This window comes from uncultured Algibacter sp., assembly GCF_947487575.1.
Lineage (GTDB): Bacteria > Bacteroidota > Bacteroidia > Flavobacteriales > Flavobacteriaceae > Algibacter_B.
Map to the genome: position 1 here is coordinate 57,672 of NZ_CANKXG010000002.1, position 57,671 is coordinate 115,342.

Here is a 57,671-nt window from a genome sequence, read left to right on the forward strand (position 1 = left end):
ATCCTGATGACCGTTTACTCATTGATAGTAATTTTGATGGTATTTTTGAAACTGGTGTCACACAACTTTCGGGTTCAGAAATACATTTTAAAATTAACCCAAGTCCAACAGGAAATACTCCTTATGCTTTTTATGCTAATCAAGTTGATGGTTTTTCATTTATTCACAAACTATCAAATACAGGAAGTTCTTCTACATTTTATGGAAACATATCATTAACATGTTTTAAAAAAGATAATGACAATGATGGTATTAAAGATGAATTTGATTTAGATAGTGACAATGATGGAATTCCAGATTTTATTGAAAATACAGGGTTATTAATTACATTATCGGGAGTTGATGCCGATTTTAATGGTTTAGACGATATTTATGATATCACAGCCCCCCCTTTAGATTCAGACACAGATTCAATTTATGATTTTTATGATTTAGATAGTGATAATGATGGTATTTATGATTTAATAGAATCTGGTGAGTTTGGGACTTTATCTGACACAAATTTAGATGGTATTGAAGATGGTCCTAATTACGGCACAAATGGTTGGGCTGATGCGGTAGAAACTGCACCAGATAGTAACCTTATTGGTTATACACCAAATGATTTTGATACAGATACTATTTTTAGCTATCTAGATTTAGATAGTGATGGTGATGGCTGTAGTGATGTAATTGAAGCTGGGTTTTCTGATGGTAATACTGATGATTTATTAGGAGATAATGTCGTTACTACTAATGACTCAGGGGTAGTTACAAATGCTACGGATGGATACATTATACCGAATCCTAATTATTTAGACTATGCACCAATTACTATTACAACCCAACCCTTAAATACATTAGCCTGCGAACTCTCTATGGCTACAATTAGCGTAGTTTCTGTAGAGGCAGAAACCTATCAATGGGAATTAAGTACAGATGGTCTAAATTGGTCAGCTTTAATTGAAGATGCTACACATTCTGGCGTTTTAACAAGCAATTTAACAATTAGCAATATCCCTTTAACTTTTAATGGATATTTATATCGTGTTAAGCTGGATAGGAGTGATAATAGTTGTGGTATTTATTCGGATGAAGCCGTCTTAAACATTAATGGTTTACCGGTTGTAAATAACCCAAACATATATTTACAATGCGATGATGCATCCAATGATGGGCAAGCATTCTTTAATTTAACACTTGATAACATTAAAGGAGATATTAATACAAACTATTTAAACGAAGGTTTAATTTTCACATATTATTTAACTCAAACTGAAGCAGAAACGAATACAAACCCTATTTCAAACCCGGAAAATTATCAAGATGCTCTAGGTTTTACTCCAGAAACAGTTTGGATTAGAGTTGAAAACACTAATGGATGCTTTAGAGTCGTTCCTATTATCCTGCAAGTAAGCCCATCAAGTGCTACACTAAGTACTTACAACCCCACATCAATATATCAGTGTGATGATGGAACCAATGATAGAGATGGTATTTCTACATTCGATATAACTCATATTGAAAATTACATTTCTACTACTCTTTTTTCTACATTCAATGTTACTGTACATTTTTATGAAAGCCAAATTGATGCGGAATTAGAAACTAATGAAATTTTAGATATTGCAAATCATCAAAATATCAATTCTCCAAATACCCAAAGTGTTTGGGTACGTGTAAAAAGTGAATTAGGAAATAATTGTTTAGGGTTAGAAGAGTTATCAGACCTACTAATTGTTGAAGCACTACCTATAGCTAATCCAGTAGCTATTTCTAGGGAATGTGATTTTAATACTACAGATACTTTTGTTTCTTATCCTTTTGACACCTCTACTGTTGAATCTACAGTATTAAACGGTCAATCACTTACAGATGTTACGATAACCTATAATTATTTAGAATTAGATGGTTCATCAACTACAACAAATATCCTTCCAAATCCTTTTTTAACCGAATCTCAAACTATAACCATAACTTTAACTAATAATACTACACAAGACACTGATGGCCCATGCTATGATGAAACTACATTAGAGTTTATTGTTGATGAACAACCCGTTATTGCAGACATTGTTCCTACACAAGTAGTTTGTGATGGTGATACTGGAGATATTGATGATGATGGCTTTTATCCTTTTGACACCTCTAGTTTTACTAGCACCATTCTTGGCACACAACCTGGCATGCAAATTTACTACGATTATCTTGATGAAAGCGGGAATCTTATCTTAGACAGCTTAACGCTTCCAAATCCATTTGTTTCTGAAAATCAAACTATTACTGTAGAAGTCATAAATCCAAATAATAGGTTTTGTACAGCTACTACAGAAATAAATCTTGTTGTAAATCCTTTACCAGTTTTTTACTTAGAAGAAGAAATTATTGTTTGTGATTCTCCTTTTATTCCTTTTGATTTAGTTCCTAGTCAAGCTAATAATACTGAGGTTTTTTATTATCAATGGACATATGAAGATGGAAGTATTTTAGGAAACACCTTAATATTAGAAAACATAACGCAGCCTGGAAAATACACAATAACACTCACTAACCCTATTACATTATGCGATAGGTCTCTTACTATAGATGTAAAAGTAGCCGACATTGCTAATATTACCCTAAAAGATGTTGATATTGATGATCTTTCTGAAAACAATACCGTAACTATTATAGATCCTTCTAGTTTAGGTAATAGCACGTATTTATTCTCTCTTATTTCTGATACTGGGCTCATTACATTCCCTTATCAAGAAAATCCAGTTTTTAATAATGTTCCTGCTGGTTTTTACACGCTATTTGTTCAAGATGACAAAGCTATATGTGATCCTGTAGAACTTATTATTCCTGTTATTGGACATCCTAAATTCTTTACTCCAAATGGAGATGGACACAATGATTTTTGGCAAATTAAAGGTATAAATAGTAATAATCAATCGAATAGTATTGTTTCAATTTATGACCGATATGGTAAACTCTTAAAACAAATAAGGCCTTCTGAAAAGGGTTGGGATGGAACATTTAATGGTTCAATAATGTCTACTGATGATTATTGGTTTAGAGTATATTTAGAAGATGGAAGAGAATTTTCTGGTCACTTTACTTTAAAACGATAAGCCATATTATTTTGCTTAATTTTGCAAAATGCAGTTTAAAATTGAATCGGAATTTAAGCCAACTGGTGATCAACCTCAAGCAATAAAACAGCTTGTTAATGGTATTGTTTCAGAAGAAAAATACCAAACGCTTCTTGGGGTAACAGGTTCTGGAAAAACCTTTACTGTTGCAAATGTCATTGAAGAAGTTCAAAGACCAACCCTTGTATTAGCCCATAACAAGACATTAGCAGCTCAGTTATACTCTGAATTTAAACAGTTTTTTCCTAATAATGCAGTTGAGTATTTTGTCTCTTATTATGATTACTATCAACCAGAAGCCTACATACCAGTTTCTGGGGTTTTCATAGAAAAAGATTTATCTATAAATGAGGAAATCGAAAAGATGCGTTTAAGCGCAACATCTTCACTCTTATCTGGCCGTCGTGATGTTCTGGTAATTGCATCCGTTTCATGTATTTATGGTATTGGGAATCCAATAGAATTTCAAAAGAACGTAATTACTTTAAAAAGAGACCAAGTTATTTCCAGAACTAAATTATTACATCAGTTAGTTCAAAGTTTATATTCAAGAACTGAAGAAGATTTTAAACATGGTAATTTTAGAATAAAGGGAGATACTGTTGATATTTTTCCTAGTTATGCTGATGATGCTTTTAGAATTCATTTTTTTGGAGATGAAATTGAAGAAATAGAGGCTTTTAATATTCAAACTAATGAAGTGGTTGAAAAATACGACCAACTTACCATTTACCCCGCAAATATGTTTGTTACCTCTCCCGATGTACTTCAAGGTGCCATTAAAGAGATTCAAGACGATTTGGTAAAACAACATGATTATTTCAAAGAAATCGGGAAACATTTAGAAGCAAAACGCCTTAAAGAACGTACCGAATTTGATTTAGAAATGATTCGTGAATTAGGGTATTGTTCAGGTATTGAAAACTACTCGCGCTATCTAGATGGTAGATTGCCTGGAACAAGACCATTCTGCTTATTAGATTACTTTCCTGATGATTATTTAATGGTTGTTGATGAGAGTCATGTTACTATTTCTCAAGTACATGCCATGTATGGAGGTGATAGAAGTAGAAAAGAAAACTTGGTAGAATATGGTTTTAGATTACCAGCAGCTATGGACAATAGACCATTAAAGTTTGAAGAATTTGAATCCATTCAAAATCAAGTTATATATGTTAGTGCTACGCCAGCTGATTATGAATTACAAAAAACAGATGGCATTTATGTAGAACAAGTTATTCGCCCAACAGGATTACTAGACCCTATTATAGAAATACGCCCAAGCTTAAATCAGATAGATGATTTAATTGAAGAAATTCAGCAACGCATTGAAAAAGATGAACGTACTTTGGTTACTACCCTTACCAAACGGATGGCAGAAGAATTAACTAAGTATTTAGATAGAATTCAAATTAGATGCCGTTACATACATAGTGATGTTGACACTTTAGAGCGGGTTGAAATTATGCAAGATTTACGTAAAGGTTTATTTGATGTACTGGTTGGAGTCAACTTACTTCGTGAAGGTTTAGATTTACCCGAAGTATCTCTTGTAGCTATTTTAGATGCCGACAAAGAAGGTTTTTTACGTTCTGCGCGTTCACTAACACAAACTGTTGGAAGAGCAGCAAGAAATCTAAATGGAAAGGCTATTATGTATGCGGATAAAATTACAAAAAGTATGCAAAAAACCATTGATGAAACTGAATACAGAAGAGAGAAACAAATTGCATATAACACAGAACACGGCGTTATTCCAAAGGCATTAAATAAAAGTCTAGACAATGCGCTTTCAAAAAATTCTGTTAGCACTTATAGTTATGACTTGGAAGCTTTAAAAGCTGCTGAACCAGAAAGCGAGTATTTGAGTAAACCAGAACTTGAAAAGAAAATTCGTGAAAGACGAAAACTTATGGAAGAAGCTGCAAAAGCTTTAGACTTTATTGTGGCGGCAAAACTTCGGGATGAGATTAAAAGCTACCAAAACAAATTAGAAAAGCTAAAAGTATAAGCTTTTCTAATTTGTTTTGGTAAATTATAATCAACACTAATATTGGTACTATTTTAGATAAAACCTAAAGAAAAATAATCTTAATTATATTGTGTTTTAAAAATATCTATCAAAACATCAGGTGGTACTATTTTATTTGGAAAACTTTCCATTAGGTACAATACCTTAGTAATAGACTCATGGCTTAATCCCATTCTAAGTCCAAAGTTATACAACTTTATAACACCTGCCGAATTATTATCTTCATTCGACTCTTGCTCAATATTCATTAATAAAACTAATCTATGAAACTGAACGATTCGCTCGCTATGAGATTTTAAATGCGTATAAGTAACCGGGTTCTCCAATAAATACTCAAAATCTTCACGAGAAATATCTAATTGTTTTGCTACTCCTAATAAGAAATTATATTCTATTCGCTTAATATCTTTATCATATTTCGCAAAAGCTATCATTTCAGATAAAAGGCTTAATTTTTCTACTCTATTTACCATTCTTAAGGGTTTTCTTTATGGATCTATTTAATTACAATATAAAGTTACACAGAAGAGTCCTTTAATAATCGTAGATATAATGTAACTTATCGAAAAACGGCACGTATTTAGTCGTGATTTTCATCTACTTCGTCAATAATTTACTTTTATTGAACTTGTAAATTTGCACTTTATCATTTCTAATGTGAAATCCAAGAGCACTTACAAACAACACAACTAACTGTTTATCAATATGTTAAATAGATAATTTATGTTAAAAAAAATAACTCTTAAAATCAACATTTAGGGTATCTTTACAAAAGCAGATAAAACGTTAGCTTTGATAAAGTCAAAAAACAAAATCGATGAAATACACACCATAAAAGCCCTTCAAAAAGAATTATGACAAATAATGATATTTTAAAAAAATTAAGAGTAGCTCTTAAATTGCGTGATGATGAAATAGTGAAGATTTTAGCACTTGTAGATTTTAGAATCTCAAAAAGTGAGCTCGGTGCATTTTTTAGAAGAGAAGATCACCCGAAGTACATGGAATGTGGTGATCAGATACTGCGTAACTTTTTAAATGGACTTGTTATTCATCTTAGAGGTCCAATGCCAAAAAAAGGAGAGAAAACAGCACAAAAAAAAAGCAACAATTAATAATTGTTGCTTTTTTTATATGTATTACTAAAATAAATTCAGTATTAAATCTTAAGCTAAAACCTGCTGTACTTTATCAGCAGCTTCTTGAAACTCTGTAGCACTCATTACGTCTAGTCCAGAATTATCAATCAACTCTTTAGCTATATCTGCATTAGTCCCTTGTAATCGAACAATTATCGGCACATTTATAGTACCCATATTTTTATAGGCATCAATAACACCCTGTGCAACGCGGTCACAACGTACAATACCTCCAAAGATATTTATTAATATAGCCTTAACAGCTGGGTCTTTTAAAATAATCTTAAAAGCAGCCTCTACACGGGCAGCATCAGCAGTACCACCAACATCTAAAAAGTTTGCTGGCTCGCCACCAGCTTGCTTAATTAAATCCATAGTTGCCATAGCTAAACCTGCGCCATTAACCATACAACCAACATTTCCATCAAGATCCACATAGTTTAAACCAAGCTCTCCTGCTTCAACTTCAATAGCACTCTCCTCACGAACATCACGCAAATCAACATAATTTTTATGTCTAAATAAGGCGTTATCGTCGATAGTTACTTTAGCATCAACGGCCATTATTTTATTATCACTAGTTTTTAAAACTGGATTGATTTCAAATAAAGACGAATCAGACTTCACATAGGCAGTATAAAGATTAGAAACAAACTTTGTCATTTCTTTAAACGCTAAACCAGATAACCCTAAATTAAAAGCCACACGCCTTGCTTGAAAAGGCATTAATCCAACAGCCGGGTCAATCTCTTCCGTAAAGATTAAATGTGGTGTTTCTTCTGCAACTGTTTCAATATCCATTCCACCTTCAGTAGAATACATAATCATATTGCGTCCTGTACCTCTATTTAATAAAACAGACACGTAAAACTCACTTGTCTCAGTTTCACCTGGATAATAAACATCTTCGGCAACTAAAACTTGATGCACGCGTTTACCTTCAGCAGAAGTCTGTGGCGTAACCAAGTCCATACCTATTATTTGTCCAGCAATCTCTTCAACCTCTTTTAAGTTTTTAGCAAGTTTAACACCACCACCTTTTCCACGTCCTCCAGCATGTACTTGTGCCTTAATAACGTGCCAACTTGTTCCAGTTTCATTAGTTAATTGCTTAGCAGCAGCAACTGCTTCGTTTGCGTTTTGAGCTACAATACCACGTTGGATACGTACGCCAAAACTGCTTAATATTTCTTTACCTTGGTATTCGTGTAAATTCATAATATCGCTTCTGTTTTAAGAATCACAAATGTAAATAATAGCGTTTACTTACCCTAATATTTATTTACGAAAACTTGAATAATAGTTTAATCAATACTCTATGTTAAATAATTAACAAAATGTTTAATTTGATTTATTTTTTGATTTTTTATTTTTTTATTGAACCAAAGAAATATCTTTGACAAAAAATTATTAAAACCATGTTAGATAATCAGTTGCTCAAAATTGCACAAGATTTTGGAAGTCCAGTATACGTATATGATGCTGAAAAAATTGAAAACCAATACAAAAGACTTACGTCTGCCTTTAAAGGTGTTAAGAAATTAAAACTTAATTATGCTGTTAAAGCACTATCTAATATTTCCATATTAAAATTTTTAAAATCTTTGGGCTCTGGTATTGACACAGTTTCTATTCAAGAAGTACAATTAGGTTTGGCTGCAGGTTTTTCTCCTGAGCAAATTATTTTTACACCCAATGGTGTATCATTAAATGAAATTGAAGAAGCTGCTAAGTTAGGAGTAAAAATTAATATTGATAATTTATCTATTTTAGAACAGTTTGGAACAAAACACCCAAAAGTTCCTGTTTGTATTCGTATAAACCCACATGTTATGGCTGGTGGAAATGCAAATATCTCTGTAGGACATATTGATTCCAAATTCGGAATTTCTATACATCAAATACCTCATATATTAAGGATTGTCGAAAATACTAAAATGACAATTAATGGTATTCATATGCATACTGGAAGTGATATTTTAGATATTGAAGTATTCTTATATGCTAGTGAAATATTATTTGACACAGCTAAACAATTTCAAAATTTAGATTTTATCGATTTCGGATCTGGTTTTAAAGTGCCTTATAAGCAAGGTGATATTGAAACTAACATTGAAGAATTAGGTAAAAAACTATCAACAAGATTTAATGAATTCTGCAAGGAATATGGCAAGGATTTAACCTTAGCTTTTGAGCCTGGTAAGTTTTTAGTAAGTGAGTCTGGTCATTTTTTAACCAATGTAAATGCTGTAAAACAGACTACATCCACCGTTTTTGCTCAAGTTGATTCTGGATTTAACCATTTAATACGTCCAATGCTTTACGGCTCGCATCATGATATCATTAATATATCCAACCCAAAAGGAAGAGAACGTTTTTATACCGTTGTAGGTTACATATGCGAAACTGACACATTTGGAAACAACAGACGCATAAATGAAATTAATGAAGGTGATATTTTATGTTTTAAAAATGCTGGTGCTTATTGTTTCTCTATGGCTAGTAATTATAATTCAAGATATAGACCAGCAGAAGTATTATGGCATAACAACAAAGCACATCTTATTAGAAAAAGAGAAACTTTTGAAGACATACTAAACAATCAAATTGAAGTTGATTTTTCAAATAAAAAAGAGACTGTATTAGCAAAATAACTGCTTTTTTAAAAACTATAAAATGGCTTTAAAACTATAATATGTTTTAAAGCCATTTTTTTTGAAATAAATGCTAGTTATTATAGTTTACAAATAAAATCATCCTATTTTTGACAAAACGCAATTTTAATGGATTTTCTAAACCCTCTAGTTTACGGTGTACCTTGTTTTCTTGGACTCATATTACTTGAATTTACATATAGTAGACATCATAGAAAAGACAAAAAAAGCAATGAACTTTATGAGAACAAAGATTTATTAGCAAGTCTTACTATGGGTGTAGGTTCTGCAATATTAGCTCCACTCACTAAAACTATTGCAGCCATTGTTCTTTTTAAATTTGTTTATGAAATTTTCAATCCTATTGTTGATGGTATTCGTATGAATATTATGGGATGGGAATCTTTTGGGTATGTCTGGTATGTCTGGTTGCTTTGCCAATTAGCAGATGATTTTAGTTATTATTGGTTTCACAGACAAAATCATAATGTTCGTTTTTTATGGGCAGCACATATTGTACATCATTCATCAGACAATTTTAATTTAGGTACTGCAGTTAGAAACGGTTGGTTCACCATTTTTTACAAACCATTCTTTTATATGTGGATTCCAGCCATTGGTTTTCCTCCAGAAATGTTAGTGGTTTGTTTAGGTATAGAAGCACTTTGGCAATTTCAATTACATTCTATTTATATTCCTAAAATGGGTTTTATAGAAAAATTCATGAATACACATACCATGCATCAAGTACACCACGCGCAAAACCTAGAATATATGGACAAAAACCATGGCGGTTTCTTAAATATTTTCGATAAACTTTTTGGGACTTGGAAAGAACTAGATGAAACCATCGATATTAAATACGGTGTAACACATGCTCCAAATTCATATAACCCCTTGGTTATTTTAACGCATGAATACAAAGATATTTGGAACGATATGAAAAAATCTAAAAACTGGTATCATAAATTCATGTATGCCTTTGCTGCTCCTGGTTGGAGTCATGATGGTAGTACACTTACTATAAAGCAGCAACAAAAGCTTTTATTGAAGAAAGAACAGATTAATAGAGGTAAATAAAGTTCTCTTTTTATTGTCTGCCTTATTTAAAACTCAAAATACATCTATTTGTAATGGAAAGTTAAAATTCTACTATTACCAAAAACATAACTCAGTTTTATTTGCTAAAGCATAATTCTTTAGCTATTTTTAAAAAATCCCAAGTCTTTTATTTTAAAATATTTAAAGACTTATGCAAGTAAAAACTAACCGCATTGAATCCATAGACATTTTGAGAGGTGTTGTTATGGTCATTATGGCATTAGACCATGTTAGAGATTATTTCCATTACGGCTCTTTTTTTTCTGACCCAACAAATATAGAAACCACTACTCCTTTTTTATTTTTCACTAGATTTATAACACATTACTGCGCACCTGTTTTTATTTTTTTAGCTGGTACATCAGCATTTTTATATGGTAGTAAAAAAACAAAACCTGAGTTATTTAAATTTTTAATTACCAGAGGGGTTTGGTTAATTATCTTATGTTTGATAGTTAATAATTTTTTATGGAAATTTGATGTCACCTACAGCTTTATTATTCTACAAGTTATTTGGGCTATAGGCTTATGTATGGTGCTGCTCGCATTCGCTATTTATTTACCAATTAAAATTTTACTCGCACTAGGGCTTTTATTAGTTACTAGTCACAATTTATTAGATAGCATTATCCTTCAAGGTTCTAGCTTTAAATCTATTATTTGGTATATTCTTCATCAACAACAATTTTTAATGATTGGAGACCGGTTTTTTGCTTTTGCATATCCTATTATACCATGGTTTGGTTTAATAACTCTTGGATATTGCTTAGGCATACTCTATAAAAAAGGTTACAATCCACCTCTTAGGAACAAATATTTATTAAGAATTGGATTAACGTCGATTGTTCTCTTTTTTATAATTAGAGGTATAAATATGTATGGCGATTTGGTGCCTTGGTCTGTTCAAGACACTACTACAAAAACCATATTATCATTCTTTAACGTTACTAAATATCCGCCTTCTTTAGTTTATTTACTTATAACTATTGGCCCCTCATTATTGTTTCTATATGCTATTGAAAAGGTTAAAAACAAAATAACAGATTTCTTTTTAGTATTTGGACGTGTTCCCTTATTCTATTACTTTTTACACATTCTAGTTATTCATGTTTTAGCTATTATTGGAATGCTAATTTTTGGTGGAGACTGGAAAAATATGATTCTTACTTCGGATGTTTTTATGAATGCTAAACTTTTAAATTATGGGTATTCGTTATTTGTTGTTTATATGGTTTGGATAGGTGTAATCGCTCTACTCTATTATCCATCAAAAAAATATATGATTTACAAGGCTACTAACAAAGATAAATGGTGGTTGAGCTACCTATAACAAAATAAATGAATAAAAAAGACGAAGGTTTAAAAAGACGTGTTGGTGTATTAGGTCTATCAGCAAATATTGTTAATATTATTATTGGATCTGGTATTTTCGTATTGCCTGCTATTGTAGCTAGTTATATGGGAGCTTCAAGTATCATTGCTTATCTTTTTTGTGGCCTGTTAATGGCAATGATTATGCTTTGTTTTGCTGAAGCTGGTAGTAAAGTTACTAACACAGGAGGTCCTTACACATATATTGAAACAGCCTTTGGGGATTACGCTGGATTTCTTGGTGGTTTTTTTGCCATTGGAAGTACTTTATTTGCAGATGCTGCTGTATCAAATGCGCTTGTTAATGTAATTGGTTCTGCTTATCCCATATTTGCAGGTGGTTGGCCTCGTTTGTTATTTCTCTTTATTCTTTTTTATGGTATGGTTTATATTAATGTTATTGGATTAAATCAAGGTATTGGCTTAGTGAAATTTAATACGCTTATAAAACTTATTCCTTTATTACTTCTAATTTTAATTGGATTTAAAGACATTTCAATATCTAACTTATACATTGAAAATATGCCTTCAATTAAAACACTTGGTGAAACATCACTTATATTGTTTTTTGCTTTTCAAGGTTGTGAAACGGGTATTGTAGTTGGTGGCGAAGTTATCAATCCAAAACGAAATATTCCTAAAGCTATTTTAATTAGTATCACTACGGTGGTAATAATTTATGTTTTAATTCAAACGGTTTCGCAAGGTGTTTTAGGTAGCGAATTAGCTAATTTTAAAGCCGCCCCACTAGCAGAAACAGCTAAAAAAGTAATGGGCAATTTTGGATATACACTTTTAATAATTGGCGCCATAATTTCTATGTTTGGATATATGAGCGGCACTATACTAAATAGTCCAAGAGTAGTTTACGCACTTTCTAGAGATAATGTTATTCCTATAAAGGCTCTGTCAAAAATCCATAAAAAATTTGCAACACCTTATATCGCAATAATTGTATACGCAACCATTGGTTTTATATTTGCTATTTCTGGAAGTTTTGAGCAACTTGCAGTTATTGCTAGCAGTTCCATGCTTATTATTTATTTTGGTGTAGCTATATCTGTAATAAAGCTTAGATATTCTCAAAAAACAAAACCGGATGAATTTAAAATTCCTGGCGGTTTATTAATTCCAATTTTTGCTATGGCAATTATTGTTTATTTTCTATCTAACCTTGGAAAAAATGAAGCGATTGCAACTGTTATTTTTATTGCGATACTATCAGTAATTTTCTTAATAATTAAAGGTCTAAAGAACAAAAAAAATTAATCTCTCAACTGACCTCTAAATACACTAACCTTTGAATTAAATGGGTTTCCAGAAGTGCGTCTAAGCATTACAACTTGTCCACAATGCCATAATGCATCAGAAATTGGGCCATTAATAACATTCCAGAACGGATATTTGTTATTGTCTAATTCAGATAAATTGTCAGTTTCTCTTAAAATATCTGAAGCTTTTTTAAAGTTAAGGAGTGTTTGTTTTCTTTTTTCGTCAAAAGTCATTTCTGAATCTTTTGCACTACTTTCATCACTAGCTATAGAACGCAAAATAAAATTTGAAAGCCCGTATAAATGATCTATGGTTTCTGAAGATGTTCGTCCAGACTCACTTGGTTTATAACTTAAATCTTCAGACCTCAAACCTTCAGTTGCCCAAAAATATCTAAACCCCAAACCGTCAACCATTCTAGCTGCAACATTTCCAGCAGTATAAACTTCTGGATAATCAGGAATTTGATAATACGGTAATTTTTCTTCATTTTGTGCCATAACGAAGGTTGTTAAAATTAAGGCTAATATAAAAATTGAATTCTTCATTTTATTTAAGTTCTAAAGTCATAACATAGTCATAACTTCCAATTAAATATTTTAAGTTTTTTCTTCCAATACATCGTACTAATTTTTTATAACGTTTTTATTTGAAATGGGATTCACTCCATATTTATCAAACAAATAAATTAGAGAAGTCATGGTGGCTGCGCCTAATTCTAATTCGCGCTTATTAATAGCATCAAACGTATCATTGCTAGCATGATGATGGTCGAAATAACGTTGAGAATCTGGACGTAATCCTGCTAAAACGTTCGATTCTGTTTTAAGTGGACCGACATCGGCACCACTTCCACCCTTTTCGAAATAGTGAATAAGATAAGGTTTGAATAATTGCTGCCAGCTCAACACTTGATTAAAAGCTGCATCATTACAATCGAAACTAAAACCACGAGGTGTAAAGCCGCCTGAATCACTTTCTAAAGCAAATACATGATTTTCATTTTTTTGTTTTGCAACTGCCGCGTATTTATTACCTCCTAGTAAACCGTTTTCTTCATTCATAAATAATACAACACGAATACTTCGTTTTGGTGTAATACCCGATTCTTTTAATAACCTAAGTACATCCATAGATTGTACAACTCCTGCCCCATCATCATGAGAACCATCGCCTAAATCCCATGAATCTAAATGCCCACCAACAATCATATATTCATTTGGAAATTCACTTCCTGTAATTTCTCCTATTACATTATAAGATTGAACATCTTTAAGTTGCTTACAGTTTTGCTTAAAGTAAAATTTTATATTGTTATCTAATTTTAACATCGTACTTAATAACTTAGCGTCATTAGTACTAATTGCTGCCGAAGGAATACGTCTATCAACTGGCAAATTCTCATAAGTCATACTTCCTGTGTGTGGTAAATCGTCCATTCGTAAGTTCATAGAACGCACAATGACTCCAACTGCTCCGTATTTTATTGCCTCTAAAGCACCTTCATAACGTTGATTTACACAACCACCATAAGCCTCGAAAGTGTGAATCAAATCGGCTTGCATTGGGCGGTTGTAAAACACAATTTTACCTTCAATTTTTTCTGGCCCAAGTGCTTTTAATTCTTCAAAGTTTTTAACCTCAACAACTTCGGCTTTTAAACCTAAAGCTGGAGTTGCTACTGAACCACCTAAAGCACAAATATTTACATTAGTTGTTTTTCCTGGTTCTGTTTCAATAAAAGCAAATTCTTTTGCACCGCGAACCCATTTTGGCACCATAACGGGTTGCAACCATACTTTATCTAGGCCTAGTTTTTCTAGTTCTTCTTTGGTGTATGCTACTGCTCGTTCTGCACCTAACGATCCTGATAACCTACTACCTATTTGGTTTGATAAGTGGTTTAACCAATCGTAACTCTTTCCGTTGGTTAAGGTTTGTTTGTAAATGGTTTTAAGAACTTCTTCATCAGTTTGCGCTGATAAGTTTAAACTTAAAAGGATTGAATATAAAAAAGTTGTAAATTTTAAAATTCTCATGACATTATTTTTATGTTTAAAGATAGTCTTTCTTATAAGTTACTTGCAAAGCTGTAACCTAAATTTGTGTTAATAACATAAGGTAAGTGCGTTAACGATTGCAGCGGCATCCTTTTTAAAAACCAAAAATCACTATATTAAATTTTAGACAAATGACTGGCAGATTGTTACGTCGCTCACTCCTCACAATAACATTTTAAAAAGATATAGCGGAAAGCGTGTTAAAACGCCCAAAAACTATTCGTTATTAAGTTGTTGTTTATATAATTCGATATTTGCTTTAATGTCATCGTCCAATTCAGGTTCTTTAATATCAGTATAGGCGCTTAATGCATCGAACATGATTTTTGCAACCAAATACCTTGCAGAAGGTTTATCATCGGCAGGTATGGCATACCAAGGTGCGTGGGGCTTGGATGTTCTGTTTATAGCGTCTTCATAACAGGTTTGATATTTATCCCAGAGCTTGCGTTCTTTTAAATCTCCTGGTGAAAATTTCCAGTTTTTTTCTTGCTTGCGTAAACGACGTAAAAGTCTGTTTTTTTGTTCTTCTTTCGAAAGATTTAAAAAGAATTTAAAAATAAGGGTTCCGTTTTCTGAAATATGTTTTTCGAAGTTATTTATTTGCTCAAAACGTTTATCCCAAAAGGCATCATCAATATCGCTTACTGAATTAACACTTGGAATATTTTCACCCATAATGTATCCTGGATGCACACGTGTTACCAATACATTTTCGTAGTGCGTTCTATTAAAAACTCCAAACTTACCGCGCGCAGGAAGTGCTATGTAATGACGCCATAAATAATCGTGCTTCAGCTCCAATTCGGTTGGTACTTTAAAACTATGAACCACAACTCCTCTGGCATTAAAATCTTTAAACACCTCACGAATTAAACTGTCTTTCCCAGCCGTATCCATGCCTTGAAGACATACTAAAACTGCATATTTTCCATGTGCATATATAGTGTCTTGAAGTTTACCTAGTTGTTTTCTAACTTTTTTTAGCTCTTTGTCGGCATTATCTATTACTGCTTTTGTTTGCGAGTTTTTTAAAGATATGTTTGAAGTTACTTTGTAGTCATTCATAGTCAAATTTTTATCTGAATTAAGTGATGAGTTCAATATATAAAAATGCTATCAATTTTATCATGTTAAACATTAATTGTTTCTATTTGAAATCGTCTTTTAAGATTATTAAATATTGTTATTTTGAATTATGAATAAGACTGTAATAATACAAGGAAGTTCCAGAAGCAATGGAGACACAAGCAAAATTGTTAACTACATAACCACTAACAATGCTATAGATGTTATTGACTTATACACTAAAAACATAGGTCATTATGATTATGAATATATAAACCAAGATGATGATTTTATTGAATTAATTACTGATATTATAAATACGTATGACACTATTATTTTTGCTACACCAGTATATTGGTATAGTATGAGTGGTGTGCTGAAAGTGTTTTTTGATAGAATTTCGGATTTAATCCGAATACATAAAGATACTGGCAGGCTGTTACGAGGTAAAAATATGGCTATGATTAGTACTAGTAATCATGATGATTTAATAGATGGATTTTCTATGCCCTTTGTTGAATCTGCAAATTATTTAGGCATGAATTATTTGGGAGACATTCATACTTATGTTTTAGATAATTTGATTAATGACGAGATAAAGCTAAGAATTTCTTCTTTTATTGAAAAGATCGTATAATGTGCTTAAATCGATAATTTCGACGAACGACACATCTGTTTTTAAGGTTTTCATTACATTCGTACTACCAAATTTATATTCTTAACCACCCAAACTTATGAAAACCTACTACTTACTATGCTTTTTAATGGCTTCTATTGCCATGAATGCACAAACTAACTGCGACAATGCCAACTCCTACCTTGTAAATGCATATTCGCACGTTAAAGATGCTTATGATTCCAATAATATTAGTCATATAAAATATTATGCAAATAGATCTGTTGAGTCCCTTAAACTTTCAAAAGAATCTTTAATTACTTGTGGTTGTAAAACCGCTTTAAACCTAGCCAATAAAGGTATTGAATTACTTGCAAAAGTTGAGCATGTTGAAACTTTTGAGGATGGCAGATTTTATGTAAAACGCGCCCGAGATATTAGCAAAGAAAGTGTTATAGAGATAGACAAATGTGCTTTTTCTATTTACAATAATGCTACTGATAAAAATGAAGAGCTTTCTGATATACAAAATGAACAATTGAAATTAAAACAACAACAGGACGCATTACAACTTAAAGAAGAAGGTCTTAAAATAAAACTAGCACAGCAAAAAGAAAAGGAATTAACACTTAAAAAGAAACAATTAATTACTTCTTATAATAACGCCATAGCATCAAACATTAAGACATATAACAATGCTTTGAAAATTTGTGATTGTACCCATGAGCCTATAGAAAATGTAAATACTTCTGAAAATATATCAACTAAAAGTATTGACGATATTAAGCGTTTTTACACAGATAATTTAAAAGCATTGGCTTCAAACTATTTAAATGAATTAAACTCGTGCCACTAAGAGTATATAAAAAATGCTGTTTGAAAAAACTAAACTTAATTCAGTCTTTTCAAACAGCAATTTTATATTTTATTTACTTGCAAACAATTTAACATCTTGCTCACTTACTTCACTGCCACCAAGGATAATTAATCGCTCTATAACATTACGAAGCTCCCTAATATTTCCTGTCCAATCATATTCTTGAAGTAATTTTATTGCCTTATCTGAGAACGCTTTTTTAGCTGTACCTTGTTCGCTTGCTATTTTATCTGAGAAATGTTTTACTAATAATGGAATATCATCTCGCCTGTCATTCAACGCTGGAACTTTAATTAAAATTACAGCCAGCCTGTGATATAAATCTTCACGAAACCTGCCTTCATCAATTTCCTTTTTTAAATTTTTGTTTGTTGCTGCAACCACACGAACATCAACTTTAATATCCTTATCACTACCAACACGTTGTACTCTACTTTCTTGCAAGGCACGTAAAACTTTGGCTTGTGCAGATAAACTCATATCTCCTATTTCATCCAGAAAAATGGTTCCTCCATTTGCAGCCTCAAACTTCCCTGCTCGGTCTTTATTAGCACTTGTAAAGGCTCCTTTTACATGACCAAATAATTCACTTTCTATCAATTCACTTGGTATTGCTGCACAATTCACTTCTATTAAATTGCCTTTTGCTCGTGTGCTCTTTTCATGTAACCAATGCGCTACTAATTCTTTTCCAGTTCCATTTGGTCCTGTAATTAAAACTCGAGCATCAGTTGGAGCTACTTTATCAATAATATCTTTGATTTGAGAAATAGCATCACTGTCACCAATCATCTCGTATTTCTTACTAACCTTCTTTTTAAGAATTTTGTTTTCTACAACTAATTCTTTTCTATCCAAAGCATTTCTAACCGTATTTAATAAACGATTTAAATCTGGCGGTTTTGAAATGTAATCGAAAGCACCAAGTCGCATTGTATTTACTGCCGTATCTAAATCACCATGCCCAGAAATCATAACTATTGGTGTTTCTGGTTTTATTTTTTTTATTGCTTCTAAAACTTCAACACCATCCATTTTAGGCATTTTGATATCACAAAGTACCAAATCGAAATCTACGTTTTTTATTTTTTCTATACCTAATAACCCATCTTCAGCTTCATCAACCTTATAGGTATCGTTTTCTTCTGAAAGAATCTTAACAAGCACACGTCTAATTGCTGCTTCATCTTCTATTACTAATATTTTCGACATACTTAAATTTTAAATTTTATTCCTGTTTATAAAATAGACTGTTCATGCATCTCCTAATTTAAAAACTTCATCTCTATTTTTTTACGCAATACACTATTTAATTTGAATGTTTAGCATGTATACAAATACCCTACCAAATGTTTTTAATTAAATATTCATTTTCATAACCTTCTAAACCAATGTTTACGACATTTTAATATTTATGTATTACTCTTGCTTTGAAATAATATGAACATCTCTTTGCGGGAAAGGTATACTAATATTATTTTCTCTAAATAACTTATCTATTTCAAAACGTAAATCACTTTTTGGTATTGCACCCTGAAAACTATCATTTAAAGTAAATACCAATTTAAACTCTAAAGCACTATCTCCAAAATTTGTGAAGAATACATAAGGAGCTGGATGTTTAAGAATTAAATCATGACCATCTGCAGCTCTTAAAAGCAATTCCTTTACAAGTTGAACATCACTACCATAAGCGACACCAACAACAACAGACTCGCGAGTTGTTGAACCATTCTGCGTCCAATTATACAAACTATTAGTAAGGTATAAATGATGCGGAATAATTAGCACTTTATTATCTATAGTTACCGCTCTTGTTGTTCTTAATTTAACTTCATCTACCCTACCCACTTTACCATCAATTTCTATAATATCCCCTACATGAATGGTTTGATCTATTAAAATTAAAACGCCAGCAATAATATCTTGAAACAAAGTTTGTAGTGCCAAACCAACACCAATTAACAAAGCGGCCGATGCTGCAAAAACAGCAGTTACATTAACACCAATAACATTAAAAGTAATAAGTAAAATAATTAAATAAACAATCCACTTGCCATAGCCAAACAAGATTTTAAATTTTGTTTTATCATCATTTGGTAAACGCTTTGTCAACATTCTTCTTATCAAATTAAGAAGGATAGATGTTAAAAAAACAACAACAATTACCATGATAATTCCTTTTACAGAAATGCTAATATCCTTACTAATCGACAAGTCTGTATTCAAAAACTCTAAAATATCAGACCAAACTGTACTTTCTTTAACGGTCTCCTCTATTTCTTTCAATTTTTGAATCATATTAATATCTTATCCACTTTATTAATTCTTTATAACTCGGTTTTTTTCCATACATTAAAATACCTACTCGGTATATTTTAGCAGCAAACCAAACCGTAAACATAAAAGACCCAATCAATATTAAAAAAGACAATACCTGCTGCCAGATTGGAACACCAAATGGTATACGCATTAGCATAACCACAGGAGAAGTTAATGGTATAAACGAAAACACCGTTGAAACCGTTCCGTGCGGGTCTTCAATAACTGTAAATATACCTATATAAACAGCAAAACTTAAAATTAAAGCAATAGGAATTACAAATTGTTGTGTATCGGTTTCATTATCCACAGCTGCTCCAATAGCTGCATAAAGCGAACTATATAGTAAGTAACCTCCAATAAAAAACAAAATAAATGCTAAAATTAAATTAGCCAATGGTAAATTAAAAAATGCTGCAACTATATTTTGAATTTGAATATTTGCTTCTGGATTCTCCATAGCCTGCTCAACCATTTGTTGCTGTGGTGTTTGCATTTGTGCCATATCAATGCCTAAGATTAATGACACTAAAGTCATTAAAACACCACCTAGAATAAGCCAAATTACAAATTGGGTAATTCCAGCTAACGAGGTTCCTATAATTTTACCAAGCATTAATTGAATAGGCTTAACAGAAGAAATAATAACCTCTATAATTCTACTTGTTTTTTCTTCTATAACACTTCGCATAATCATGTTTCCATATATTATAATAAACATGAACAGTAAATACCCAGCTGCACCTCCAAAGATAAGTTTGACAATACTATCAACCTTAGATGTTTTTTCACCATCAAAACTCTCTTGATTAATTTCAATATTTACTTTTGACGCTTTTAGTTTTTCAACATCAATACCTTCATTTATTCTATTTTGCAGTGTTAATTCTGATTGAATTTCACTTTCGATGTTAGTAATTAAAGTTAATGAGGGTGATTCCTCTGAATAGAATGTCAAGTTTTTTGAATTTATTTGTCCTTCTGAGACATCAGAAATGTATAATAACCCATAGCCTTCAGATTCCTGAACTAATACTTTAGCATCATCGAGTGACATACCATTAAGATAGTTATATGAAGTATTCGCAGAATTTTTAAAAATATTTTTAACTAGTCCTGATTCATCTAAAATAGATATTACTCGTGTTTTATCATTATTCATTTGTGATAAATAAGCAACTACAGCAATAAGGCTTATAAATATAAATGGACTCAAAAACGTCATAATAACAAACGATTTGTTTTTAACCTTAGTTAAATATTCTCGTTTTATAATAAGTGGTAAATGGTTCATAAAAACAAATAATTTAAAAAAACTAAAATTCTATATTTTAGGCTCCAGTCTTAGCGAGAATGGCAATTTCAACGAAAACCTAGAGACAAAGTCTCAAGGAATTCTTTTACGATTAATTATTATTAACGGCTTGAATAAAAATATCGTTTACACTTGGAATAAGTTCTACAAAATGAGAAACTTCTCCTTTTTGCGTTAAATAACTTAATAAATCATTCGGGTTTTCGCCTTGTTGAAGTTTAATATTAAGTTTCAATTCATTTTCTAAAGTTTTAAAATTGGCTACAGAAACATTGAATTTTTCAGATAAATCTTTTTCTAATTCCAATTGATTATTGACTCTTACTCCAACTTCATAGGTATTGATTTTGTATTGACGTTTTACATCTACCAATTTACCATCAAGTATTTTATTTGATTTATGAATCAAGGCTATATCATCGCATAATTCTTCAACTGATTCCATTCGATGAGTCGAAAATATAACCGTGGCTCCATTTTCACGTAGTCTTAAAATTTCGTCTTTGATTAAATTTGCGTTTATGGGGTCGAAACCTGAAAAAGGCTCATCAAAAATTAACAACTTAGGTTCATGAAGCACAGTAACAATAAATTGTATTTTTTGTGCCATTCCTTTTGAAAGCTCTTGAATTTTTTTATTCCACCAATCTCCAATCTCTAAACGCTCAAACCAATATTTTAATCGTTTTTTAGCTTCTGCTTTACTTAAGCCTTTTAACTGGGCTAAGTATATAGCTTGCTCTCCTACTTTCATTGATTTGTACAAACCACGCTCTTCTGGTAAGTAACCAATATCCATAATATGCTTTTGGCTAAGTGGCTCTCCATCTAAACTTACTGAACCTGAATCTGGCATAGTTATCTGATTAATAACACGTATAAGTGTAGTTTTTCCTGCTCCATTGGGACCTAGTAATCCAAATATGCTACCCTTTGGAATGGAAATCGACACATCATTTAAAGCTTTAAAAGTTCCAAAATATTTGGAGACATTATTAACTTCAAGTAAGTTATTCATGTTCTTTTTTAGTTGAATAATAGTTAGTAAATATATTAAATGTTTGGGCTAGAAACTCAATGCTTTAAGTAATAATTATGATTCAAAAAAAAAGATATTAAGCTAAAATTTGCCCTAAATAACAAAACCCACCCTTAATAAATTAAGGATGGGAAAAAAATTGCTATGAAAAAGAAAAATTATCACTAAAATAAATTAGTGATATTCAAATATAGTTTTTTTTTCAATACTAATAGCAAAACTATTAATTATCTTCTTTTTTTTGATATAAAAAATCCACTTAAAAAGTGGTTTTTTTATATTTTAGATAGATATATTAAGAAAACATATCTTTCACTTTTTCAAAGAAAGACTTATCTGAGCTTTCTGGTTTGGGTGAGAAATGCTCATCTTCCTGCATGGATTCAAAAAACTCTTTTTGTTGTTTATTTAGCGTTTTAGGGGTCCAAACATTTACGTGTACTAATAAATCGCCTTTACCATAGCCGTTAATACTCGGAATTCCTTTTCCGCGTAAGCGCAAAATTTTACCAGACTGCACACCAGCTTCAACTTTTATACGTACCTTACCAGTAACTGTATCAATTTCTTTAGATGTTCCTAAAACAGCGTCAGGAAAACTTACATATAAATCATAATGTAAATTATCGCCTTCACGCTGCAGCTTATTGTGTGCTTCTTCTTCAATAACAACAATTAAATCACCAGAAATACCATTTCCAGGAGCTTCGTTTCCTTTCCCAGACACTTTAAGTTGCATACCATCTACAACACCTGCTGGTATTTTTATAGAAACTGTTTCTTCTCCAACTTTTAATCCTTGTGCATCAGCATCACTAGGTTTTTTATCAATAATTTGTCCTGCACCACCACAAACATTACATGGCGCAGAAGTCTGCATTCTTCCTAAAATGGTATTTGCTATACGTGTTACTTGCCCAGAACCATTACACGTAGAACAGGTTTTATACGTAGTACCGGGTGCTTGAATTTTACGTTTTACTTTTACTTTTTTCTCAATGCCATTGGCTATTTCCTCTAAAGTAAGTTTAACACGAATACGAAGGTTGCTTCCCTTTACTCGACGTTGACCACCGCCACCGCCAAAACCAGAGAAACCACCACCAAAACCGCCACCACCAAAGATATCACCAAACTGACTGAATATATCGTCCATATTCATACCGCCACCGCCAAAACCACCGCCGCCGTTTTCAAAGGCTTGGTGACCGTATTGGTCATAACGTGCTTTTTTGTTGTCGTCGCTTAATACTTCGTATGCTTCTGCTGCTTCCTTAAATTTAGCTTCCGCACTTTTATCATCAGGGTTTTTATCAGGATGAAACTCAATCGCTTTCTTTCTATACCCCTTTTTAATTTCCGCAGCACTAGCGCCTTTATTAATACCTAATACTTCGTAATAATCTCTTTTAGCCATATCTTAATTTTATTGCCCTATAACTACTTTCGGAAAACGAATTACTTTTTCACCTAAAAGGTATCCCTTTTCGATAATGTCAATAATTTTTCCTTTCATATCATCAGTAGGAGCAGGTATTTGCGTAATTGCTTCGTGGTTGTCTGCATTAAAAACATCGCCCTTATTTACCTCCATAAGCTTTAAGCCTTTTTGTTCTAATGTTTTTATTAATTTCTGATAAATTAGTAATACACCTTTACGCAACTCTTCGGCTTCTTTATCGTCTTCAATGTGAGTTAATGCGCGTTCAAAATCGTCTAAAACAGGTAATAATGTTTTCATAACATCTTCACTAGCCGTCGAGAATAATTCTATACGCTCTTTTGCTGTACGTCTTTTATAATTTTCAAACTCTGCAAACAAACGTAAAAACTTATCTTTTTCTTGCTTTACTTCAGCCTCTAGTTTTTCTTCAATAGTTTGCTCTTCAACTTCAACCGTTTCTGCTTGAGTGGATTCTACTTGCTCGTTTTCTATATCGCTTTTATCTTTTTTACTCATGGTAAATTCAATTTTTTCAATCTTAAATTTAAGTTGGCAAAAGTACTGCCAATATTATAAAAATGTCATAATGTCATTAAAATAATTTAATTTTTTTTTGATAGCTTATGCCTAATTTTACGACATATCTACTTAATGATTTTAATTAATAACACTAAAACATTTAAAATGAAAAAGAATTTTGTAAAAATTTTATTTATTACTGCTTTAACAATGTCTTTTACAAGTTGTAAAGACAAAGCAAAAGAAGCTGAAACTACTGCTGCTGAAGCTGTGGAAGAAACTATAAATTCTGAAAGCTATACTGTTAATACAGAAGCCTCAACAATAACATGGAAAGGGTTTAAGCCTACAGGATCGCATAACGGAACAATTGCTATTGATAGTGGTGTTTTGGATATTGCAAACGGAAACGTTGTTGGTGGTTCTTTTATAATTGACATGAAATCTATTACAGTAACTGATATTCCTGCTGAAGAAAAAGGAAATGCAAAACTTAAAGGGCATTTATCTAGTCCAGACTTTTTTGATATTGAAAAATACCCAAATGCAGGTTTTACAATTACAGGTTTAGAAAATGTTGAAGGTAAAATGATGCTTTCGGGTAACCTATCGCTTAAAGATGCTAAAAACAATGTAACATTTCCTGTAACTGTTACTAATGAAAATGGTGTTGTTACGCTTACTAGCGAAACGTTTACTATTGACAGAACAAAATGGAACGTGCAATACGGTTCTAAATCAATTTTTGATAATTTAGGTGATAAATTTATTAATGATGATATGGAATTAAAAGTTATGGTTAAGGCTGCTAAGTCTTAGTTAAAAATTTATTTTTTGAAAGCCACCTTATGAAAATAGGGTGGCTTTTTGTTTTGGTTGAAGCTTGACTTTGTAAAAAATTTCAGCTACCTTCGTTTACCGTCGGATATAAAACATTAAAAACGATTTCATATCCGACGTTGGCAATAATTAGAACGAAACCGAAAACGAACTGCATTGAAACGAACTTATTATGGATTTCCGTAATTAAAATAAAATAAATAATCTGAAATTTGCTAAAATTAAATAATGAAAAAAATAATATACTTAACTCTAATATCCATATTTCTATTTTCTTGTGTTAATCAATCTGAATACGACAAAGTAAAATTAGAAAACGATAAACTGAAAGCTGAATTAAACGAAATTAAAAACGGAGCAGAATTTAGATTAAATCAAATTGTAGCTAATTTTGAAAATAAGAATTATTCTCAAATTGAAATTCTTGTAGACTCTCTGAAACAAATTCACCCTAACTCGGAAGAAAGTAAAAAAGCTATTTTAATAAATGAAAAATCTCAAAAAATAATTCTTGAAAGGAAAAAGAAAGAGGAAACAGAAAGATTACTTAAAGAGAAAAATAGAGAAAAAACAAAAAAGGAAAAACTTAGACAAATAATAAGAATAAAACAATTTTATTCATCTAAACCAAATTCTGCTGGTGGTGTAGATTTTAATATAATTTGGCAAAATAAGTCTGATAAAACAGTAAAATATGCAACTTTTGAAGTAGTTCCATATAATGCTGTTGGTGATATTGTAGAATGTACTATAAGGAATAGCTCAACATTTAGAGGGCAAGTTACAGGTCCTATTAAAAAGAATAAATGGAATGGTTATGGAACAACTTGGTCAAATGCTTGGTATAATAATACAATAAAGAAAATAAAAATTACTGGAGTTGATATTGACTATGTAGATGGCACATCTGAAACATTATACAGTAGTGATATTGAATATGTGAAATATTAAAAAAATGAAAAGAACTAAAAAATTTATAACCACAATTTTAATTATTATTGGTGTTTTATTTTCTTATGGAATTTGCAGAGGAATTTACGATGCAAACTATAACCCAAAGTTAAGTTTACTTTCAATTGGAATGACTATAAACGGAATGAACCCAATTAGTAGTTATGGATATAAATTAGGAATTCATACAAACCCAGAAATACAAAAAAGGATTGATAATTTTAGAGAAGGTTCAGAAAAATATAATAATTATTAAATATAAAAAACTATTGCCAACACCGTATAAAAATAATTGCGGTTTAGTGCTTAATCAAAGGTCGTTGCGTGTTTGTAACGTCTGATTTTCCTTCGGAAAATCCTCGCATACAAACCCGCAACTATTCTTATACATAAACGGTAAACGAACCTCGCCAAAATCAACCCAATAAATCCTCTAAAGCAGATTTCAAACAGTTGTATTTAAAATAAAACCCTTTATCTTCTATTTTTTTAGAACTTACACGTTGGCTTTCAAATAATAAAATATGCATATCTCCTAAAACGAGTTTCATAAAAAGCTTAGGAATATTTGGCATAAATAACGGTTTGTTTAAAATTTTTGTTGCAGTTTTTGTTAGTTCCTTATTAGATACTGGGTTTGGTGCAACGCCATTGTAAATGCCATCTATCTCTTTTTCTAGAGTATATAAAAATAGATTTGCTAAATCTTGAATATGTATCCATGATTGCCATTGCTTACCACTACCAAAAGCGGCTCCTAACCCGAATTTAATAGGTTTTACAATTTCTTGTAATGCTCCTCCTTTATTTGATAATACTAAACCAATTCTGATTTTTGAAACGGTAATGTCTAATTTTGAAAATTCATCAACAGCTTGTTCCCAAACTGAAACCACTTGCCCTAAAAATGAGGAGCTAATTTCGTTATGGGTTTGATCGTAATAGTTAGTTAATGAATCTGGATAAATACCAATGGCACTTGCTGAAACCACTTGTTTAACTTGATGTTTTACACCTTTTAAAGAATGGATTAGTAATGCTGTGGTCTCCGTTCTACTAGATATAATTTCTTTTTTATAGCTGGAAGTCCAACGTTTTGATACGGTTGCTCCTGCTAAATGTATAATAGCATCAACATCTTGAAAGCAATATGAATCAATTTCTTTTGCTTTTGGGTTCCAATAAAATCCTTTATAATTTTCGCTTTGTACTATCTTGGATTTACTAGTTGTTAAGTAGTTTACACTTATGTCTTTCTCATGACAAAGTTTGACTATTTCTTGACCTACCAATCCTGTTGCACCAGTTATTAAAACACGCATTTTCTTTTTTTATAAAGTTACAAAATGGTTACAGGGTTTACTAAAATTTTATAGAAGGTTTAACAGAGTTAAGAAAAATAGAAATTTTTAAGAAAAAAGAAAGAAGGTAAAAGTGAAAAGTAAAAAAATTAAATCGCGTAAAGGCTCTAAAACACAAAGCAAAACTATAACTCTCATCTGAAAACTAAGACTGTGACTGAAAACTTATTTAGTTGCCCTTAGCATTTAACTCCAATAATTATTTAATTGAGTCGTTGAATGTTACGCTTCTTTGCAAGCGCGTAACATTTCACGCTTTCCTGGTGGCCCTGGAAGTCTTTCAACTTTAAATCCAACAGCTTGCATCGCTCTGCGCACACTCCCTTTTGCTGAGTAGGTTACTAATATGCCATTTGGTTTTAAGGCATTGTACATTATTTCGAAAATGGTTTCTGTCCATAATTCGGGTTGTACTCTGGCTCCGAAAGCATCAAAATAAATAATATTATGTGTTTCTGTGTCTCTAATTTCTGAAAATAATTGTTTACGCTTTACTAATATAAAACCATCTTTTATTTGATTTCTTTCTTCCCATGGGGTTTCATGAATTTTTTGGAAAAGTATTTCGTCATTTTCGACTTTTAGTGTTTCGGTATAGTTCAACGCTTTTATTTCATCTTCTGAAACAGGATAGGCTTCTACTCCATTATAATTAATGTTTAATTTTAATTTTTTGGCTTCTAGAAGTGTTATGAAAGCGTTTAAACCTGTGCCAAATCCTATTTCTAGAATGGATATGGATTCTTTGACCTTTCGACTGCGCTCAAGGTGACATTCTTGATTACAGAAATGATGCAAACCATGTTTAATAAATACATGATAGGCTTCTTGTATGGCGCCATGTTTAGAATGGTATTGCTCATTCCACTCTGGTATTTGAATGGTTGTTGAGCCATCTGCGGTGATTATTATTTCGCGTTTCATTTTTATATTTTAAAGTTGAAAATTTGTTGTTTGTTGCGTTAGGGATTGAAGCGGCATCCTTTTTTATTAACAAGACTCAAACATTATTTTGAACTAATATTTAACAGATAACCACGTCCTTCGTCCTCGCTATGACATTATAAAAAAGATATAGCGGAAAGCCCGACCCTTGTGGTAACGCCCAAAACTTGAAATTTCATGTTTTTTTATTGTGCAACTAAAACACTGTTAGCCTCGAAGGAATAAGTGCGTTTTGGTGTGATAATACTCGCTATTTCTTCTGGTGATTTACCAGCATCTTCTGCATAATGACGTTGCTCATTGACCGAGATTTCTTTAACAAAAGCTTTTCCGTTAATAATGACTTGTTTACCCGATATATCTTTAGGAACAAAAAAACCATAGTCTTTAAATTTTACCATAACTTCGTTTTCATCGTCTAAATTTAATCGCATCCAACAGCCTTTGGCTTGACAAACTTCTTTTACCTCTGCAATAATTTTTGAGTTAATACTATCACCTGTATTCATGGTTTTATAATGTGCCGCCATGGAGCTTGCAGTAATGGCATCATTGGCGATAATTTCTTTTCCGAAAGAGGCATATTCTATTTTTTCTGTTTTTGTTGGAGTTTCAACATCTTCTTGACTTTTATTTTTGCAAGAGTTTAACATTAAAAAGCACATAATCATTACGGTAACTGACTTCATGATGCAAATATTTCAATTTTAGACGATTTATGTAAATATACCGCTTTTTTAAAAACGTTTTTCTTTAAATTTGTATCATCTAATAACGAGACTTATGAATACCATAATCAACGATATAGAGGTTATAAAGACTAAAACTTCTAAAATCAACGATGTAGATTTTGACAATTTAAAGTTCGGGCATGTTTTTTCTGATCACATGTTAGAATGTAATTTTAAAGATGGTAAATGGCAAGCACCTAAGGTAATGCCTTACCAACCTATTGTGTTAGATCCATCTGCTAAAATATTTCACTACGGGCAATCTGTTTTTGAGGGCATGAAAGCGTATAAAGATATTGATGAGAATGTCTGGTTATTTCGTCCGTTAGATAATTTTAAGCGTTTGAACATTTCGTCAAAGCGATTGGCTATTCCTGAACTTCCTGAAAATTATTTTATGGACGGTTTAAAGGCTTTACTGGAAATTGATAAAGATTGGATTCCTAGAAAAGATGGTAGCTCTTTATATATAAGGCCTTTTGTTTTTGCTTCTGGAAATGGTTTTCACGCCTCGCCTGCCGATGAATATAAGTTTATAATTTGTACAGCGCCTTCTGGAGCTTATTTTGCTGGAGAAGTAAGGGTTTTAATTGAAGAAAAATATTCGAGGTCTGCAAATGGCGGTGTTGGTTTTGCTAAAGCTGGAGGTAATTATGCCGGACAGTTTTACCCAACCCAATTAGCTATTGAAAAAGGCTACCAACAGGTTATTTGGACTGATGATAATACACACGAATATATTGAAGAAGCTGGTGCGATGAATATTTTTATTCGGATTAATGATACTTTAATTACTGGACCAACTAGTGATAGGATTCTTGACGGTATTACTCGTAAAAGTATTATTGAACTCGCTGAAGCGGAAGGTATTAATGTTGAAGTTAGAAAAATAACGGTTTCGGAAGTTGTTGAAGCTGCTAAAAGTGGGGCGTTAAAAGAAATGTTTGGTGCAGGAACTGCAGCGGTTATATCTCCTATTTCTGGTTTTGGATATAAGGACGCTGATTATGAGTTACCAAAACTTGATAATACTTATGCTAGTTTCTTAAAGAAACGTATCACTGATATACAAACTAATAAAACTGAAGACCCTTTTGGATGGCGGTATTCAGTTAAGTAATTGAAATAAAAAAGCAGCCCAATGAGCTAGTCATGGTCGGAAGATTTATTCTTCCGGCTTTTTTGTTTTATAAAACACAGGTGCCTGTTAATTAACTTATTGATTAACAGTTTCTTACCTTGTTTTTTAATGTGATTTTCGCATATTAATACCTGATAGCCAATATATTATGTCAGTATTTAAAGACCACAGAATTTCAGTAAGTCAATTATTAGGTGTTGTTCCAGAAGCGCTTTTATCCAAATTATCATTAACGACCAAAGTTGATTATTACGCCAAGGTACTTCATGGCAAAAAAATGTTCTATTTGCTACTTTATGGTATTGTAGAGAATGATAAACTAAGTCAACGCACTTTAGAAGATACTTTCAATGATTTTCTGTTTAAAACGCTTTTTGATTTAGATAAATCTGAAACTATAAGACGAAGTTCTATCTCTGAAAGATTATCTAAAATTGATTCCGATTACTTCCTCCAAATATACCAGTGTGTTTATCAGCAATTTCAAGATGCCTACCCTAACAAGGAAAAACACCATTTAATCCATGTAGATAGTTCTATGGTTAGTGAGGCTTCTTCCAAATTATTAAAAGGTTGACCATAAAAACGGAAAGAAATCTGTTAAATACAGCATGGCTTTTGATGGTTTGTTGCCTTGTCATTCTGAAGTATTTACTAAGTCGGAGTATTCTAGTGAAGATATGGCTTTACCCGAGGCTATAATGAATCATGTAAAGCAAGACGCAAATCATCAAAATATCTATGTCATTGATAGAGGACTTTAATCTACAAGAACAATGAACTCATTTACTAATGATGCTGTTACTTTTATTGTTAGAGCAAAAGAAAACCGAAAGCATGTAGAATTACAGTCATTACTTAATAAAAATCAAGACCTAGATTTAGGAGAATTAACCCTTATTAAAGACAGTAAAGTAAATCTTTATACTGGAAAAGCGATACATAACAAAAAAGGAAATATACATTACAGAGAAGAATTAGTAGAAACTCCTTTTCGTTTAATTGTAGCAAAAACTAAAACAGAGCAACCAAAATACTTTTGGTTTATTACCAATGATTTTGATTTATCTGCAAAACAAGTAGCCCAAGCTTATAGAAGGCGATGGGATATTGAAGTATTCTTTCGTTTTATAAAACAAGAACTCAATGCAAGCCATCTAGTCTCATTGAATAAAAATGGAATAGAAGTTATGCTATACATGACTTTAATTGTAGCAATGTTAATATTAATCTATAAAAAAGCTAACAAAATAGGTTATAAAACAGCCAAGAGAAGATTTAAAATGGAACTCAGAAATTTAGCTATTGCTATGATTGTTGTAGACTGCAAAGGAAACTTAAACCATTTTGAGACTTAAAAAAAATGGTCGAAATTTCTTCCGACCATGACTAGCCAAATGGCTGCTTTTTTTATTTATCTAAAATAGACTGAATGTTAGGTTTAAAATAATTTGGCCCTTTAAGTACCTTTCCGTCTTCACGATAAATAGGCTGTCCATTCTCTCCTAGTTTACTCATATTACTTCGCTGTATTTCTTCAAATACTTCTTCTATTTTATGTTGCATGCCATGCTCAATAATGGTTCCACACAAAATGTAAAGCATATCGCCTAAAGCATCTGCAACCTCAACTAAATCATTGTTATTCGCTGCCTCGTAATACTCCTCGTTTTCCTCTTTCATTAAGTTAAAACGCAATTTGTTTTTGTCTTCTCCTAAATTAGCTTTTGGAGTTTCTCTATGTCCTATTTTAAATGCCGTATGAAAAGCCTTTACTGCTTCTATTTTATTTTTCATAAATTCTATTTTGTCATTCCCTTGTAGATGGGAATCTCATCATTATTATTAAATTTGCATAAAAATAACTATATGTTTAGTAAAGGTCAAATCATTTTTGGAATTATATTCTTCATAGTCTTTGCTATTGTAATTGCCTACACTTACCGTAAAGATTTGAAACTTCACAAACGTTTTTATGCAGGTAGCATATGGGTATTAATAGCCTTCATTGCTTTTATTTTGTTTATTTCTGCTATTAAGTTTTTCTTTAAGTAAAACATTACTCAAACTTTTAACCTGTAAAACCTTACTTCGGTTTTATTTGCTTTTAATCTAGGTTTTAGGCTTTTGGAAATTGGTTTTTCTAAATTCATGAATGAATATACCTAGTAATGGGTATTTTTTTACAACATCCTTTTCAGGAGGTTTGTAATTATTAACTAACAAACCACAAATTATGAAAATTAAACTTATTATCATTTTATTTTTTACCATTCTCTTTTCTTCATGTAATAAACTACCTCAAAGTGAAGTTAAAATTGTCGAACAATATTTTGAGTGCGCTGGAAATCTTTCATTGGAAAATTATGACTTTTGTTCTGACACTGAAGCATTATGTGGCACAAAATTTTACAATAGCCAATACGGTTATGCTTTATTTTCTATACCCACCCCTAGAAATTCTGAACTAAAATTCAAAGAATACAGAGACGACACCATCTTTTATACTTGTAAATCACCAAAATACTCGAATGATGTTTATTTACAGAGTAAATTTAGAACAGGACTTGATAAGGGCAAAGGAAAAACAATACATATTAGCGTAATATATGATTTTGAGAATACAGATTGTGTTCAATTGGCAAACTTGAAAGAAAAAGAGAAAACTACTCCTATTCAAGGTGTTCCTACATTTTTAGAGTTTGAAAATTGTGAATTTAAAAATTAGGCTTTTAACATTTATATTTATTTCCCAATCACTCTGTTTTTCGCAGAGTGATTCTACCTTTTATTACTTTCATGAATCTACTACCGCCAATAGAGTACTAAATCTAGTGAAGAAATCTACTAATAAAATAGATATCAACTTTTTTAGTTTAATCTACCATTCAAAACTAAAAAAACCGGATTCAATGCTGTATTATTTAAACCTTATAAAAAGTAATAAAGTATTTTTCAAAGAAAACAAAAGTAAACTCTTATATTTTGAAGGCTATTATAACAAGCTTATAGATAATGATTCATTATTTGTTAAAAATAGTTATCAAGCCTACAAAACAGGAGTGAAATCTAATGATACGCTTTCTATTTTAAACAGTCTTGCTGCGCTTTCTCAATCCTATGATTATTTAAACGATTATTCTTATAATTTTGAATACTTAAAACTTTATAAAGAAAATGCTGAAAAATATAAAGATGAAACGCATAAAATAATTCAACTTTTCTTATTAGGTAATTACCATTTATATAGAGACCAAACTCAACTAGCATCAAAAAACTATCATAATATTTTAAATAAATCATTGCGAAAAAAGGATAGTATTTACATTTTATCCACCTATCATAATTTAGGTGCTTTGCATGAAATGTCAACTAAAAATTCAGACTCTGCAATTTATTATTTTAATAAAAAAATTTAATTCATGAATAAATACCCTGAATTGAGCAACCCTAATATATACTTTTTTACTTATTTGAGCCTTGGAAATGCCTACGCTTCAAAGAATAAAATAGAACTAGCTCAATTAAATTACAGCATTGCAGATACTATAAAAACAAATGGAAATCAACTTTACAACAAATCGTTAATAAAAGAGAACTTATCACTATTACATGCTCAATCCAAAAATTATAAATTAGCCTATGACAATTTAATTGACTTCAATGCATTAAATGATAGCCTGAACAAAAAAGATCAAAGAATAGCAGTTGCAAATATCAAAGAACAATACGACAACGAAAAACTACGTGCAGATAACTTAGAAATCGAATCAAAAAGAAAACAAAATAAAAACTTACTAATAGGAGCATTAGTCTTCATACTTTTCGGAGGCATAACAGGATTCCTTTTCCAAAAAAACACCAGAAAAAAACAAAAACTAGCAGAACAAGAAAAAGCACTTGAAACTCAAAAATTAGCAACCGTATTAAAAGAACAAGAATTGGTTAGTATTGATGCCATGATTGAAGGTCAAGAAAAAGAACGACAGCGTATAGCCAATGATTTACATGACGATTTAGGAGGTCTTATGGCGACAGTAAAACTACATTTTAATGTTTTAAAAGATAAACAAACACCAGAATTATTTGATAAAACTACTGGGTTACTAGATGAAGCTTATAATAAAATACGCAGTATTGCTCATGCCAAAAACTCAGGTGTAATTGCTAAACAAGGGTTGCTAAAAGCAGTACAGAATATGGCTGATAAAATTTCTGTTTCTAACAAAATAACGGTTGATGTTATAGATCATGGCTTAGAAAACAGACTTGAAAATAGCTTAGAGTTAACTATTTTTAGAATTATTCAAGAACTTATAACCAATGTTATAAAACATGCTGATGCTAATGAAGCAACAATACATTTAACCAACCATGATGAAACTTTAAATATTATGATTGAAGACAATGGAAAAGGTTTTAACCCAAGCCAGATTACAACTAAAAATAAAGGAATGGGTATCAGTAGTATAGACAAACGCGTGGAACACTTAAATGGAACTATGACCATAGAATCTGAGCATACAAAAGGTACAACCATAATAATAGATATCCCAATATGATACGATTAGCTATAGCCGAGGACCACCAATCCTTAATTGATGGTATAAAACTACTTTTAGAATATGAAGATGGTATTTCTATTATTGGTACTGCTAATGATGGAGAGGCACTCCTTGATATTGTAGAAAAAAAACAACCCAATGTGGTGTTAACCGATATAAGAATGCCTAAAATGGATGGTATTGAAGTCACAAAACAGATTAAGAAAAAATATCCAAAAATAAATGTTTTGGCTTTTACCATGTTCGAGCAAATTGAGGCTATACAACAAATGATAAACGTAGGTGCTTCTGGATATATTTTAAAAAACTCATCATTAAAAGAAGTCCACAATGCTATTCTAACTGTTGCAGAAGGCGAAACCTATTTTGATGCTAACATTAATACTAATATTTTAAATTCAGAATCAAGTAACAAAACAAAAGGTATATTAACCAAACGTCAAATTGAAATATTAGAGCTTATAAGTCAAGGAAAAACCTCTAGAGAAATTTCTGAATTACTATTTATTGGTATACATACTGTTGATACTCATCGTAAAAATATGGTGCGTATTCTTGGACTTCAAGGTAAAGGAGAATTAATGCGTTATGCTTTGGAGAAAAAGTATAGATTTTAGGATTTACCTAGTATTGGGTATTATGTCGCTTATTTTTTTAAACGAGTTTTGAAATAAAAAACCATTAAAACTTATAATCATGAAAAAATTAATATTAATCGTACTCTTAACTCAAAATTACTGTTTTTCTCAATTTAAAAATTACACAATTTCTGAAAACAAAGTAGTTTGCGAAAAAATGTACTCTGATATTAGTACTTTGGAAATAATTGAAGATTACCGTATAAGTTCTAGTATGACACTGACAAAAGCAGATGGTTTAACTTCATTTCTAGTTGGAAAAGTAGCAAAAATCCCTGATTATATTACTCAATATCTTAAAAAAAGAAAACTAAAATTTACAGCAAATTATGAAGCAAAAAACGCACTAATTTTTGCTAGTAACAAAAGTAGCCTTCCAAAGTTAATTTTTAAAAGAAGTTTTTACAATCAGGTAAATAAAATAGCCACAAATGCTATGGAGCTTACTTTAATTCCAGAAATGGTTCAAGATGAAAAGTTTTTAGTTTTTAAAGTCGGTAAATTATCATTTGAATATTCAAAAGCCAAAATAAAAACAAAAGCTCCTAGAATTAATCTATTAGTGGAAATTACCGCATATTATAGTAAAGCAAAAGATAATAGTACCTTAGAAAAAACTGAGTCAAAATCTAGTGCAATAATTATTCCTGTAGATTTAAGTGTAAAAGACCAAATTACAAGTAATATATCAAACAAATTATCTGATGTTTTTATTGCTGATGGAATATCAGAAATAAGTGTAAAAGTGACAGAAATAAACCCATATAAATTAAAGCTTGAAGAATTAGAAAGTTTTATAACTGATAACAATGAAGATTTATCAGGGTTGTTTAGCGAATTATCTAAACTATTAAAATAATTACAAAGCAAATACTATCTAAAACCTTACAATAAGTCAATAAAATATCCCCAATACTGGGGATTTTTTTATGCAAGATCATGTCATAGGTTTGCTGAGTTATTAACAATAAAATAAATATTTATGAAAACAATTCAACAAACACTTACTCTCTTACTTATTGCAACTTTAATCTTTTCGTGTAGTGAAGAAGAAGAACCTGAAGTTATAGTTAATGAAACTTCTGTAATTCCAGTAACAGATTTAGGAAGAACGAATACCCTTTTAGGTTGTGTAGAAATCACAACAAGAGACACCAAAATTGAAGTTTGGGATCACGGCAAAATTGATAATGATATTGTGTCTATTATTGCAAATGGGGAGACTATTATTAACGAACAAATTCTAGATGGTCCGTTTAATCCGATTGAAACCAATTACAATTTTGATAGTAATGGTTTTAATTATGTAACGTTATATGCACATAATTTAGGAGATATTGCTCCTAACACTTGCACTATTGCTATTAATGGTGTTGAATTTATTCTTGAAGCAAATTTAGATGCAAATGGATCTATTGATGTAATTGTTGGAGGCTTTGGAGTAAGTTGTAATTAAACTATCATTGTATTTAGACTAATGTATTACATAGGTCATTTTACATTAAACTGGAACTAGTATTATGAATTTTCACATTCACAAGACAATAGTTTTTTGATTTAGTTAGTTTTAAAATCCCCAACATTGGGGGTTTTTTCGTTTTATTCTAAACTCTAAATTGCTGCTAAATCCATTATCCCAAATGTTAGCCATTAAAAGTCTCTTAAAAACTATAAATGACCTAAAACAAAAAGGGCTTGAATTATCTGAAGAAGATATTCTGACTTTATTAAAGGCAACCAAATCGATTGCCAAAAACAAAACCGCCTTAAACTCATACATTTCATTTTTTAAAAGACTTGATAAGAAAAAACTCGATAATATTAACTCACTTACTAAAAGAGAGCTAGAAATTCTTAAATCAATTGGAAAAGGCGAAAGTTCCTTACTGATTGCCAAAAACCTAAATTTAAGTATTTCAACCATCGAAACTCACCGAAAAAACATTCGTAAAAAATTAGAATTGATAGGCAAAGGTAAACTCATTGAGTACGCAATTTTAAGTAATTTAAAATCTACTGAATTAAATTAAACCTAGTCAAAACAAATAATTTCAGACTCTTAAAAATAAATATTACTTTTTAACGCAACCATTTTAAAAAAGCTGCATCTATTAAATAAATAATCCATACAAAAATGAATATTCTATTAATAATTAGTGCTCTTCTTGTTATTAATCTAATGTTATTAATCTTCAGTGTAAATAATAAAACGGATCCTTGAAAAAGTACGTTTGGCTTCCATTTTATTATTAAAAAATCACCTGTCTTTTTATATTTTTATCAAAAATTTTAAAATGAGTATCTTTGATTTGTAATTTTTCAAATCATAAAAAATGAAAGCTCTCAAATACATCCTATTCTTATTACTTATTGTAATTATCGGAACGGCTATATACATTGCTGTACAGCCTAATAGTTTTGAAGTAAGCAGAACTAGAACTATAAATGCTCCTGCTTCAGTGATTTACAATAATGTAATTGATTATAAAAACTGGGAAACTTGGTCTTCTTGGATTGAAGCAGACCCAGACATGAAAATCACACTTCCAGAACAAACAAGAGGTATTAACAGCTCTTATTCTTGGGAAGATAAAGATGGTATTGGTACTATGAAAACTATTGCTGCAATACCAAACGAATCTATTCAACAACAAATACAATTCGCAGATTTCCCACCTTCTGACATATCATGGAATTTTAAGAAAAATGAAAATGGCTCTACTGATGCAACCTGGACCATTTCTGGAAAAGATTTGCCATTTGGATTTAAAGCTTTTGCCACATTTATGGGTGGTATGGAAAAACAAATCGCACCACATTACGAACGTAGTTTAGAAAAATTAGATAGCGTAGTTCAACAAAGTATGAAAGTTTACACTATAAAGATTGATGGTGAAACAGAATATGGTGGTGGCTTTTATATGTACAAAACAACCTCGGCTACAAGTGCAAATATTAGCCAAATAATTGGAAAGCAATTTGGTGAAATTATGAGTTATATGGCTCAAAACAATATTGTATCTAATGGCATGCCATTTACTATATATAATGAAATGAATACAGAAAATGGAACTGTAATTATGAGCAATGCCATACCTGTAAGAGACCGCGTAGTTGTTGATAGAGCTAGTGAAATTATATGTGGTTACATTCCTAAAACAAAAGTTTTAAAAACAACTTTAAAAGGAAACTACACTTACCTCCCGAAAGCTTGGGAAACTACCATGGCTCATCTTGGAAAATACAATCTGAAACAATCAAATTTAAAACCATTTGAGATTTATACTAATGATCCTGGTGATTTTCCTAATCCAGCAAATTGGATAACTGAAATATACATCCCTATTAAATAGTAAATGAAAAATATCCTTTTAGTCTTTTTGGGTGGTGGTTTTGGTAGTGTTTTACGATTTGTTATTGGAAAATATCTAAACAATGCTGAAACAGGAATTCCTTACGGCACCTTTGCAGCTAATATTTTAGGAAGTTTATTAATTGGCATTATTTTAGGTTTAGCGACAAAAAATAACGCATTATCTCAAAGTCATACTTTGTTGTTGGCTACAGGATTTTGTGGTGGATTTACAACGTTTTCAACCTTTGCTTACGAGAATCATGTGTTTTTAAAATCTGGCGATTTTACAAGTTTTGCTGTTTACAGTATTACGAGTTTTGTTATTGGATTTTTGGCTGTTTTTGCAGGAATATATTTTGTGAAATAGTTGAAATTAATAATACTGCTTCTTAATAACACAATCGCATATTCTTATTGAGTTTTTGTATATTTGATTTTAGTAAAAAAAAATGACCATTATAAATAAATTTACAAGAAATAAGATGAAATCAAAATTACTTACAATAACTTTACTCTTAATCACAAGTGTTTGTTTTTCACAAGCTATTGAAATTAGATATAATCAATTAGGTTATTTTAACGATAGAGATAAAATCATTAGTATCACTTCTAAAAACAGTTTCTCTCCTCAGGCATTTACCGTTTTAGATGCTAGCGATAATGTTGTTTTATCTGGAACCTCTGAAACAGTTAATTATTGGTCGGATTCGCAAGAATATGTTTCCAAAGCAGATATATCTTCTATTAATACAGCTGGAGCATATAAATTTCAAGCAAATGGTTTAGAGGTTTTATTCAACATTGGTACAGATATCTACCAATCTATTTCAGATGCAAGTTTAAAATATTATTATTATAACAGAGCATCTACATCTATATCAGCGACATATGGTGGTATATACGCAAGAAGTATGGGGCATCCTGATACAAATGTTCGAGTACATAGTTCAGCAGCTTCATCTGCAAGACCAACAAATACCATTATTTCATCGCCTAAAGGCTGGTACGATGCTGGTGATTATAACAAGTATATCGTAAATAGTGGAATTTCTACTTATACGCTTTTAGCGGCTTATGAACATTATGAAACGTATTACCAAGCAAAAACTATAAATATACCTGAAACAGGAGGTGATTTACCTGATTTATTAGATGAAATTAAATGGAATTTAGATTGGATGCTTACCATGCAAGAACCTTTAGATGGTGGTGTTTATCATAAACTTACAGGACTAAATTTTTCAGGGAGAATAATGCCTAACAATTATAATGCTACGCGATATGTAATTAAGAAAAGTACAGCAGCAGCATTAAACTTTGCAGCAGTTATGGCCATGGCTTCAAGGGTTTACTCTAATTATGAAACTGAGTTACCTGGTTATAGTACTGCCTTAATAAATGCAGCTGAAGCCGCTTATGCGTGGGCAGAATCTAACCCTAATGTTTACTTCACAAACCCTGCTGGTGTTAATACTGGACAATATGGAGACACTAATGTAACCGATGAGTTTCAATGGGCAGCTGTAGAGTTATTTATTACAACAGGAAATACTAATTACAGTAACGACATTAATTTATTAAGCATTGGAAATGGCACACCGAGTTGGCAATACACAGACCCTTTAGCATTAATTTCGATGTTGTATCACGATTCTGCTTTTTCTTCAAGTGATATTAATACGGCTAAAAATATTTTTTTAAGTACTGCTGATGCACTAAAAAACCAAGTAGACAATTCTGCAATGAATATTACCATGGGTACATCAAATGATTATGTTTGGGGCAGTAATGGTGTAGCTTCAAATCAAGTTATTCTATTAATTAGAGCTTACGAAATTACAAACGATTCATCTTATTTAGACTCCGCCTACGTTGCTATGGACTATTTGTTGGGTAGAAACGGAACAGGGTATTGTTATGTTTCAGGATTTGGAGACATTTCACCAGTAAATCCGCATCACAGAATATCTGATTCTGATGGTGTTACCGCACCTATTCCTGGCATGTTATGCGGTGGCCCTAATCCTGGAAGACAAGATGGTTGTTCTGGTTATATAAACACATCTAAAGCGGGTTCTTACGTTGACAGTTGGTGCTCTTACGCATCAAACGAAGTAACTATAAATTGGAATGCACCATTAGCATACGGATTAAATGCCTTGAATTTTTATCAAAATGGAGCTTCTTTAAGTGTTAATGATTTTGATTTATCTGATACAACATTAACTGTATACCCTAATCCTACACAAGGTGAATTTGATTTGAAATCTACCAGAAAAATTGAATCTGTAACGGTCTATAATGCCATTGGTAAAATTGTACATACCACAACATCATCTCATATTAAATTACCAAATATTCAAGATGGGTTATACTTTCTAAGAGTTAATACTGAAGACAACAGAACGTATGTTAAAAAATTATTGAAAAGATAAAACTCCTTTATTAATTAAAACATAGTAACGATAATTTGTAATTGGATTTTTGTCTGTTTTACGATATGTATTTGAAAAAACAGAAACTTGACTTTGTAAAAATTTTCAGCTACCTTCGTTTAACCTCGGATATAAAACATTAAAACGATTTCATATCCGTGGAACAGTTGGCGAGCATTCAATAGAAATGAATTACCATGAAACAATAGTATCAAATGAACAGCTAAAGGACAGTACTTTATGCTATTGGGAAATGAACGGTTTTATAGATCTAGAAGAGGGCATTGACTTGAGATATATCCCAGAAGGCCAAAATTTGTTAATCTTTAATTTTGGGAATCCTATTGAATTATTAGACACTTCAGAAAAAAACTCATTTTTAAGCTCTCCTTTTTTTGTCATTCCGGCGATTGCTTCAAGCAGGCTATTTAATCAAAAAGGGAAAATAGACCTTTTTGGAATTTCTTTTATTGCTGATGGACTTTTCAATTTAATACAGCAGCCCATTTCAAAACTTCAAAACAGTTTTCCAATTAATTTGAAAGATAAATGTGAAGAAATGTACGCCCAAATGGAGCAAATGACCTTTACGGATCGGTCTGAATTGGTAGAAAGTTTTTTAATCGGACATATCAAACAAAATAACGGAAATCCATCTTTCAGTAAAGCTTATAAAATGATCAAAGAGGCTAAAGGATGCATTAAGGTTAGCGACTTAGCTAAAAAGGTTTACGTAACTGAAAGGCAACTACAAAGACTATTCAGGATTCGTTTAGGAATCTCCCCAAAAGACTACTGTAAAGTGGTTCGGGTAAATAGCTATATTGATTTTATTTTAAATAGAGAAAACCTTGTTGATTGGATGGAGCTAGTAGTTGCATTTGATTACCATGACCAGCCGCATTTAATTAATGAGGTAAAGGCTATTTCAAAGTTATCTCCGCAAAAATTACTATCCTATCGTGATACCCTCTATGATTACTATGCTTAATCTGAGATAGGTCGGATTTCTACAATTTTTACCTTTCACAAGGTTCTAGTTTTGTATCAAAAATTAAATGAAACGAATTCTTCTGATACTAAACTTATTGATTATGTGTAACTCGGTAAAATCTCAAAGCTGGATAGATACAACCTTATATCCATTTAAGTCAAACTTCTTAACAACTGAAACGGGTAAGTTACATTATGTTGATGAGGGGAAAGGTGATGTTATTTTATTTGTTCATGGTACGCCAACATGGTCTTTTCTTTATCGGAATTATATAAAGGAAATGTCCAAATCATACCGCTGTGTAGCCATAGATCATCTTGGTTTTGGACTGTCAGAAAAACCCAAAGATTTTGCAGGTACACCAAACGAACATTCGAATAATCTAAAACTTCTCATTGAGCATCTAAACCTAAAGGACATTACTCTAGTCGTTCATGATTTTGGTGGCCCTATTGGTTTGTCCTTTGCCATCTCCAAACCTGAGAACGTTAAAAGAATTATCATGTTCAATACCTGGCTTTGGGAAACAAAAGAAGATAAAAATGCTCAAAAGATTGATAGAATTCTTCATAGCAAACTTGGGAACTTTCTTTACTTGAATTCTAATTTTTCACCTAATGTGTTACTTAAAAAAGCTTTTTACAACAAAAAGCAACTAAGTAGAAACGTACATAAACATTACAAAGGCCCTTTTCCAAATAAGAACAGTAGGTATGGCTTGCTCAATATTGGAAAATCATTGATTGGTTCATCTAATTGGTATGGAGAATTATGGAAAAAAGCAGAAGTGATTAAAAACAAACCTGTTTTAATTCTTTGGGGAGAAAAAGATGACTTCATCAAAAAAAAACAATTTGGAGAAGTGGCAAGATTTTCTGAGTAATGAAAAAACACACCTTTTTGAAGCAGGCCATTTTGTGCTAGAGGAAAAAACAGATGAAAGTATTGAGATTATTCGCCAATGGTTGAGTACTGAAATTCAATAATTAAAATCGTCATGGGAAAAATCAATAGTTTATTAGTTTCAAATCCAATTTTTGGATTTGTTATACTAACATTTTTTATCTCTGCTGCTTCATTCTTGATTATGCTAAAGATTCCTGAGGCTCAAACGCCAGAATCTATGAAAGGATTACCTGTATGGCTCATAGCTATTTGGAGTCCAAACATTGCTGCTATTATTATATGGTTAGCTCAGAAAAAAGCACTTTTGAGTATTAAAGCTGCATTTTCAATTCCACAATTTTCATGGTGGATGTTATTAGTATTAATTCCCTTACTTGTTGCTGGGATATTATTAATTATAGAAGTTTCAAGAGGAAACACAATTCAATGGTCGAATTTTAAACTGAGTTATGTTTTACCTCTTGTATTCATCAATCTAATTATGGGACCATTGGGAGAAGAGTTGGGTTGGCGTGGATTTCTATACCCAATACTAAAAAGTAATTATGGTTGGATGGGAGGCGCCTTGGTAATAGGTGCTATATGGGCTATTTGGCACGCCCCATTATGGTTTCTTGATTCTCCTCAATCAAAAATTCCTTTTTGGGCATTCGCTATCAATGTAGTCTTACTGAGCATCTTAATGTCTATCATTTACAATCATTCTCAAGGCTCCATTTTAGCTGTGGTTTTACTACATCTAACTTTTAATGTAAGCCTTGGCTTTATTGATATTTTAGGCTCTCATCAATCAGGAGTTTATATTATCAAAAGCTTGTACATATATGTTCCGTTGGTATTAGTGCTGATTGGCATTCATGAAATCACAAAAACATATCAATGTGAAATTTAATTTAAATAAAGACAAATTATTATGAGTAAAAAGACGCTTATTTATGGAATTCTAATACTGAATTTATTATACTGATGTTCCAATATTAAAGAAACTCAAGTCCTTTCGGAAAATTCGAATCATACTTCGATAATGTTGCTTGGAGTATACCACTTTAATAACCCTGGAAAAGACAGCTACAATACAGAGGTTGATGACTATGGGACGACTAAAAGACAAAAAGAAATCAAAGAAGTAGTTCATTTGTTAGAAGAATTTAAGCCTACCAAAATTCTTGTTGAACTTTCTCCAACAGAGCAATCAAAAATAGATAGTTTATATAATCTTTATTTAACAAATCAAATCACTCTGGAGGATATTCAAGGCGGTATTAATGAAGTATATCAAATTGGTTTTAGGCTTGGAAAGCAACTAAACGGGATTGATGTAATTGCTGTTGATTACCATGGCAACTGGCTTGCTCCTTATGCAGATTTTATTGCGGATACCTTGGTGTTTGAGGATTATTTGAACCATAGTTCTACTTATGCACAAAGTATGAAAGAAAAAAATGACTTGTTTTTAAAAAACAGCATTAGAGAGAACCTGATTTACTTGAACGAGCAAGAGCAAATATTAGACAATCACAATTACTATAATAATATTGCTATCAAGGTTAAGGATACAGCAAATATTATGTTTACGTATCAAGAATCAGAGCAAGAAATAAACGGTCTGCATTATCAAATGAGGTCTTTTGATTTCGATAATATAGGAGTAGAACTAGTGGCAGAATGGTACAAACGTAACTTATTCATTTATCGGAATATTCTTGAAAATTCAGAAGAAAACGATAGGATACTTTTGATAATTGGAAGTGGACATGTTTTCTATTTAAACCAATTACTCGAAAATAATTCGAAATGTAAATTGATAAGACCAAATGAGTTTATGAGTCGGCAAGATTAAGATAAACCAATTTTCTAAAAAAACTCTTTTTAGTGATAAAAGTTGAGAATAATAATAAAAACGACTCGCCAACAATGTATAAAAGCAATAGCGGTTTGGGTGTGTATTCGAGCCATTTATTGTGTTTAATTGAGTATTTTAACATCCGAAAGTTTAGTACAATATAATCCGCTACTGCTCTTATACAGAACGTTGGAGTGAATTCCTGCGTCATTCACTCCAACGTCCCGCGAATAAGATTTGGAGCGACTGCCAAAAGGCACTCACACCAACAACGAATAAAATTCATTGAAACAAATCTTATTCGCGGGGACGTTAAACGAGCCTCCCAAAATCCTCATAAAACTCAGTGCTTTTCAAAAGCTTTAACTCCTGCCTCTACTCTAGTTTTTAAATAATTTTTTCGGGGTACTATTGGGCAAGAATATTTATCGTTATACGCACAATATGGGTTATAAGCTTTATTGAAATCGATAATTATAGTATCTGCTTCTGGGATTATGGCATCAATGTAGCGCCCGCCTCCGTAACTTTCTAATCCGTTGGTTTCATCTAAGAAAGGTAAAAAGAGATAATCTTTATACGCTTCTTCTTGCATTAAATCTTGGTTTTGGTATATGTTTAGTTTGTATAATTTACCTTTTAAGTTAAAAGTTAACTCGCCATATTTAACATAAATTGGTAGCCTACTGGTTGTGGTTTTCATTTTAAAAGCTTTCTCGTTAGAAGTTCTTTTAAAATTAGCTTTAACAACGTAAGTAGAATCAAACTTAAAAAAATCTAAACTCGTAAAGTTCTTTCTATCCTTATATTTTAATGGTGATTTGCTGGCGTCTTTATAATCTGCATTTATTTCTTTTTGAAATTCTGTTTGGCCTTGTAATGGCCGTTTTTTTTGTGCGCAACTTGTACACATCATAACCAAGGTAAGTAATACTGCCAATAGCCTTTTGGGTGTTGCTGGCTGATATGCCCGCGTTAGGGATTGAACGGCATGTTTGAAATCCCCGACGCAGGAGGGATTGAGTAGTGAAAGCCCGACCCCTTGCGGGGAACGCCAAAATAATTTATGCATTAGTTTTCTGGATTAAAAGATGGATTTATATTGGTTTGATAGGCTTGCATTAAATTGGTTGAGAAGGTATTAAACGTTTCTTCGTCTGAGAAGGATTTAATTTTTTCTGGGTCGAAATTACCTTGTAAATAATAGGCTGTGGTTTCGGTTTTGGTACTATTAAAAATAATGACATCGGTTACAACTACTCCAAATTCTACAACTGAAATAATTCGTGTATTATCTAATTCATTTTTTCTAAAAACATCCTTAAACCCGCTATTAGTAACAGCACTCATTTCTGCAATGAGATTTTGACGTTTTAAGGTATCTATATTTTCGAACTTAATGTATTTAAAATCTGAAATGTTTCCGATTGCATTTTTAACTTCTGGAGAAATATTACCCAAAAGTGCTTTCATAAAATTGGGTACTTGAAAGGATGTTGTGCCTATATCTGCCTTATGATTGTTATAAAAACTCTGGAAACTACTGCCGCAGGAAACGAGCAAAAAACACACGCTAAATGAAATTATTATTCTCTTCATTATAAAAATTTATCATTGTAAAAATACGAGTTAAATTTATTTTACCTAGATTTGAACTTTAAAAGAAATAAAAATGCGTAATAACGTCACTATTTATAGAAAGCAATGGACCTCTTGTTTAAAGACAAGTTGTTGGGCTGATTATATATTGTGGTGATGTTTATATAAAATATTACAATATTAAAAAGTCCGACTTAGTAGTCGGACTTTTTTTTTGCACTAAACTTTAAAATTTAAATGAATGATTATGACATCGATTAACAAACCCCTTAGGGCCTCTTTAGCGAAACCAAGAATGCACAACATTGACCAATTTATATTCCTGCCCGAGGAGGAATGACTAACAACCAAAATTACTAGAACTCATGAAAACACTTTACCATAATTATCTAAACACATTTAAAGGACTATCAAAAGAAGTATGGTGGCTGGCCTTAATTACGCTTATAAACAGGGCTGGTACTATGGTAATTCCTTTTTTATCTTTGTATTTAACCGAAGATTTACAATTTACATTGGGTAACGTTGGCACCATTATGATGTGTTTTGGACTTGGCTCTGTTGCTGGGTCTTGGCTTGGTGGCAAATTAACTGATACAATTGGTTACTATAAAGTTATGGTTAGAAGCCTTGTTAGCACAGGAGTACTTTTTATAGCTCTACAATTTTTAAATACATTTTACGCTTTTTGTTTTGGTATATTTTTGGTAATGCTAGTTGCAGATATGTTTCGTCCTGCTATGTTTGTTGCACTAAGCGCCTATAGCAAACCAGAAAACAAAACACGTAGCGTTACACTTATTAGATTGGCAATAAATTTAGGCTTTTCTGCAGGACCCGCTGTTGGAGGAATTATTATTACAACTTTAGGTTATGGCGGTTTATTTTGGGTTGATGGCATAACATGTATTCTTGCCACCTTAGTTTTAATTATGGTTTTAAACCCTAAAAAATCTAAAGTATTAGATGAAGTGGTGGTTACAAATCCTGACTCAGCATATAAAGACAAAGCTTTTATCATCTTCTTGGTAGCCATGTTTTTGTTTGGAGTTATATTTTTACAATACTTCTCTACAATGCCAATATATTATAGAGAAGCACATGTTTTATCCGAATTGGATATAGGATTATTATTGGGAGCTAATGGGTTTATTATTTTCTTGTTAGAAATGCCGCTAATTAAATGGTTAGAAAATAGTAGGTTTTCAAAAACTGAACTTATGCTATCTGGAGCTGTTTTAACAGCATCAAGTTTCATTATATTAAATATTACAACTTGGTCTGGAATATTAATAATTGGTATGTTTTTAATGACTATTGGTGAAATGGTAGCTTTTCCTTTTTCGAATGCTTTTGCAATGGAACGGGCAAAAAAAGGAAATCAAGGTGAATATATGGCGCTATATTCCATTGCTTTTTCTATGGCACATATATTTGGTCATAAAGCAGGTATGCAAATGGTTGATGATTGGGGGTTTGATAATACCTGGTACATGATAACAATTATTGGTGGCTTCTGTGTGCTTTTATTATTTATATTGAAAATTCATTTACGTACTAAAAGTTAAGTAGGCTATAAATAGTCAATTTAAATAACGTGAGTTCGATACAAACAAAAATATATTTTACTGGTTTTTAGTGGTTAAAACCATTGTAAGGTCGAACTCACGTTAAATATTATTTTATAGGAATTACTTCTTTCTGTTTTACCACTCTTGATAAAACGATTTGAGTTTTTGACTCCCCGTAACTAATTAACTGATCTATAAAAGATTCAAGATGTTTTTGATTTTTTAGAACCACTTCCATAACTATGTTTTCATCACCAGTAATTCGGTAACAATTAATAACTTCATCATAGGTTTTTACCTTTTCTAAAAATGGTTTTAGTTTCCCCATAAAGGCTCTTAATGTTATGATTGCTTTTAACTGGTATCCAATTTCAAAAGGCGATACGATAGTTTTATAACCTTCAATAATTCCTAAATCCTCCATCTTTTTAATACGCTCTGAAACAGCAGGCGAACTTATACCAACTTGCCTTCCAATTTCGGCATTAGATAATCTTGCGTTTTGTTGTAAACACCTTAAGATCTTATCGTTAATTGAATCTACAATCATTTAAAAGGAAATTAACTTATAATAATTAAAATCTAAAGCAAATATACGTTTTTACTTTAAAAACTAAAGTTGAATTTCATTTCTTGTGAGTAATTTTGATAAAAATGCTATTAGAATAAGATTATGTTACACAATACCCCACTAAATCTATCGGATTTACCTGTTTATCAAAAGGCATTAGAAATTTTTGCCTTATCTCAAAACATATCCATATACATGAATCACGACCTATCTAGCTTAAAAACAGATGGTTCTGAAGATAATGATATTTATTTTTCTGGAGATATTATTCAACAATCTGTATCATTAGTTCCTGAAATTATGAATGCTGAATTGGAGCGTTACACAAATAGAAAGCATAAACATGTGGCCTCTCTTAAGCGATTAACAAATAAGCTTTATAAAAATGCATACCGCTTAGAAAAATCAAATAGTAACGGTAAAGACTTTTTACCTATTCTTAGAAGTGAATTAAAGAAATTTAAGAAGCTTCAAAGTTCTTGGATGCTAACGTTATAAATAGGTTTTGACTGTGCTCAAACCAACATTAAATAGTTCTAGTTACCTGCTTTTTTAGGCTTTAAATTTTCTTGAATTTTTGTGCGCACCCTTCAATACATTGATACCACAAAATTAAGTTTCCGCTTAGTGACAAATCAAAATAAACCTTCGCAGAACGTGAGCTACAGGTGTTTGGAATTATTTCACCGTCATAAATAGTATCAGCTCTATCATCACTTGTTATCATATATGACCCCGTTTCTTTATCACCAACCTCAGACATCATAAAACATAAAACGCCGTTTATTTCAACTGTACCATCGCTCAAGAATTCAATCATTCTATTACTTTCAATTGGCTGAAACGTGCCACTTCCATCTCCAGGATCTGCAAGCTGTTCGATGAGTTTCCATTTTCCAATAAGGCCAGTTTCTTCTGTTGGTTTACCTTCGTCTGAAGTGCAACTGACTAAAAATAAAGCAAATAGAATTATGGCGAGTTTTTTCATGATTTGACAACTTTATAAGTTACCTTTTAGATGCTAAAAATAAAGAATGGTTGCGTAATAAATTACATATTCCGTCTATACTGCCCTCCTACTTCAAACAAAGCATTAGTAATTTGACCTAATGAGCAAACTTTACATACATCCATTAATGCTTCAAATATGTTTTCATTATTTACAGCTTTTAGTTGAAGTGCTTTCAACATGGCTTCAGAATCATTTGCCTTATGAAGGTTTTCTAACGTTTTAATTTGAAATTCTTTTTCTTCCTCAGTAGCTCTAATAACTTCGGCAGGTAAAACTGTTGGTGAACCTTTACTGCTTAAAAATGTATTAACTCCTATAATTGGAAACTTACCATTATGTTTCAATGTTTCGTAATACAAGCTTTCTTCTTGAATTTTTGAACGCTGATACATGGTTTCCATAGCCCCTAAAACTCCACCTCGTTCTGTAATTCTATCAAACTCTAATAAAACAGCTTCTTCAACTAAATCTGTTAGCTCTTCAATAATGAATGAGCCTTGAATTGGGTTTTCATTTTTAGCTAACCCTAACTCTTTATTTATAATAAGCTGAATAGCCATAGCACGTCTTACAGATTCCTCGGTAGGTGTTGTTATAGCTTCGTCATAAGCATTAGTGTGAAGCGAGTTGCAATTATCGTAGATTGCGTACAACGCTTGCAACGTAGTTCTTATATCATTAAAATCAATTTCTTGAGCATGTAAACTTCTACCAGACGTTTGTATATGATACTTTAACATTTGTGCTCTTGCATTGGCACCATATTTATGCTTCATTGCTTTTGACCAAATTTTACGAGCTACGCGTCCTATTACTGCATATTCTGGATCAATACCATTTGAAAAGAAGAAAGACAAGTTAGGTCCAAATTTATTGATGTCCATACCTCTACTCAAATAATATTCAACGTAAGTAAAACCATTGGTTAGAGTCAACGCCAATTGTGTGATTGGGTTTGCGCCAGCCTCTGCTATATGGTATCCTGAAATAGATACTGAATAAAAATTACGAACATTATTTTCTATGAAATATTCTTGAACATCACCCATTAAACGCAATGCAAATTCTGTTGAGAAAATACAGGTGTTTTGGGCCTGATCTTCTTTTAAAATATCTGCTTGCACCGTACCTCTTACTTGAGCTATCGTTTTTGTTTTAATATCTTGATAAATAGCTTCAGGTAAAACTTGGTTTCCAGTAACACCTAATAACATGAGTCCTAAACCATTATTACTTTCTGGTAAATCTCCATTATATTTTGGACGTTCATTACCTTTGTAAAGGTTAGCTATTTTAGCTTCTACTTCTTTTTCTAATCTATTTTCTTTTATATAAATTTCGCATTGTTGGTCAATGGCAGCATTCATGAAAAACCCAAGAAGCATGGGAGCTGGACCGTTTATAGTCATACTCACAGAAGTCATATCATCCGCTAAATTAAAACCTGAATACAGTTTTTTCGCATCGTCTAAACAACAAATCGAAACACCTGCATTACCGATTTTTCCATAAATATCTGGACGATAATCTGGATCGTTTCCGTAAAGTGTAACGCTGTCAAAAGCAGTAGATAATCGCTTTGCCGGCAAACCTGCACTTACATAATGAAAGCGCTTATTAGTACGTTCTGGCCCACCTTCACCAGCAAACATTCGTGCTGGATCTTCACCTGTTCTTTTAAATGGATATAACCCAGAAGTAAATGGGAATTCGCCTGGAACATTTTCTTGTAAACACCACTTTAAAATATCTCCCCAAGCTTGATATTTAGGCAATGCCACTTTTGGAATTTGGGTGTGAGATAGGGACTCAGTATGTGTCTCTATTTTTATTTCATTATCTCTTACTTTGAATGAATAAATAGGATTCTTGTATTTGTTTACTTTTTCACTCCAACCTGTAATGACTTCCCAATTATAAGTATCTAAATCGAGTTTCACTCTATCAAATTCTGCTGTAAGTAGCCTAATAAAATTTTTGTTTTTTGAAGACTCAGTAGATTCAAAATCAATTCCTGACTTGTCTAATTTTGGAGAATTACCAACAACTGACTCTAATGTTTTATAAATACCATAAAGCTTTTGAGCAACTTCAACTTGTTCATCAGCTTTTATATCATAAGCACGATTATTCTCTGCAATTTCAGATAAATATCGTGTTCTGGAGGGTGGAATAACAAAAATCTTTTCACTCATTACATTTGAAATAGTGAACGTAGACTTAAAATCTGAATCGGCCTTTTCAACCAACTTATCCATAACTGCTTTATACAGCGTATTCATTCCTGGGTCATTAAATTGAGACGCAATAGTCCCGAATACTGGTAAATCTTCTTGAGCAACATTCCACAGGTTATTATTACGCATGTATTGCTTTTTTACATCACGCAAAGCATCCAAAGCCCCTCTTTTATCAAATTTATTTATAGCTACCAAATCAGCAAAATCAAGCATATCAATTTTTTCTAACTGAGTAGCAGCTCCAAATTCTGGTGTCATAACATATAAAGAAACATCTGAATGTTCTATTATTTCAGTATCACTTTGCCCTATCCCAGAAGTTTCCAGAATAATCAAATCGTATTCAGCAGCTTTTAAAACTTCAACGGCTTCATTAACGTGTTTTGATAATGCTAAATTAGATTGGCGTGTTGCCAAACTTCGCATGTAAACCCTTGAGTTGTTTATAGAATTCATTCTAATTCTATCTCCTAATAAAGCACCACCAGTTTTCCGTTTTGAAGGATCAACAGAAATAATTCCAACAGTTTTTTTAGGAAAATCTATTAAAAACCGTCTTACCAACTCATCCACCAAACTAGATTTTCCTGCTCCACCAGTTCCCGTAATTCCAAGCACAGGAATTTTAGAGTTTTTATTTTTTAAATAAATATCTTCTATAGTGCGCTTTGCAACCTCTGGAAAGTTTTCAGCCGAAGATATTATTCGAGCAATTTCTTTCGGGTTTTTATTATTTAAATTTTTTAATTCAATATTCAACTTATCACCAATTGCAAAATCCGATTGTTGAACCAAATCATTAATCATGCCTTGCAACCCCATTTCCCTACCATCATCAGGAGAATAAATTCGAGAAATCCCATAATCCATCATTTTTTTTATTTCAGAAGGCAATATTACACCACCTCCGCCGCCGAATATTTTTATATGCTCAGAACCTCTTTCTTTCAGTAAATCATACATATATTTAAAATACTCATTATGTCCTCCTTGGTATGAAGTCAAGCAAATGGCATTCACATCCTCTTGAATTGCAGTATTTACAACTTCTTCAACACTTCTATCATGACCTAAATGAATCACCTCTACACCTGTTGCTTGAATAATACGACGCATAATATTAATAGATGCATCATGACCGTCAAAAAGCGACGCTGCAGTTACTATTCTTACTTTGTGTTTTGGTTTGTACGGCACTTGTTGGTTCATTCGTAAAGATTATTGAATTTTGGTATCGCAATTTACGAAATATTCAAAAAAATCAACTGTTAACAGAAAATTATATAAATTTTGTTTCAATATTCTAGTCTGTGTCATTTTTAAACTAATTTTAGCCCGAGATAAAAATTTATTTATGAATAAGATTACTATTTTAATCCATTGCAAAGACAGACCGAATATAATTGCATCTGTCACCAATTTTATTGCTAAAAATGGTGGTAATATTGTTTATATAGATCAGCATGTTGATAGAGAACAAGACATCTTTTTTATGCGTCTTGAAAGTGAGTTTACATCAGAATCTTTTTCAACAAATGAATTTAAATCTGTTTTTAAAAATGATTTAGCGGACAAATTTGAAATGAAATGGCGTATTTATTCTTCTGAAAAGAAACCGAAAATGGCATTATTCATTTCTAAATATGATCATTGCTTATATGATTTACTAGGGCGGTATAATTCTGGTGAGTTAAATTTGGAAATTCCTTTTATAATTTCTAATCATATAGATTTAAAACCGATTGCTGATAATTTTAAAATACCCTTTTATCATATTCCTGTTACAAAGGACACAAAACAAGAGGCTGAAGACAAACAATTAGAATTATTAGAAAAAAATAATATTGATTTTATTGTACTTGCAAGGTATATGCAAATAGTTTCTTCTAAACTGATTAGTAGGTACCCAAATAAAATAATCAATATTCATCACTCTTTTTTACCTGCTTTTGTAGGCGCTAAACCCTACCACTCTGCATATAAGCGAGGTGTTAAAATTATTGGAGCTACAAGCCATTATGTAACAGAAGAATTGGATGCTGGTCCAATTATAGAACAAGATGTTACAAGAGTCACTCACGCTCATTCAATATCTGACTTAATTTCAAAAGGGCGAGATTTAGAAAAAATTGTTCTGGCTAATGCCATTAAGCTTCATGCAAATAGAAAAGTTATGGTTTTCAATAATAAGACAGTTATTTTTTCTTAACGAAATGTTAAAAAAAAATAAGAAAAAACAGCTTTTATTGCTTAACAAATGTTAATATTCATTATTTTTGTGACTTCTTAAAAATTCATGTGTCTAAACTCATGTGGAAATATTAACCATTAACTAAATTTTAATTTTTATGAAAACAAATTTATTTTTATGCCTAACTTTTTTATTAGGCTTAGGTTTTGCTCAAGCTCAAAACTTACCCTCAAGCCCAGAACCTGGGAAGTGTTATGTAAAGTGTATTACTAAGGACGAATTCAAAGATGTTCAAGAAACTATCGAAGTTTATCCTGCATACACAAGATTAGAAGTAGTACCTGCAACTTACAAAACTGTTGAAGAACGTGTGTTAGTTAAAGAAGCTTCTAAAAAATTAGTTTATGTACCTGCAGTATATGAAACTGTTGAAGTACCTTACGTAAAAAAAGAAGGAAGAAGTGATTTAAACATCATTCCTGCAACTTTTGGAACAAACTCAAGAACTTTTGAAACTTACCCTGCAACTTCAGGATGGGAATACAAAGAAACTGCTTGTGATTCTCCAAACAAAGAAGATTGTATGGTAGCATGTTTTGTTGGTTATCCAGCACAATACAGAGATGTATCTTTTACTACTTTAGCTAAAGATGCTACTGTAAGTAATACTCCTGTTAATGAGAAAAATGCAACTTATACTAAGCAAGTTGTAAAAACTCCTGCACGTATGGATCAAATTGATGTTCCTGCGCAGTACTCTACAATTAAGCGTCAAGTTTTAGCAACTTCTGCTACTACAAGAAGCGTAACTGTTCCTGCTAAATCTCAAACTGTTACTAGAACTGTTTTAGCTAAAAAAGGTGGAATTACTACTTGGGAAGAAGTTGATTGTGGATTATTTGATGCTAACGTTTTACCAATCTTTTATGAGTTAGGTAGCGCACGTATCACTCCTGCTTCTAAGAAAATTATAGATGAAACTTTATTACCATTATTAAACAGCAAGCCTGTAAATATTGAGTTAATGTCTCATACAGATTCAAGAGGTAACGACGATTTCAACATGTCTTTATCACAACAACGTGCTAACTCTGTTGTAAACTATTTAGTATCTAAAGGAATCTCAAGAAGCCGTTTATCTGGTAGAGGATTTGGAGAAACTAGATTAGTAAACCGTTGTTCTAATGGAGTAGAGTGTTCTGAGAACCAACACCAGAAAAACAGAAGAACTGAGTTTAGAGTTTTAAACAACTAGTATTTATAAATATTAAACTATCTATTTTATAGATGGCTTAAAATAACTAAAGCCTGTGAAATTAATTTCACAGGCTTTTTTACATTTCCTATTTTCTTTTAAAGAAATTAGACCCCTTAATTTATACGGCTATTCCTTAATTAGGATAATATATTCACAAATAATTATAACACCTACACATGCCTTCTTTTAGAAAAGAGTTAAAGTAAACAGAGGTTGTTATAATCTTTTAGAGTTGCATTCACTAGGTCTAGCAGAAATAAAATTGTTTAGTAATACATGAAATACTTTCTATAAAATTAAAAAATCAAGAAAAAACCTTATAATTATGGCACAACCGTATAAATAAAAGTAAGTGAAGACAAGATAAATGTTACTCTAAAAAAAACCTCGCTTAGAAATTACATATTGAGGGTATTTCGTATTCTTTTTTGCAACATCTATACCATAACTATCCCACATTCCAGATACCATTAAATCAAAATATTTATAATGTATATCCCAATCGTGTGTAAGATTTAAATCAATATTGTCGTGGTACATAATAATAGGTACATTTAACAAATTAATTAACTTATATTTTACTTCTTCCAAACTAACACCATCAGCTTTTATTTCAGAATCACCTATTAAAAATTTTGGTGTATCTGGTCCCCAGTCAATTTCGTCATCACCCCAAAAACGTGGTTCTTTAATATCAAACACCAATACTTCGCCTTCCAATTCGGCCTCACTTTTCTTCAATCGCAATTTCTTTAAAATCATCTTAGTTTTTTCATAATAAGCGCGTGAATCTAACTTAAACCGCATTTCATAAGACTTATTTAAATCTTCTGGAATATTGATTTGGTTTTTATGACTATTTAAAGTATATGCTAAAATTGACTTTAAATCGCCTTTAAGTTCTAAATAAGATTTATGCATACTAACTCTTAAATCGCTACTTTCTTCAACAAAATTTAAATCAACTATTTCAAGTTCGTTTTCTTGCTCTTCTTCTTCAACAACCTCAACCTTTTCATAAGCATTAATCTTAAACATTTTAGAAACTGGAATACTGTGTTTATTAGTATTTAAAAAACCACCTATTTGATAACCTTTTAAATCTGCAGGATGCCCTTTCCAAAGTTCTTCGCCATAAGCATTATATAAAATACCATAAGGTAAACTTCTAACATTATTATTATTAAAAGTCTCACCATCATAATCTATGGCAACTGCTAGTTTCATTTTATGTTTTAACATAAATCGCTTTACTATATCTGGCCCTTCTTTTGTTAGTGATAGTACATAAAAATTATTTGGGAATTGTTCTTGAAGTGATTCTAGATATTTTGAGACATGAATACACGGACCGCACCAAGTAGCCCAAAAATCGACAAAATAAAGTGCATTATTATCTTGCTTTGCTAGAGATGAAGGTTGAATTTGTTCAGAAATATTTATCTGTCCGAAAATAAATGTCGAACTAAAAAAACATAATAACCAGAGCGTAATTTTATTAAATTTCATTTTTATCTATACTTAAACTTTGCCATATTTTCAATATCATTAAATATATAACAAACATTGTGCTAAAATAGTATTTTAATAAATATAGTTTTAAACCAACATTGTTTAATACTAAAATTTATATTTGCTTAAATATAAATCCCAAAACTATGATACGTAAATTTTTAGCAATTTTTTTAATATTTAACTTGACATCATGTGCCGAATTACAACAAGTCGTTAATCAATTACCGCAAGGCGGAACTCTTGGCAATGCAGAAATAGGCTCTGGTTTAAGAGAGGCGTTAGACCTTGGCATAGACAAACAAGTAACGAAACTTACGCAAACCGATGGTTTTTTTAAAAATGAATTAGTAAAGATTTTATTACCCGAAGAGCTTAGTAAAGTTGATAAAGCATTACGCGATATTGGATTAAGTAATTTAGCAGATGAAGGTTTAAAAGTACTAAATAGAGCTGCTGAAGATGCTGTAAAAGAAGCGACACCTATATTTATTGATGCCGTTAAAGGCATTACTTTTAATGATGCAAAAAACATTCTTTTAGGAAACAATGATGCAGCCACTCAATATTTAACTTCAAAAACTCAAGAAGCACTTTATGCTAAATTTAATCCCGTTATTAAAAACTCATTTAGCAAAGTGGGCGCAAATAAAATTTGGAATAATTTAATAAATAAATATAATACAATTCCATTTACCAAAAATGTAAACCCAGATTTGACTGATTATGTTACTGGCGAAGCTCTAAAAGGTGTATATACAATGATTGCTGTTGAAGAAAAGGATATTAGAACAAAAATATCTTCTAGAACAACAGACTTACTTAGAAAGGTTTTTGCTTTACAAGATTAGCTTTAACACATAATAAGATTGCTTAAAAATCGAATATTTTTTATTCGGTTTTTTTATACAATCTATTGTGTTATTTTAATATTTATAAATGTTTCTTGAATTTATAGGTTCAAAAAAAACAATAAATGTTATTAAAAAAATTAGTTGGTTTTTAAAACTTATTGATAAAAAATGTATATTTAAATACTTGTTTATCAAACCATCATGAACAGAAAAGCA

Annotated in this window: 58 protein-coding genes (2 of these 58 cut by a window edge); 37 read left to right on the top strand and 21 right to left on the bottom strand. The window is 31.5% G+C overall.

Annotation, left to right across the window (positions count from 1 at the left end):
* Nucleotides 1–3,092, top strand: the 3' portion of a protein-coding gene (locus tag Q0870_RS02390) for a T9SS type B sorting domain-containing protein (protein ID WP_298550730.1). 2,044 nt of this gene lie to the left of the window's left edge; the window shows 3,092 of its 5,136 coding nt (coding positions 2,045–5,136); the start codon falls outside the window, past its left edge; the stop codon is at nt 3,090–3,092.
* Between the two features lie 28 nt (nt 3,093–3,120).
* Nucleotides 3,121–5,124: an excinuclease ABC subunit UvrB gene (gene uvrB / locus Q0870_RS02395; protein WP_298550731.1), complete on the top strand. Its 2,004-nt coding sequence runs from the start codon at nt 3,121–3,123 to the stop codon at nt 5,122–5,124.
* An 80-nt stretch (nt 5,125–5,204) separates the two neighbouring features.
* Here the strand turns inward: uvrB and Q0870_RS02400 are convergent, their stop codons facing one another.
* Nucleotides 5,205–5,618 (bottom strand): TerB family tellurite resistance protein, encoded by a 414-nt coding sequence (locus tag Q0870_RS02400; RefSeq protein WP_298550732.1) that lies wholly within the window; start codon nt 5,616–5,618, stop codon nt 5,205–5,207.
* A gap of 381 nt (nt 5,619–5,999) precedes the next feature.
* Between Q0870_RS02400 and Q0870_RS02405 the strand changes: the two genes are divergently transcribed.
* The gene (locus tag Q0870_RS02405; RefSeq protein ID WP_298550735.1) at nt 6,000–6,260 is read left to right on the top strand and encodes a DUF1456 family protein; all 261 of its coding nucleotides are present in this window, start codon (nt 6,000–6,002) and stop codon (nt 6,258–6,260) included.
* A gap of 51 nt (nt 6,261–6,311) precedes the next feature.
* Here Q0870_RS02405 and sucC read toward each other — a convergent pair whose 3' ends face one another.
* Nucleotides 6,312–7,502 carry an ADP-forming succinate--CoA ligase subunit beta gene (sucC, locus tag Q0870_RS02410; protein ID WP_298550737.1) on the bottom strand — a complete coding sequence of 397 codons (1,191 nt, stop codon included), beginning with the start codon at nt 7,500–7,502 and terminating at the stop codon, nt 6,312–6,314.
* Between the two features lie 200 nt (nt 7,503–7,702).
* Here sucC and lysA point away from each other — a divergent pair, with 200 nt between their 5' ends.
* The 4 genes from lysA (at nt 7,703) to Q0870_RS02430 (ending at nt 12,679) form a co-directional block, all read left to right on the top strand.
* The gene (lysA, locus tag Q0870_RS02415) at nt 7,703–8,938 is read left to right on the top strand and encodes a diaminopimelate decarboxylase (RefSeq protein WP_298550739.1); all 1,236 of its coding nucleotides are present in this window, start codon (nt 7,703–7,705) and stop codon (nt 8,936–8,938) included.
* Nucleotides 8,939–9,067: 129 nt separating this feature from the next.
* Nucleotides 9,068–10,018, top strand: coding sequence for a sterol desaturase family protein (locus Q0870_RS02420; RefSeq protein WP_298550742.1), 951 nt, complete (start codon nt 9,068–9,070; stop codon nt 10,016–10,018).
* Between the two features lie 172 nt (nt 10,019–10,190).
* On the top strand, nt 10,191–11,369 hold the full coding sequence (locus Q0870_RS02425; protein WP_298550744.1) for a heparan-alpha-glucosaminide N-acetyltransferase domain-containing protein: 1,179 nt from the start codon (nt 10,191–10,193) through the stop codon (nt 11,367–11,369).
* A gap of 8 nt (nt 11,370–11,377) precedes the next feature.
* Nucleotides 11,378–12,679, top strand: coding sequence for an APC family permease (locus Q0870_RS02430; protein WP_298550745.1), 1,302 nt, complete (start codon nt 11,378–11,380; stop codon nt 12,677–12,679).
* On the opposite strand, the gene Q0870_RS02435 is transcribed toward Q0870_RS02430, so the two are convergent.
* From Q0870_RS02435 to Q0870_RS02445, 3 genes are all read right to left on the bottom strand, one after another.
* Nucleotides 12,676–13,230, bottom strand: coding sequence for a hypothetical protein (locus tag Q0870_RS02435; RefSeq protein WP_298550747.1), 555 nt, complete (start codon nt 13,228–13,230; stop codon nt 12,676–12,678). The genes Q0870_RS02430 and Q0870_RS02435 overlap by 4 nt on opposite strands.
* Nucleotides 13,231–13,308: 78 nt before the next feature.
* Nucleotides 13,309–14,721: a M20/M25/M40 family metallo-hydrolase gene (locus tag Q0870_RS02440; protein WP_298550749.1), complete on the bottom strand. Its 1,413-nt coding sequence runs from the start codon at nt 14,719–14,721 to the stop codon at nt 13,309–13,311.
* Nucleotides 14,722–14,958: 237 nt separating this feature from the next.
* Nucleotides 14,959–15,810, bottom strand: coding sequence for a PPK2 family polyphosphate kinase (locus Q0870_RS02445; RefSeq protein ID WP_298550751.1), 852 nt, complete (start codon nt 15,808–15,810; stop codon nt 14,959–14,961).
* 130 nt (nt 15,811–15,940) lie between these two features.
* Here Q0870_RS02445 and Q0870_RS02450 point away from each other — a divergent pair, with 130 nt between their 5' ends.
* Nucleotides 15,941–16,447 carry an NAD(P)H-dependent oxidoreductase gene (locus tag Q0870_RS02450; RefSeq protein ID WP_298550753.1) on the top strand — a complete coding sequence of 169 codons (507 nt, stop codon included), beginning with the start codon at nt 15,941–15,943 and terminating at the stop codon, nt 16,445–16,447.
* A gap of 97 nt (nt 16,448–16,544) precedes the next feature.
* Nucleotides 16,545–17,282 (top strand): hypothetical protein, encoded by a 738-nt coding sequence (locus Q0870_RS02455; protein ID WP_298550755.1) that lies wholly within the window; start codon nt 16,545–16,547, stop codon nt 17,280–17,282.
* A 69-nt stretch (nt 17,283–17,351) separates the two neighbouring features.
* Here Q0870_RS02455 and Q0870_RS02460 read toward each other — a convergent pair whose 3' ends face one another.
* The 6 genes from Q0870_RS02460 to Q0870_RS02485 form a co-directional block, all read right to left on the bottom strand.
* A complete protein-coding gene (locus tag Q0870_RS02460) occupies nt 17,352–18,515 on the bottom strand; it encodes a sigma-54 dependent transcriptional regulator (RefSeq protein WP_298550757.1) in 1,164 nt (387 codons plus the stop codon).
* 207 nt (nt 18,516–18,722) lie between these two features.
* Nucleotides 18,723–19,592 (bottom strand): mechanosensitive ion channel domain-containing protein, encoded by an 870-nt coding sequence (locus tag Q0870_RS02465; RefSeq protein WP_363317915.1) that lies wholly within the window; start codon nt 19,590–19,592, stop codon nt 18,723–18,725.
* 13 nt (nt 19,593–19,605) lie between these two features.
* Nucleotides 19,606–20,919 carry an ABC transporter permease gene (locus tag Q0870_RS02470; RefSeq protein WP_298550762.1) on the bottom strand — a complete coding sequence of 438 codons (1,314 nt, stop codon included), beginning with the start codon at nt 20,917–20,919 and terminating at the stop codon, nt 19,606–19,608.
* Nucleotides 20,920–21,031: 112 nt separating this feature from the next.
* A complete protein-coding gene (locus tag Q0870_RS02475) occupies nt 21,032–21,958 on the bottom strand; it encodes an ABC transporter ATP-binding protein (RefSeq protein WP_298550764.1) in 927 nt (308 codons plus the stop codon).
* A 316-nt stretch (nt 21,959–22,274) separates the two neighbouring features.
* A complete protein-coding gene (gene dnaJ / locus Q0870_RS02480; protein WP_298550766.1) occupies nt 22,275–23,396 on the bottom strand; it encodes a molecular chaperone DnaJ in 1,122 nt (373 codons plus the stop codon).
* A 9-nt stretch (nt 23,397–23,405) separates the two neighbouring features.
* On the bottom strand, nt 23,406–23,939 hold the full coding sequence (locus tag Q0870_RS02485; protein WP_298550768.1) for a nucleotide exchange factor GrpE: 534 nt from the start codon (nt 23,937–23,939) through the stop codon (nt 23,406–23,408).
* Nucleotides 23,940–24,107: 168 nt separating this feature from the next.
* On the opposite strand from Q0870_RS02485, the gene Q0870_RS02490 reads away from it, so the two are divergent.
* The 3 genes from Q0870_RS02490 to Q0870_RS02500 all read left to right on the top strand — a co-directional run bounded on the left by Q0870_RS02490 (nt 24,108) and on the right by Q0870_RS02500 (nt 25,989).
* Nucleotides 24,108–24,761, top strand: coding sequence for a YceI family protein (locus Q0870_RS02490; protein ID WP_298550770.1), 654 nt, complete (start codon nt 24,108–24,110; stop codon nt 24,759–24,761).
* A 249-nt stretch (nt 24,762–25,010) separates the two neighbouring features.
* Nucleotides 25,011–25,733, top strand: coding sequence for a hypothetical protein (locus Q0870_RS02495; protein ID WP_298550772.1), 723 nt, complete (start codon nt 25,011–25,013; stop codon nt 25,731–25,733).
* A gap of 4 nt (nt 25,734–25,737) precedes the next feature.
* Nucleotides 25,738–25,989: a hypothetical protein gene (locus tag Q0870_RS02500; RefSeq protein WP_298550774.1), complete on the top strand. Its 252-nt coding sequence runs from the start codon at nt 25,738–25,740 to the stop codon at nt 25,987–25,989.
* A 160-nt stretch (nt 25,990–26,149) separates the two neighbouring features.
* Here the strand turns inward: Q0870_RS02500 and Q0870_RS02505 are convergent, their stop codons facing one another.
* From Q0870_RS02505 to Q0870_RS02515, 3 genes are all read right to left on the bottom strand, one after another.
* On the bottom strand, nt 26,150–27,055 hold the full coding sequence (locus Q0870_RS02505) for a TIGR01777 family oxidoreductase (RefSeq protein ID WP_298550776.1): 906 nt from the start codon (nt 27,053–27,055) through the stop codon (nt 26,150–26,152).
* A gap of 261 nt (nt 27,056–27,316) precedes the next feature.
* Entirely contained in the window at nt 27,317–28,018 is a 702-nt protein-coding gene (mnmD, locus tag Q0870_RS02510) for a tRNA (5-methylaminomethyl-2-thiouridine)(34)-methyltransferase MnmD (protein WP_298550778.1), read from the bottom strand.
* A 206-nt stretch (nt 28,019–28,224) separates the two neighbouring features.
* Nucleotides 28,225–28,728, bottom strand: a complete 504-nt coding sequence (locus tag Q0870_RS02515) for a DUF4920 domain-containing protein (RefSeq protein WP_298550780.1) — start codon at nt 28,726–28,728, stop codon at nt 28,225–28,227.
* Nucleotides 28,729–28,822: 94 nt separating this feature from the next.
* Here Q0870_RS02515 and Q0870_RS02520 point away from each other — a divergent pair, with 94 nt between their 5' ends.
* The 4 genes from Q0870_RS02520 to Q0870_RS02535 all read left to right on the top strand — a co-directional run bounded on the left by Q0870_RS02520 (nt 28,823) and on the right by Q0870_RS02535 (nt 31,269).
* Nucleotides 28,823–29,890, top strand: coding sequence for a branched-chain amino acid aminotransferase (locus tag Q0870_RS02520; protein ID WP_298550782.1), 1,068 nt, complete (start codon nt 28,823–28,825; stop codon nt 29,888–29,890).
* A 169-nt stretch (nt 29,891–30,059) separates the two neighbouring features.
* Nucleotides 30,060–30,488: a hypothetical protein gene (locus Q0870_RS02525; protein ID WP_298550784.1), complete on the top strand. Its 429-nt coding sequence runs from the start codon at nt 30,060–30,062 to the stop codon at nt 30,486–30,488.
* A 34-nt stretch (nt 30,489–30,522) separates the two neighbouring features.
* Nucleotides 30,523–30,675 (top strand): hypothetical protein, encoded by a 153-nt coding sequence (locus Q0870_RS02530; RefSeq protein WP_298550786.1) that lies wholly within the window; start codon nt 30,523–30,525, stop codon nt 30,673–30,675.
* Between the two features lie 12 nt (nt 30,676–30,687).
* Nucleotides 30,688–31,269 (top strand): transposase, encoded by a 582-nt coding sequence (locus Q0870_RS02535; protein ID WP_298550788.1) that lies wholly within the window; start codon nt 30,688–30,690, stop codon nt 31,267–31,269.
* Nucleotides 31,270–31,321: 52 nt separating this feature from the next.
* Here Q0870_RS02535 and Q0870_RS02540 read toward each other — a convergent pair whose 3' ends face one another.
* Complete coding sequence (locus Q0870_RS02540) at nt 31,322–31,708, bottom strand: nucleoside triphosphate pyrophosphohydrolase family protein (RefSeq protein ID WP_298550789.1); 387 nt, start codon at nt 31,706–31,708, stop codon at nt 31,322–31,324.
* Nucleotides 31,709–32,147: 439 nt separating this feature from the next.
* Between Q0870_RS02540 and Q0870_RS02550 the strand changes: the two genes are divergently transcribed.
* The 15 genes from Q0870_RS02550 (at nt 32,148) to Q0870_RS02620 (ending at nt 44,644) form a co-directional block, all read left to right on the top strand.
* The gene (locus Q0870_RS02550) at nt 32,148–32,639 is read left to right on the top strand and encodes a hypothetical protein (protein WP_298550791.1); all 492 of its coding nucleotides are present in this window, start codon (nt 32,148–32,150) and stop codon (nt 32,637–32,639) included.
* A gap of 184 nt (nt 32,640–32,823) precedes the next feature.
* Nucleotides 32,824–33,330, top strand: coding sequence for a hypothetical protein (locus tag Q0870_RS02555; RefSeq protein WP_298550792.1), 507 nt, complete (start codon nt 32,824–32,826; stop codon nt 33,328–33,330).
* 3 nt (nt 33,331–33,333) lie between these two features.
* Nucleotides 33,334–34,473 carry a sensor histidine kinase gene (locus tag Q0870_RS02560; RefSeq protein WP_298550795.1) on the top strand — a complete coding sequence of 380 codons (1,140 nt, stop codon included), beginning with the start codon at nt 33,334–33,336 and terminating at the stop codon, nt 34,471–34,473.
* Nucleotides 34,470–35,093 (top strand): response regulator transcription factor, encoded by a 624-nt coding sequence (locus Q0870_RS02565; protein ID WP_298550797.1) that lies wholly within the window; start codon nt 34,470–34,472, stop codon nt 35,091–35,093. Before Q0870_RS02560 ends, Q0870_RS02565 begins: the two co-directional genes overlap by 4 nt.
* A gap of 79 nt (nt 35,094–35,172) precedes the next feature.
* Nucleotides 35,173–35,973: a hypothetical protein gene (locus Q0870_RS02570; protein WP_298550799.1), complete on the top strand. Its 801-nt coding sequence runs from the start codon at nt 35,173–35,175 to the stop codon at nt 35,971–35,973.
* Nucleotides 35,974–36,096: 123 nt separating this feature from the next.
* Entirely contained in the window at nt 36,097–36,570 is a 474-nt protein-coding gene (locus tag Q0870_RS02575) for a hypothetical protein (RefSeq protein ID WP_298550801.1), read from the top strand.
* Nucleotides 36,571–36,754: 184 nt separating this feature from the next.
* Nucleotides 36,755–37,144 (top strand): LuxR C-terminal-related transcriptional regulator, encoded by a 390-nt coding sequence (locus Q0870_RS02580; RefSeq protein ID WP_298550803.1) that lies wholly within the window; start codon nt 36,755–36,757, stop codon nt 37,142–37,144.
* Nucleotides 37,145–37,447: 303 nt separating this feature from the next.
* On the top strand, nt 37,448–38,467 hold the full coding sequence (locus Q0870_RS02585) for a GyrI-like domain-containing protein (RefSeq protein ID WP_298550805.1): 1,020 nt from the start codon (nt 37,448–37,450) through the stop codon (nt 38,465–38,467).
* Between the two features lie 3 nt (nt 38,468–38,470).
* Entirely contained in the window at nt 38,471–38,836 is a 366-nt protein-coding gene (crcB, locus tag Q0870_RS02590; protein ID WP_298550808.1) for a fluoride efflux transporter CrcB, read from the top strand.
* Between the two features lie 115 nt (nt 38,837–38,951).
* Nucleotides 38,952–40,904, top strand: coding sequence for a glycoside hydrolase family 9 protein (locus Q0870_RS02595; RefSeq protein WP_298550810.1), 1,953 nt, complete (start codon nt 38,952–38,954; stop codon nt 40,902–40,904).
* Nucleotides 40,905–41,091: 187 nt separating this feature from the next.
* Nucleotides 41,092–41,895: a helix-turn-helix domain-containing protein gene (locus Q0870_RS02600; RefSeq protein ID WP_298550812.1), complete on the top strand. Its 804-nt coding sequence runs from the start codon at nt 41,092–41,094 to the stop codon at nt 41,893–41,895.
* A gap of 103 nt (nt 41,896–41,998) precedes the next feature.
* The gene (locus Q0870_RS02605; protein WP_298550814.1) at nt 41,999–42,781 is read left to right on the top strand and encodes an alpha/beta fold hydrolase; all 783 of its coding nucleotides are present in this window, start codon (nt 41,999–42,001) and stop codon (nt 42,779–42,781) included.
* Nucleotides 42,753–42,884: a hypothetical protein gene (locus Q0870_RS02610; protein WP_298550815.1), complete on the top strand. Its 132-nt coding sequence runs from the start codon at nt 42,753–42,755 to the stop codon at nt 42,882–42,884. Before Q0870_RS02605 ends, Q0870_RS02610 begins: the two co-directional genes overlap by 29 nt.
* 11 nt (nt 42,885–42,895) lie before the next feature.
* Nucleotides 42,896–43,696: a CPBP family intramembrane glutamic endopeptidase gene (locus Q0870_RS02615; protein WP_298550816.1), complete on the top strand. Its 801-nt coding sequence runs from the start codon at nt 42,896–42,898 to the stop codon at nt 43,694–43,696.
* 132 nt (nt 43,697–43,828) lie between these two features.
* Nucleotides 43,829–44,644, top strand: coding sequence for a DUF5694 domain-containing protein (locus tag Q0870_RS02620; RefSeq protein ID WP_298550817.1), 816 nt, complete (start codon nt 43,829–43,831; stop codon nt 44,642–44,644).
* A gap of 346 nt (nt 44,645–44,990) precedes the next feature.
* Here Q0870_RS02620 and Q0870_RS02625 read toward each other — a convergent pair whose 3' ends face one another.
* Complete coding sequence (locus Q0870_RS02625) at nt 44,991–45,563, bottom strand: DUF1684 domain-containing protein (RefSeq protein WP_298551245.1); 573 nt, start codon at nt 45,561–45,563, stop codon at nt 44,991–44,993.
* 155 nt (nt 45,564–45,718) lie between these two features.
* Nucleotides 45,719–46,246, bottom strand: a complete 528-nt coding sequence (locus Q0870_RS02630) for a DUF4252 domain-containing protein (protein WP_298550818.1) — start codon at nt 46,244–46,246, stop codon at nt 45,719–45,721.
* Between the two features lie 365 nt (nt 46,247–46,611).
* Here Q0870_RS02630 and Q0870_RS02635 point away from each other — a divergent pair, with 365 nt between their 5' ends.
* A complete protein-coding gene (locus Q0870_RS02635) occupies nt 46,612–47,814 on the top strand; it encodes an MFS transporter (RefSeq protein WP_298550820.1) in 1,203 nt (400 codons plus the stop codon).
* 109 nt (nt 47,815–47,923) lie between these two features.
* On the opposite strand, the gene Q0870_RS02640 is transcribed toward Q0870_RS02635, so the two are convergent.
* Nucleotides 47,924–48,367, bottom strand: a complete 444-nt coding sequence (locus tag Q0870_RS02640) for an Lrp/AsnC family transcriptional regulator (RefSeq protein ID WP_298550821.1) — start codon at nt 48,365–48,367, stop codon at nt 47,924–47,926.
* 123 nt (nt 48,368–48,490) lie between these two features.
* Here Q0870_RS02640 and Q0870_RS02645 point away from each other — a divergent pair, with 123 nt between their 5' ends.
* Nucleotides 48,491–48,886, top strand: coding sequence for a hypothetical protein (locus Q0870_RS02645; RefSeq protein WP_298550822.1), 396 nt, complete (start codon nt 48,491–48,493; stop codon nt 48,884–48,886).
* A gap of 61 nt (nt 48,887–48,947) precedes the next feature.
* On the opposite strand, the gene Q0870_RS02650 is transcribed toward Q0870_RS02645, so the two are convergent.
* Nucleotides 48,948–49,376, bottom strand: coding sequence for a hypothetical protein (locus tag Q0870_RS02650; protein ID WP_298550823.1), 429 nt, complete (start codon nt 49,374–49,376; stop codon nt 48,948–48,950).
* Between the two features lie 62 nt (nt 49,377–49,438).
* Nucleotides 49,439–52,849, bottom strand: a complete 3,411-nt coding sequence (locus tag Q0870_RS02655; protein ID WP_298550824.1) for a methylmalonyl-CoA mutase family protein — start codon at nt 52,847–52,849, stop codon at nt 49,439–49,441.
* Between the two features lie 145 nt (nt 52,850–52,994).
* On the opposite strand from Q0870_RS02655, the gene purU reads away from it, so the two are divergent.
* Both purU and Q0870_RS02665 read left to right on the top strand, forming a co-directional pair.
* The gene (gene purU / locus Q0870_RS02660; RefSeq protein WP_298550825.1) at nt 52,995–53,849 is read left to right on the top strand and encodes a formyltetrahydrofolate deformylase; all 855 of its coding nucleotides are present in this window, start codon (nt 52,995–52,997) and stop codon (nt 53,847–53,849) included.
* 139 nt (nt 53,850–53,988) lie between these two features.
* Nucleotides 53,989–55,086 (top strand): OmpA family protein, encoded by a 1,098-nt coding sequence (locus tag Q0870_RS02665; RefSeq protein WP_298550826.1) that lies wholly within the window; start codon nt 53,989–53,991, stop codon nt 55,084–55,086.
* Between the two features lie 378 nt (nt 55,087–55,464).
* Here Q0870_RS02665 and Q0870_RS02670 read toward each other — a convergent pair whose 3' ends face one another.
* Entirely contained in the window at nt 55,465–56,598 is a 1,134-nt protein-coding gene (locus Q0870_RS02670; protein WP_298550827.1) for a TlpA disulfide reductase family protein, read from the bottom strand.
* A gap of 149 nt (nt 56,599–56,747) precedes the next feature.
* Between Q0870_RS02670 and Q0870_RS02675 the strand changes: the two genes are divergently transcribed.
* Nucleotides 56,748–57,452, top strand: coding sequence for a DUF4197 domain-containing protein (locus tag Q0870_RS02675; protein WP_298550828.1), 705 nt, complete (start codon nt 56,748–56,750; stop codon nt 57,450–57,452).
* A gap of 204 nt (nt 57,453–57,656) precedes the next feature.
* A protein-coding gene (locus Q0870_RS02680; protein WP_298550830.1) for a Lacal_2735 family protein crosses the window boundary here: on the top strand, nt 57,657–57,671 show its 5' portion. It continues 183 nt past the right edge of the window; the window shows 15 of its 198 coding nt (coding positions 1–15); the start codon lies at nt 57,657–57,659; the stop codon falls past the right edge of the window.

Bases quoted from the DNA above. Each gene is read 5' to 3' on its own strand.
- uvrB (WP_298550731.1), top strand. From the start codon at position 3,121: ATGCAGTTTAAAATTGAATCGGAATTTAAGCCAACTGGTGATCAACCT.
- Q0870_RS02400 (WP_298550732.1), bottom strand. From the start codon at position 5,618: ATGGTAAATAGAGTAGAAAAATTAAGCCTTTTATCTGAAATGATAGCT.
- Q0870_RS02405 (WP_298550735.1), top strand. From the start codon at position 6,000: ATGACAAATAATGATATTTTAAAAAAATTAAGAGTAGCTCTTAAATTG.
- sucC (WP_298550737.1), bottom strand. From the start codon at position 7,502: ATGAATTTACACGAATACCAAGGTAAAGAAATATTAAGCAGTTTTGGC.
- lysA (WP_298550739.1), top strand. From the start codon at position 7,703: ATGTTAGATAATCAGTTGCTCAAAATTGCACAAGATTTTGGAAGTCCA.
- Q0870_RS02420 (WP_298550742.1), top strand. From the start codon at position 9,068: ATGGATTTTCTAAACCCTCTAGTTTACGGTGTACCTTGTTTTCTTGGA.
- Q0870_RS02425 (WP_298550744.1), top strand. From the start codon at position 10,191: ATGCAAGTAAAAACTAACCGCATTGAATCCATAGACATTTTGAGAGGT.
- Q0870_RS02430 (WP_298550745.1), top strand. From the start codon at position 11,378: ATGAATAAAAAAGACGAAGGTTTAAAAAGACGTGTTGGTGTATTAGGT.
- Q0870_RS02435 (WP_298550747.1), bottom strand. From the start codon at position 13,230: ATGAAGAATTCAATTTTTATATTAGCCTTAATTTTAACAACCTTCGTT.
- Q0870_RS02440 (WP_298550749.1), bottom strand. From the start codon at position 14,721: ATGAGAATTTTAAAATTTACAACTTTTTTATATTCAATCCTTTTAAGT.
- Q0870_RS02445 (WP_298550751.1), bottom strand. From the start codon at position 15,810: ATGAATGACTACAAAGTAACTTCAAACATATCTTTAAAAAACTCGCAA.
- Q0870_RS02450 (WP_298550753.1), top strand. From the start codon at position 15,941: ATGAATAAGACTGTAATAATACAAGGAAGTTCCAGAAGCAATGGAGAC.
- Q0870_RS02455 (WP_298550755.1), top strand. From the start codon at position 16,545: ATGAAAACCTACTACTTACTATGCTTTTTAATGGCTTCTATTGCCATG.
- Q0870_RS02460 (WP_298550757.1), bottom strand. From the start codon at position 18,515: ATGTCGAAAATATTAGTAATAGAAGATGAAGCAGCAATTAGACGTGTG.
- Q0870_RS02470 (WP_298550762.1), bottom strand. From the start codon at position 20,919: ATGAACCATTTACCACTTATTATAAAACGAGAATATTTAACTAAGGTT.
- Q0870_RS02475 (WP_298550764.1), bottom strand. From the start codon at position 21,958: ATGAATAACTTACTTGAAGTTAATAATGTCTCCAAATATTTTGGAACT.
- dnaJ (WP_298550766.1), bottom strand. From the start codon at position 23,396: ATGGCTAAAAGAGATTATTACGAAGTATTAGGTATTAATAAAGGCGCT.
- Q0870_RS02485 (WP_298550768.1), bottom strand. From the start codon at position 23,939: ATGAGTAAAAAAGATAAAAGCGATATAGAAAACGAGCAAGTAGAATCC.
- Q0870_RS02490 (WP_298550770.1), top strand. From the start codon at position 24,108: ATGAAAAAGAATTTTGTAAAAATTTTATTTATTACTGCTTTAACAATG.
- Q0870_RS02495 (WP_298550772.1), top strand. From the start codon at position 25,011: ATGAAAAAAATAATATACTTAACTCTAATATCCATATTTCTATTTTCT.
- Q0870_RS02500 (WP_298550774.1), top strand. From the start codon at position 25,738: ATGAAAAGAACTAAAAAATTTATAACCACAATTTTAATTATTATTGGT.
- Q0870_RS02505 (WP_298550776.1), bottom strand. From the start codon at position 27,055: ATGCGTGTTTTAATAACTGGTGCAACAGGATTGGTAGGTCAAGAAATA.
- mnmD (WP_298550778.1), bottom strand. From the start codon at position 28,018: ATGAAACGCGAAATAATAATCACCGCAGATGGCTCAACAACCATTCAA.
- Q0870_RS02515 (WP_298550780.1), bottom strand. From the start codon at position 28,728: ATGAAGTCAGTTACCGTAATGATTATGTGCTTTTTAATGTTAAACTCT.
- Q0870_RS02520 (WP_298550782.1), top strand. From the start codon at position 28,823: ATGAATACCATAATCAACGATATAGAGGTTATAAAGACTAAAACTTCT.
- Q0870_RS02525 (WP_298550784.1), top strand. From the start codon at position 30,060: ATGTCAGTATTTAAAGACCACAGAATTTCAGTAAGTCAATTATTAGGT.
- Q0870_RS02530 (WP_298550786.1), top strand. From the start codon at position 30,523: ATGGCTTTTGATGGTTTGTTGCCTTGTCATTCTGAAGTATTTACTAAG.
- Q0870_RS02535 (WP_298550788.1), top strand. From the start codon at position 30,688: ATGAACTCATTTACTAATGATGCTGTTACTTTTATTGTTAGAGCAAAA.
- Q0870_RS02540 (WP_298550789.1), bottom strand. From the start codon at position 31,708: ATGAAAAATAAAATAGAAGCAGTAAAGGCTTTTCATACGGCATTTAAA.
- Q0870_RS02550 (WP_298550791.1), top strand. From the start codon at position 32,148: ATGAAAATTAAACTTATTATCATTTTATTTTTTACCATTCTCTTTTCT.
- Q0870_RS02555 (WP_298550792.1), top strand. From the start codon at position 32,824: ATGCTGTATTATTTAAACCTTATAAAAAGTAATAAAGTATTTTTCAAA.
- Q0870_RS02560 (WP_298550795.1), top strand. From the start codon at position 33,334: ATGAATAAATACCCTGAATTGAGCAACCCTAATATATACTTTTTTACT.
- Q0870_RS02565 (WP_298550797.1), top strand. From the start codon at position 34,470: ATGATACGATTAGCTATAGCCGAGGACCACCAATCCTTAATTGATGGT.
- Q0870_RS02570 (WP_298550799.1), top strand. From the start codon at position 35,173: ATGAAAAAATTAATATTAATCGTACTCTTAACTCAAAATTACTGTTTT.
- Q0870_RS02575 (WP_298550801.1), top strand. From the start codon at position 36,097: ATGAAAACAATTCAACAAACACTTACTCTCTTACTTATTGCAACTTTA.
- Q0870_RS02580 (WP_298550803.1), top strand. From the start codon at position 36,755: ATGTTAGCCATTAAAAGTCTCTTAAAAACTATAAATGACCTAAAACAA.
- Q0870_RS02585 (WP_298550805.1), top strand. From the start codon at position 37,448: ATGAAAGCTCTCAAATACATCCTATTCTTATTACTTATTGTAATTATC.
- crcB (WP_298550808.1), top strand. From the start codon at position 38,471: ATGAAAAATATCCTTTTAGTCTTTTTGGGTGGTGGTTTTGGTAGTGTT.
- Q0870_RS02595 (WP_298550810.1), top strand. From the start codon at position 38,952: ATGAAATCAAAATTACTTACAATAACTTTACTCTTAATCACAAGTGTT.
- Q0870_RS02600 (WP_298550812.1), top strand. From the start codon at position 41,092: ATGAATTACCATGAAACAATAGTATCAAATGAACAGCTAAAGGACAGT.
- Q0870_RS02605 (WP_298550814.1), top strand. From the start codon at position 41,999: ATGTGTAACTCGGTAAAATCTCAAAGCTGGATAGATACAACCTTATAT.
- Q0870_RS02615 (WP_298550816.1), top strand. From the start codon at position 42,896: ATGGGAAAAATCAATAGTTTATTAGTTTCAAATCCAATTTTTGGATTT.
- Q0870_RS02620 (WP_298550817.1), top strand. From the start codon at position 43,829: ATGTTGCTTGGAGTATACCACTTTAATAACCCTGGAAAAGACAGCTAC.
- Q0870_RS02625 (WP_298551245.1), bottom strand. From the start codon at position 45,563: ATGATGTGTACAAGTTGCGCACAAAAAAAACGGCCATTACAAGGCCAA.
- Q0870_RS02630 (WP_298550818.1), bottom strand. From the start codon at position 46,246: ATGAAGAGAATAATAATTTCATTTAGCGTGTGTTTTTTGCTCGTTTCC.
- Q0870_RS02635 (WP_298550820.1), top strand. From the start codon at position 46,612: ATGAAAACACTTTACCATAATTATCTAAACACATTTAAAGGACTATCA.
- Q0870_RS02640 (WP_298550821.1), bottom strand. From the start codon at position 48,367: ATGATTGTAGATTCAATTAACGATAAGATCTTAAGGTGTTTACAACAA.
- Q0870_RS02645 (WP_298550822.1), top strand. From the start codon at position 48,491: ATGTTACACAATACCCCACTAAATCTATCGGATTTACCTGTTTATCAA.
- Q0870_RS02650 (WP_298550823.1), bottom strand. From the start codon at position 49,376: ATGAAAAAACTCGCCATAATTCTATTTGCTTTATTTTTAGTCAGTTGC.
- Q0870_RS02655 (WP_298550824.1), bottom strand. From the start codon at position 52,849: ATGAACCAACAAGTGCCGTACAAACCAAAACACAAAGTAAGAATAGTA.
- purU (WP_298550825.1), top strand. From the start codon at position 52,995: ATGAATAAGATTACTATTTTAATCCATTGCAAAGACAGACCGAATATA.
- Q0870_RS02665 (WP_298550826.1), top strand. From the start codon at position 53,989: ATGAAAACAAATTTATTTTTATGCCTAACTTTTTTATTAGGCTTAGGT.
- Q0870_RS02670 (WP_298550827.1), bottom strand. From the start codon at position 56,598: ATGAAATTTAATAAAATTACGCTCTGGTTATTATGTTTTTTTAGTTCG.
- Q0870_RS02675 (WP_298550828.1), top strand. From the start codon at position 56,748: ATGATACGTAAATTTTTAGCAATTTTTTTAATATTTAACTTGACATCA.